Origin of the sequence: Roseinatronobacter alkalisoli, from assembly GCF_028745735.1 — a bacterium.
Taxonomy (GTDB): domain Bacteria; phylum Pseudomonadota; class Alphaproteobacteria; order Rhodobacterales; family Rhodobacteraceae; genus Roseinatronobacter; species Roseinatronobacter alkalisoli.
This window is the reverse complement of the sequence record NZ_JAQZSM010000019.1, coordinates 1-56772: the sequence shown is the minus strand read 5'-3', so window position 1 is coordinate 56772 and position 56772 is coordinate 1. Positions and strand designations below refer to the sequence as shown.

Here is a 56772-nt window from a genome sequence, read left to right as displayed (position 1 = left end):
GCGAGACGCGCGATATCGACGTGCCACTGGTCGCGCGCCATTTCTACCACCATGCCGGCTGGGCAGAGATTGCCGCCGACGAACTGCCGGGATATGCGGCCCATGGTGTCTGCGGGCAGGTAATCCCATGGAATTTCCCGTTACTGATGCTGGCCTGGAAGATCGCGCCCGCGCTTGCGGCCGGAAATACGGTGGTGCTGAAGCCTGCGGAATATACCCCGCTGACGGCATTGGCCTTTGCCCAGGTCTGCGCCGAGGCAGGACTGCCCGCAGGCGTTATCAACATTGTCACAGGCGATGGTGCGACAGGTGCGGCCATCACCGGCCACAAGGGGGTGGACAAGGTTGCCTTCACCGGCTCGACAGAGGTGGGCAAGACTATCCGGCGTCAGATCGCGGGGTCGGGCAAGGCGCTGACGCTGGAATTGGGGGGCAAGTCACCTTTCGTGGTTTTTGCCGATGCGGATCTGGATGCAGCGGTAGAAGGCGTGGTCGATGCGATCTGGTTCAATCAAGGGCAGGTTTGCTGCGCTGGCGCGCGCATTCTGGTGGCCGAGGCGGTTGCCGCGCGCTTTGAATCATTGCTGAAGGCGCGGATGGCGGTGCTGCGGGTGGGTGATCCACTTGATAAATGCACTGACATGGGCGCAATCGTGCATCCCGTGCAACTGGACCGGATCCGGGCGCTGGTGGCGCAAGGCGTGGCGCAGGGTGCGGTGCTGCATCAGGGGGATGCGCCCGAAGGCTGTTTTTATCCGCCGACGATTGTGACGAATGTGCAGCCCGCAAATGTGCTGTCAACCGAAGAGATATTTGGCCCGGTCGTGACGATGACCACCTTCCGCAGCCCCACAGACGCAGTGGAGCTTGCCAATAACACGCGCTATGGGCTGGCGGCCTCGATCTGGTCGGAGAATGTGAACCTGTGCCTTGATATTGCTGCGCAGGTGAAGGCGGGGGTGGTATGGATCAATTGCACCAATGTGTTCGACGCGGGCGCGGGTTTTGGCGGCTACCGAGAGTCGGGTTTCGGGCGTGAAGGGGGCCGCGAGGGCATGATGGCCTATCTGCGCCGCCCCGCCCCGACGGGCACGCCCGCCGAATTGCCCGAACTGCAGGCCACGCCCCACGGGGGCGGTGCGGATGCGGCGATTGACCGGACCGCGAAACTTTTCGTGGGTGGCAAACAGGCGCGGCCTGACTCCGGCTATGCCTATGCAGTAGCAGGAAGGAAGGGTGCTGCCGGGCTTGCGGGTCTGGGCAATCGCAAGGATATCCGCAACGCTGTGGAGGCGGCGGGCAAAGTCAGTGGCTGGGCCAGTGCGACGGGCCACAACCGGGCGCAGGTGCTTTATTATCTGGCAGAAAACCTTTCGGCGCGCGCAAATGAATTTGCGGCACGTCTGGAAAGCTTCGGCACAAAAGGCGCCACCGCGCGGGCCGAGGTGGAAACCGCAATCCGGCGCTGCTTCTGGTATGCCGCGCAAGCGGACAAGTTCGATGGTGCCGTTCATCATACGAAATCAGCGCATGTAACGCTGGCGATGCCCGAACCGCTTGGTGTGATGGGCGTGGTCTGTCCGACTGGGGTGCCGCTGCTGGGTTTCATAAGCCTTGTGCTGCCCGCCATCGCCATGGGCAATACTGTGGTCGCGGTGCCGTCGCAGGTGCACCCACTGGCGGCGACTGACCTGTATCAGGTTCTTGAAACGTCGGATATTCCTGCCGGTGTCGTCAATATCATCACCGGCCCGCGCGACATACTGGCGAAGACACTGGCGGAACATGATGGTGTCGCGGGAATGTGGTATGTGGGCGGGCGCGACGGTGGCGCGATGGTAGAGGTCGAAAGCGCGGGCAACCTGAAGCAAACATGGACGGAATTCGACGGTGCCCGCGACTGGTCCGGCGCTGACGGGCAGGGCCGCGCCTTCCTGCACCGCGCAACACAGATCAAGAATATCTGGGTGCCTTACGGGGCCTGATCCGCGCATCCGGTCGATGCCGGGTTTTGCGTAACTGGCATCTTCCGGGGCGCAGACCAGAACCCGCAGGGGGCGGGCCATATAGTGTAAATGCCCGGACATTCGCGACATGCCGGGAAAATCACGACTATGAAATGGCCTGCGCGACCCAGGCTACAGCACGGCCCTGCATTCAGACGAAGTATGCAGGGAATTCCTGTTTCAACGCGGGACCAAGCGCGATGGTATGCGAAAGATGAAGGCGCATCCGTTCCTTTGCAAGCTGCGGGTCGCCAAGGCGTAAAGCCGTAACAATTCGGTCATGGTCAGTAAGAATTTGCGCGGTTTTATCCGCACGCGGCAGATGCAGCGCACGGATGCGGTCGATATGCCCGCTTTCCCGTCGGATCAGTTTATAAAGGGCAAGCCGGTCCGTTGCGCGAAACAGCGTCTGGTGGAATGCAAGGTCAAGCTGACGGAACCCGGCCAGGTCGTTTGCGGCCACACAGTCGCGTTGCAACTCGACGATACTGGACAGTTCCGCATGAACGCCAGATGCCCCGGTTTCCGCGATCTGGGCAACGATGGCTTGTTCCAGCGTGCTTCGCAGGAAATGGGTCTGGGTGGCCTGCGACAGGTCAATCCGGCTGACGCGGGTGCTGGCCTGTGGGTGGATTTCGACCAGCCCTTCGTCACGCAAGGCACGCAATGCTTCGCGGATGGGGGTGGCGCTGGTGTCAAACTGCTGCATGATCCCGGCACGGCTAAGCAGCGCACCGGGCGCGATATCAAGCGTAATGATCCTGTCACGCAACGCGTCGTAAATTGACATTGTGGCAGGGGTAATACGACCGTCCACTGATGCGCTCCACTAAGGTTCTAATATATTAGAAGCGCTCCTGCCGTCGGTGTCAAGGCTCTGCGGTCTGCTCGAACAACTCGGGATTGCTGTGTAACAGGGATTGCATGAAGGCCAGAGAGCCGGAAACATGCGCGCGGATAAGTTCCTGCGCGCCCAATCGCGAACGATTTGCAATCCCGTCAAGGATCGCTTCATGCTGGCGTGTCAACGTATCCAGTTCGCTACGCTCGGCGGCTTTCAGAAAGCGGATGCGATCCAGATGCGCCTTGCGGGCATGAATCACCTGCCAGATGCCGCCCATACCCGCGATTTCAAACAGGGACTGGTGAAAGCGATCATCAAGCGGCATGTATTCGGCATATGAATTGTGCCGCGCGACCAGTTTCTGTTCCAGTATCACGGCGCGCGGTACTGACAGGTCAAGTTCGCCAGCCTGACACAGCATATCCACGACAGGCGTTTCCAGATTGACGCGCAGGAAATGCGCCTGCCGCACGGAATCGGGACTGATGGCGGCCACGAATGTGCCGTGCTGGGGTGCTATGACGACAAGTTCCTGTTCGGCAAGGCGCAGGATTGCTTCACGCACCGGTGTGCGACTCACGGCAAATTTCTCGGCCAGTTCGCGTTCCTGCAGGACGTGCTTGGGGGGTAATTCCAGTGTCACAATCATGCGCCGCAGCGATTCGTATATTACATCTGCTCGGGATTGCTTGCGCTTGGGCGTTGTCATGACGTGGTTCAGTGCCTTATTTTTTCACGATCTTATGCCAGCAGACGCGCGCTTTCAAAGGCGAATTGCCTTATCGTAGCAGAAGCTTGCCTTCTGATCATTAATATATTAATACTTCAGAACGGTTCAACTGACCAATATGCTAGTGGAGGAGCACCCATGACTTTCCGTTTCACCGTTCTGACAACGGCCAGCGCCCTTGCCTTGTCCGTATCGGCCGCGCAGGCTGAAACCGACTGGCCGACCCGCACCATCAATGTGATCATCGGCGCGGGCCCCGGTGGCGATACCGATTTCAACACCCGCACGATGGCGCGCTATTTCGAACAGATCACCGGTGGGTCCATGGTTGTGACCAATATGCCCGGCGGCGGCGCAACCATTGCAACCTCGGCGGTCAAGGATGCTGATCCTGATGGCTACACCATGCTGTTCGGTCATACTGGCCATCTGATCGTCACCGAAGTGTCGGGGCTTGCAGATTACGGCATTGATGATTTCGAAATCTGTTGCATCCCGGGGATTGATCAGGGCGCGGTTTTCGTGGCCAGCGCGCAATCGGGCATTACCAGCATTGACGAACTGGTCGCACGCACTGACGCAGAACCGCAAAGCGTGGTTTTCGGGACCGAGTTCGGCGGCTATTCGCATCTGCAGGGCACGATTTTCCAGCAGGAAACCGGCGCTGACATGCGTGTGGTTGATACGGGTTCCGCCTCGGACAAGATCGCGGCGCTTCTGGGTGGCCGGATTGACGTGGGCGGCATCGCCTATGGTGCGATTCAGGATTATCACACCGCAGGCCAGATGGTCGTTCTGGGACAGCCCAATGAAACCCGCAACGAACTGCTGGGTGATATTCCGACCTTCGCGGAACAGGGCGTCGATTTCGTGATGAACAACCCCTATATCATCGCCTTCCCCAAGGGTACGGATCCGGAAATTGTGGCCAAGATGGAAGACATCATGCGCCAGATTACCGAAATCCCGGAATATGCTGCGGATCTGGAGCAGGGCTTCAAACAGCCCGTGTCCTTCCTTGCGCATGATGCCGCAATGGAGCGGCTGAATGCCATTCGCGACACATACATGCCCTTCCGCGAAGTGCTTCAGTCCGCGCGTTAAACCCGGACTGACCGACGACAGGCCGACAGGCAGGCCCGGCAAGACGGGCTGCCTGTCGGTCAATACACATATGTTTCGGGGGAGTCGAAATGTCGCGCAATTCTGAACTCATCATCGGGCTGGCAATGCTCGGTGCAGGGATCGGTTACCTGTTCATGACCATGCAGTTGCCGCGCCGGGGCGCTGTGGATGCGACGTTTTTCCCCTATGCGCTGGGGACGGCGATGGTTGGGCTTGGCCTGCTACAGGTGATTGTGACACTGCGCCGGACCGGCTTTCTGCCATCCACTGCGTCTGAGCGGTTGCAACCCCGCCAGATCCTGACCGTGATGGCCACCCTCGGGCTGGTTGCGTGTTTTATTGCGGCGCTGCGGCCGCTTGGTTTTCCGGTTGCCGCCGCCTTGTTTCTTTTCGCGCAGTTCTGCCTTCTTGCGCCTGCGACACAAAAGCCGCGTCTGTTTCTTTATGTGGTGCTGGCGGTGGTCGCTGCGGTGCTGATCTTCGTGACGTTTCGGTATGGGTTCCGGCTGATGCTGCCGGGCGGCCCGCTGACCCCCTATCTGCCATAAGGAGCCCGGCTGATGCTTGATCTTCTGCTCGCGGGGTTCGGCAATGTCCTGTCCCCGCAGATTTTTGTCCTGATCACGCTGGGTGTGGCCGTGGGCATCGTGTTTGGCGCGGTGCCCGGGCTGACCGCCGTCATGGCCATCGCGCTGTGTCTGCCAATGACCTATACATTGGGGCCGGCAGCCGGCATTTCGCTTCTGATAGCACTTTTCGTGGGGGCCACGTCAGGCGGGCTGATTTCTGCCATCCTGCTGAAAATACCCGGCACGCCGTCTTCCATCGCCACCACCTTTGACGGTGCGCCGATGATGGAAAAGGGTGAAGGCGCCAAGGCGCTTGGCGTGGGTATCGTGTTTTCCTTTATCGGCACGATCCTGTCCATCGGCGCGCTGATGTTCATCGCGCCCTCACTGGCGCGTGTCGCACTGTCCTTTGGCCCGCATGAATATTTCGCCATCGCCGTTTTTTCGTTGACGCTAATTGCCACATTGTCCTCCGGGTCGATGATCAAGGGCATATTCGCAGGCGTTGCGGGCTTCGCGATTTCGACCGTCGGTATTGCGCCCGTCGATGCGATTACGCGCTTCACCTTTGGCAGGGTGGAAATCAATGCGGGCTTTTCCATCCTGACCGTGCTGGTCGGCATGTTCGCTGTGGCAGAGGTGATCCGTGTCGCCGAAAATGCCCACCGCAAAGGCGCCGCGCCGCCCGCCCCGCCACTGCTGGTCAAGATCAAGGGTTTTGGTTTTTCCATGGCAGAATTTCTGGGCCAGATTCCGAACGCCATCCGCTCTGCCGTGATTGGCATTTCAATCGGTATTCTGCCGGGGATCGGCGCAGGCACGTCGAATATCATCAGCTATATTGTCTCGAAGAAGCGCTCAAAAACGCCAGAGAAATTCGGCAAAGGCACGATTGAAGGCGTCGTTGCCAGCGAAACCGCCAATAATGCCGGTATCGGCGGTGCGATGATCCCACTTCTGACACTGGGTATTCCCGGCGATGCGGTGACGGCAATCCTGCTGGGCGGGCTGATGATCCATGGCATTCAGCCGGGGCCGATGCTGTTTATCACGCAAGGGCCGCTGGTCTATACCATCTTTGCTGCGCTTGTCGTCGCTGCGGTGATGATGCTGATCCTTGAATTCGTCGGCTTGCGTATCTTCATCAGGCTTCTGGCCATCCCCAAGCATATTCTGCTGCCGATCATTCTGGTGCTGTGTGCTGTTGGGGCTTTTGGTCTGGGCAGTCGTATTTTCGATGTCTGGACGATCCTTGCCTTCGGCATTCTGGGCTACGCCTTTGCCAAGGCGGGCATGCCCACCGCCCCGTTCATCATAGGGTTCATTCTTGGTCCCATGGCCGAGACAAATTTCCGCCGGGGCCTGCAACTGTCGGCGGGTGATTTCACTGGTTTCCTGACCAATCCCATCTCGGGCACCTTCCTGGCCCTTGCCGCGCTGTCGATCCTTTGGCAGGTCTATGGCGCGCTGCGTCCTCATAAAATCGCGACCCTGCCCAATGTGCAGGACTGACCACCCAGACCGGAGCAAAAATACATGACCCGCAAAACCCCTTCTGACCTTCGCTCTGCGCGGTGGTTTGGCCCTGATGATCTGCGCAGCTTTGGCCACCGGTCGCGGTTGATGCAACTGGGCTATTCCGAGGCCGATTTCATGGGCAAGCCCGTGATCGGCATTCTGAACACCTGGTCCGAGTTGAACAGCTGTCATTCGCATTTCCGCGAACGTGCCAAGGACGTGAAACGGGGCGTGTTGCAGGCGGGTGGTTTTCCTGTCGAATTGCCGTCGCTTTCGGTGGATGAAAGCTTCACCAAACCCACCTCGATGCTTTATCGCAACATGCTGGCCATGGAAACGGAAGAGATGATCCGTTCACACCCGCTGGATGGGGTGGTTCTGATGGGCGGCTGTGACAAGACCACGCCCGGGCTGGTGATGGGCGCGCTGACAGCGGGTGTGCCGATGATCTATCTGCCTGCCGGGCCAATGCTGCGCGGCAATTATGCGGGCCGCGCGCTGGGGTCGGGGTCGGATGCCTGGAAATACTGGGACGAACGGCGCGCAGGTAATATTTCTGATGACGAATGGCAGGGGGTGCAGGGTGGTATCGCACGTTCCGCCGGGGTGTGCATGACCATGGGCACGGCCAGCACCATGACCGCGATCACCGATGCGATGGGGCTGACCCTGCCCGGCGCATCGTCGGTTCCGGCGGTTGACAGCGGCCATCAGCGCATGGCGGCTGATTGCGGCCGACGCATTGTCGACATGGTGTGGGAAGACCTGACCCCCGACCAGATTGTCACCGAAGCGGCAGTCAAGAATGCCGCCATCGTGGCTATGGCGACAGGCTGTTCCACCAATGCTGTTGTTCACCTGATTGCCATGGCGCGCCGCGCGGGTGTGAACCTGACGCTGGATGATCTGGATGCGCTGGGGCGCACCACGCCGCTGATCGCCAATGTCCGCCCTGCGGGCAAGGATTACCTGATGGAGGATTTCTTCTATGCAGGCGGGCTTCGCGCCCTGATGAAGCAGATCGAGGAACGCCTTGACACAAGCTGCATGACCGTCACCGGCAAAAGTATGGGCGAGAATCTGGAAGGTGCGCAGGTCTTCAACGATGATGTCATTCGCCCGCTGTCGAATCCGGTCTATCACGAAGGATCACTGGCCGTGCTGCGCGGCAATCTATGTCCCGACGGGGCGGTGATCAAGCCCGCCGCCTGCGATCCGAAATACCATGTCCACGAGGGGCCTGCGCTGGTCTTTGACAGCTACCCCGACATGAAGGCCGCGGTGGATGATGAAAATCTGGATGTCACGCCAGATCATGTGCTGGTCCTGCGCAACGCCGGGCCGCTGGGCGGGCCGGGCTTCCCCGAATGGGGGATGCTGCCCATTCCCAAGGCGCTGATCAAGCAAGGCCACCGCGATATGCTGCGCATTTCCGATGCGCGCATGTCGGGCACATCCTATGGGGCGTGTGTGCTTCATGTGGCCCCCGAAAGCTATGTCGGCGGGCCGCTGGCATTGCTGAAAACCGGCGATATCGTGCGGCTGGACCTGCCCGCGCGCAGGCTGGACATGCTGGTGGAGGAGGACGAACTGGCCGCGCGCCGCGCCGCCCTGCCTGTGCCTGAACCAAAATTCGGGCGCGGCTGGGGATGGATGTTCTCAAAACATGTCACCCAGGCCGATACAGGCTGCGATTTCGACTTTCTGGAACGCGATTTCGGCCGCGCCGCAGGCGAGCCGGACATTTACTGATGGAAACGCATATGACACTCGACGAAGCCCTTAGCGGTATTTCCGGCATTCTGGTCACCCCCTATGACAGCGCGGGCGAAATTGCGCCCGACCGCCTTGCCCCGATCCTTGACCGCGCGCTTGACGCGGGCCTGCACATGCCGGTGGTTAATGGCAACACCGGCGAGTTTTACGCGCTGACCACCGACGAAGCCTGCACCATGGCGCGCGAAGTCGTCGCCTTGGTCGGTGGCCGCGCACCCGTTCTGGCCGGTGTTGGCCGCGGTCTGCGCGATGCGCAACAGCTGGCGCGGGCATCAGCCGATGCAGGGGCGACAGCGCTGATGGTACACCAGCCGCCAGACCCGTTTGTGGCCCCGCGCGGTGTGGTTGATTACCTGCACGCAATCAACGATGCCTCCGGCGGGTTGCCGATGATGTTGTATTTGCGCAATGACGCGATTGGCACGCGGGCAATCGCCGATCTTTGCGCGGTGCCAAATGTGCGCGGTGTCAAATGGGCCACGCCCAACCCTCTGAAACTGGCCGAGGCCATCGCCGCCTGTGACCCCGCCATCACATGGGTTGGGGGGCTGGCCGAAGTCTGGGCGCCGGTCTTCTACGCGGTTGGCGCGCGGGGCTTCACGTCGGGGCTGATCAATGTCTGGCCCGAACGCTCGCTTGCCATTCATGCAGCGCTGGAAGCGGGCGATTACGCAGGCGCAAACGCGCTGATCGCAGATATGCGTGCATTCGAGGATATCCGCGCCGAGGAAATGAACGGCACCAATGTCACTGGCGTCAAGGCGGCGTTGCAGGCAACCGGCCATGATTGTGGCACCACGCGCGCCCCGTCAGCATGGCCGCTGACGGATAGCCAGCAATCGCGCCTGAACCAGTTTCTGAAACGCAATAACCTGATCTGACAGGATAGACCGATGACCGAATACACCCTCTCCGAGAGCACATGCGCCACGCTGAAGAAAGTTTCAACCGCGTCGGTGGCAACAGCACTTTACAAGCGCGGTCTGCGCAACCAGTTCATTCAGGGGGTGCGCGCTGTCGCGCCCAAATCCGAAATCATGGTCGGGCAGGCATTCACCCTGCGCTACATTCCCGCGCGCGAGGACCGCAACCCCATCACTGTTTTCCGCGACCGCGACCACCCCCAGCGCGTGGCGATTGAAACATGTCCTGCGGGCCACGTGCTGGTCATGGATGCGCGCGGTGATGCGCGCGCCGCAACGGCCGGTTCCATCCTGATCACACGGCTGGCCATGCGCGGCGCGGCGGGTGTTGTGTCTGATGGCGGGTTTCGCGACATGGCGGGCATCGGCGCGCTGGACATGCCGTCCTATTGCGCCGGCCCCTCTGCGCCCACCAACCTGACCCTGCATGAGGCGCTGGATATCAACATTCCCGTGGCCTGCGGCGGTGTTGCGGTGTTTCCCGGCGATGTGCTGCTGGGTGACGGCGATGGCGTCATGGTCATTCCCGCCCATCTGGCCGAAGAAATTGCGAAAGAATGCGCCGAGATGGAAGTGTATGAGGAATTTGTTCTGGAACAGGTCGAAGCGGGCGCGGGCGTGATTGGCCTTTACCCGCCCACGGATGAGCAGAACCTCGCCACATTTGCGGAATGGCGCAAGAAAACCGGACGTTGAAAGGTACTCACATGACCCATACCCCCCACGGCAAGCACCTGATCGCGGGCGAACAGGTGGCAGGCGCCGCGCGTTTTCCGTCCAGTCCGGCGCATGGTCACCCGCATGAATTTTCCGTCGGCACGCCGGATCTGGTCGCGCGCGCTTGTGAAGCTGCGGAAGCCGCGTTCTGGTCCTATGGCTATAGCTCGCGCAATGATCGCGCCAGATTTCTTGACACCATCGCAGATGAAATTGACGCGCGTGGCGATGCGATTACCGAAATCGGCGCGCAGGAAACCGGCCTGCCGGATGCGCGGCTGGTGGGCGAACGCGGGCGCACGACCGGCCAGTTGCGCCTGTTCGCTGAACACATCCGCAAGGGTGACTATCTTGATAGCCGCCATGATCCGGCGCTGCCCGACCGCCAGCCGCTGCCACGCCCGGAATTGCGCATGATGCAGCGCCCCATCGGTCCTGTTGCCGTGTTCGGGGCATCAAACTTTCCGCTGGCATTCTCAGTGGGTGGGGGTGACACAGCGGCGGCCCTTGCGGCAGGCTGCCCGGTTGTGGTCAAGGGCCATTCCGCCCATCCCGGCACGGGCGAACTGGTCGGCGATGCAATCACGGCGGCGGCGAAAGCCTGCGGGCTGCATCCGGGCGTGTTTTCCCTGATTCAGGGTGGCAAGCGCGATGTGGGCGAGGCGCTGGTCACCCATCCGCTGATCAGGGCCGTGGGGTTCACCGGCTCGCTGACCGGGGGGCGGGCGCTGTTTGACCTGTGTGCGGCACGCCCCGAACCGATCCCGTTTTTCGGCGAACTGGGCAGTGTGAATCCCATGTTCATCCTGCCACAGGCGCTGGATGCGCGCGGCGGTGACATCGCCAAAGGCTGGGCCGCCAGCCTGACCATGGGCGCGGGGCAGTTCTGCACCAATCCTGGCATTGCGGTTCTGCTGGATGGTCCGCAGGCCGATCAGTTCGCGGCAACAGCAACAGAAGCGCTGCAAGGCGTTGCCCCCCAGACCATGCTGACCGACGGCATGGCGGGGGCCTACCGCGCCGGGCGCGACCGGGTGGCGGCAACCGCAGGCGTGCAGACCCTGCTGAAAACAAGTTGTGATTTGCGCAACGCCACGCCATATCTGTTTGAAACCACAGCGGAATTCTGGCTGGCCAATCATGCACTTGGCGAAGAGGTTTTCGGTCCGTTGGGCCTGATCATCCGCGCGCGGAACGCAGATCAGATGCTGGAATTTGCGCATGCCCTGCGAGGCCAGTTGACCTGCACCCTGCATCTGGACGCAGAGGACACTGAACTGGGCCAGCGCCTGTTGCCGGTGCTGGAACGCAAAGCAGGACGCGTTCTGGCCAATGGTTTCCCCACCGGGGTTGAAGTGGCCGATAGCATGGTCCATGGCGGTCCTTATCCGGCATCAACCAATTTCGGCGCAACATCGGTGGGCACCTTGTCCATCCGCCGGTTCCTGCGGCCGGTGTGCTACCAGAACCTGCCCGATGCATTATTGCCCGTTGCGTGACAATGATCCGCGCATCAGCGGCCCGGAAGGACATTCGGGCCGCGTGTCCTATGCCGTGATGTCCTTTGGCGGGTTCCTGGGCATCGGGGAACGCTACCACCCGCTGCCATGGGATACGCTGGATTACGATACCGCTCTTGGCGGATATGTCGTCAATATCCCGCGTGAACAGCTTGAAGGCGGCCCGAGTTTCGCGCGTGACGAAGACCCCTGGGTCGACCCTGAATACGACCGCCGGGTTCACGGCCATTACGGGCTGCCATTGGGCGTTTAACCCTTGCAGCCGTGGCGGTGGCCCGAACCCCCGCCACGGCCATTTGCAACTTGCAAGGGTATGTGATGGCTGGCCCCGGATGTTGCGCCGTCAACGCTTGCCAAGCGTGTGCCGCGCAGTTTCCAGACAAAAAGCAGTTGCGCGCGACCAACCAGTTCACCCATTACATGTTTGCCTTCGTTCCCGCTGTCGTCCCGGGTGATCAACGCCTGACGGAGCTCGCAGCGCGCTTGACCCGGTATCAGGGCATGCCCCCCTGCCGGAACGCGATCATTCAGTAGGTGCCCGGCGGATCGCTGGCCGGAAAGGATTCGTCGCTGCGTTCATCCACCATGTCCCAGTTCTTGGGTGGTGACGTCATCTGACGACGACCGGCATTGCGGATGTTCGCTGCCTTTCTTGGGGGGCGGCCGACATGGGCGCGCCGCGCAGTGGCACGCCCCGCGAAAAAGCCTGCTGCGCATACGAGGATCAGATTTCTGATCTGCATGTCATACCTCCGGTCAGTCTTGCGGTGCCCCGGAACTTACCTGTTCCGCTACTTGAACGCTTTGGGCGGGCGGTTGTTCCCCTGCATGTGTGGTGCGGTCCGGAAAGCCTTGCCTGCGGAACAATAGCGCCAGCCACATGTTGGGTGGGTAGCAGTTGTAAAAGGGAGCTTGCGAAATGACCTTACCGAAAAACCCCACCGCGCCCGATGTGCAGGACACACCCCCCGCGAACGAAGCCCTGCGTCGCGCAGACCCCCGCGTGATTGATCAGCGTCAGCAACAGATTGATCCGGCGGGCCACCATCGCACGGATATGAACGCGGGCGCTGGCAATACCATGAAACAGCCCGGCACCGGGGCCGCACCACAGACGGATCCGGGCTGGCATCCGGAGCACTTCCCCCATCCCCCCTTCCCGGAACAGACGCAGCAGCTACCGGGAACCTTCACACAGATGGACCCACGCCCTGACCATGGCGAGGAAACATGGGTGGGGCATGGGCGCTTGCGCGGCGCATCTGCCCTTGTCACCGGGGGGGACAGTGGTATCGGGCGGGCTGTGGCCATTGCATATGCGCGCGAAGGTGCCGATGTCGCGATCTCGTTTCTGGAAGAAACCGAGGACGCGAAGGACACGGCCCGTCATATTGAGGCCTGCGGCCAACGATGCCTGTTGTTGCCCGGTGACATATCCGACCCGAAACACTGCCGCTATATTGTTGAAACCGTGGCCGCCGAATTCGGGCGACTGGATATTCTGGTCAACAATGCCGCTCATCAGCAGAGTTTCGGGGAACTTGATGATATCCCGGATGAGGAATGGGAGCGCACATTCGCGATCAACATTCATTCCATGTTCTACCTTTCCAAGGCAGCGGTCGGCCAGATGGGCAAGGGCGCGTCGATCATCAATACTGCATCGGTCAATTCGGATATGCCTAATCCCAGCCTGCTGGCCTATGCAACCACCAAGGGCGCAATCCAGAATTTCACCGCAGGGCTGGCGCAGATGCTGGCTGACAAGGGGATCCGTGTGAACTGCGTGGCGCCCGGTCCCGTCTGGACGCCGCTTATCCCCGGCAGCTTTCCCGGCGAAACGGTTGCGCAGTTCGGTGCCAATTACCCGATGAAACGCCCTGCGCAGCCGGTTGAACTGGCCTCGGCCTATGTCATGCTGGCGGAAGCCGCTTCCAGCTATGTGTCAGGCGCCACAATCGCGGTCACTGGTGGGAAGCCGATGATCTGAAGCGCGGCGGGTGTCGCGGGCCGTACCGGGTTGTAACGCCTGTACCCGGATTGCGAGCGGCCCGGCCTGCGAACACGCTTGCACACCGGCGGGCGCAGGGGGGATTACCCATCCCCTTTGTTCTGCTTGCGTGTTTCAGCGGCCTTGCGGGCCGATTCCGCGCGTTCTTCTGCCGGGCGCGCGGCTGCGGCTTCACCACCTTTCCTGCCGCCTTTCTTTGCTGCGGGGTTCCCGGTATGCGTGCCGCGGCCCGCCCCGCTTTTGTTGCCGCCGCCATCATCCTTGTTGACCGTCGCCCAGGCGCGTTTCTCGGCCTCTTTCGTGTCTACGCCGCGCTCCTTGTAGCCTTCGGCAATGTGTTCGGCCTTGCGTTTCTGCTTGTCGGTATATCTGGATTTGTCACCGCGTGGCATGCGCGCCTCCTGTTTCAAGGGTGGAAAAAGAAGCCTGGGGGAATGCCGTTCTCAGTGCTCAGCGGCAGAACCCGGCCAGCGCCGTTTTCAGGACTGTCCGAATAGCCCAAGCAGAAGCCATAGGACGACGACTGCCACAAACACGCCGATCACCCATCTTATGGCCCTTCCGGATGTACCGGGTTTCGTGGGCGGCATATCTGTAGGGAAAACGGTTTCGCGGCGGTCGGGTGCTGCGTTGCCCGACCCGGCGACATTGGTCATCGCAGGCGGGATGACGCCGGGAGCGGGGCCTGCGGCGTGAATTTCCCTGTCGCGCGCGCGACTGGCCTGTTCCGGGCTGATCGGGGTTCCTGCCGCTTCGTCATCAGTGCCCAGGGGCGCGGCAGCGGGGTCCGGCGCGCTGGTCTTGTCGCGGCCGCGGCCCGCGTCAAGATCGTGACGAAGCGCATCTGCAGTGTCTTTCCTGTGGTCATGTTCCGGCATAGTTGTCCTCCTTCATTGTCAGGCTGACCCGTGTTGCGCGCAATGGTCGCAGCAATAGGTGACGCCTGCTTTGTCCGTGCCATGCCCCACAACCTTGCAGCCGCAATGGCCGCATTCGGGGGCGAGCTTATGGATTGCACATTCGAAACTGTCGAAGCTGTAACTTGCCCCGGCAATCGTGACTTCGAAGGAATGCGCATAGTCGTTTCCGCATTGTGCGCATCTGGCCATCGCTCCTCTCCTTTCTGGCATGCATTATTCGAACACGCGGGAACGCAGATTGTTCCGGCCCTTCGGGCTGCGCCGGGTTCCAATGCCGGGGCGAATGATCCGCAACAGGATTTGGAACCCCGCCCGTATATCGGCGGTTATGGCTGTGCGCGTCTGCGTATTTGGCAGGCGCACAGAGAAGAAAGACCTGACAGAGAGAGGAGGTTATTTCGATGAACATCACCCACCGAACCAGTCAGTTTACCGCGATGGATTCCTATCCCACCCGGCAGAAGGACCGCGAATGTCTTGTGCCGCGCAAAGACCCGATATTGTGGCGGGACTGGACCGCAAGCGCGCCAATCACACAAGCGCAGGCGCAGGCGTATGAAAGCAACGGGTATCTGGTCTGCAAGGGTTTGTTCAGTGACGACGAAATTGACCGGCTGATTGCGGCCTCGGCGCGGTTGCGCGCCAACGGGCAGGATATCCGCACCGAGGATCTGGTGACGGAACCCGGCGCAGACGCGGTGCGCACTATTTTCCGGCTGGATGAACACAGCCCGCTTTTTGCCAGACTGGCGGCTGACACACGGATTGCCGATGTGGCGCGTTTCCTGCTGGACGACGAGGTTTATCTGCATCAGAGCCGCCTGAACTACAAACCCGGCTTTATCGGGAAAGAATTTTACTGGCATTCGGATTTCGAAACCTGGCACGCAGAGGATGGCATGCCACGCATGCGTGCAGTGTCGGCCTCGATCCTGCTGACCGATAACAGCGCGCTGAACGGGCCGCTGATGCTGATCCCCGGTTCGCACCGGCATTTCATCGCCTGTCAGGGGGAAACCCCGGCGGCCAACCACAAGACAAGCCTGAAGCGCCAAGAGGTTGGCGTTCCGTCAAATGTGGTGCTTGAAAAGCTTGCGGGGGATGCCGGGCTGGATGCTGCGACCGGGCCAGCGGGCACTGTGGTCTTTTTCGAATGCAATACGCTGCATGCCTCAAACAGCAATGTCACACCCTTCCCGCGGTCCAATGCGTTCTTTGTTTATAATGCGATGTCGAACCAACCGGTCGCGCCATTTGCTGCCCCTGCGCCACGCCCGACCTTTCTGGCAAATCGCGGCGCAGCGCAGGCCATCAGGCCAGTGCGCGGTGATCTGAGCACCGCGTAAGCCTGCTGCCCCCCCCCCGACTTGTGCGCGTGGTGATTGCCAGGCCGCAGCGCAGGGCTGCCGGGGGTGCCTGCCTTTACGCTGAGGCCGTTTCCCGGCGCATATAGGTGCCTTCCTAGTGTCGTGGGTCAGTCATCTTCATGGCGGTTGCGCCCGCGTTGCCAGGGCCAGCGGCCTTCTATCTCTACCTCCAGTGTGAAGCTCAGGAAGGTGCGGATAAGCACGATCATTGCCAATGTACCAAGGCTGTCCAGCGAGGGTTCGATAATGACGGTGCCCACGATATCGGCAGCAATCAGGAACTCCACCCCGATCAGGATGCTTTTCGCCAGCCGTGTACGGAAAAGGTCAAATATTTTCTGCCCGTCCCAACCCCGGACCAGATTGCGCACCACTTCGAACAGGGCAAACGCAGCACCTGCGATGATGGCGGACACGCCCAACATCTCCAGTATCCGGGCAATGATATCAAAATATACATTCATCAGATCTTGGGTTGCCATGGGGCGGGGCCTTCATGCGTTGCGCACTGGACATGCGGATTAGCCCAGGCAGGTTCTTCTGCCTGGGCTTTCGGGCCGGAAATACCGGTGATCGGAATCACTGATCTTCGATCAGTGAACACAGATGGGCGATATCGGGGTCGTCCCCGGTGGCCCCCAGGTCGTCGGGTGCGCCGATATCGGGTTCGGCAAATGTGTCATCAGTCGCCGGTGCTGCGCCATCAACAGGCGGCTCTTCCTGCGCATCATCAAACCCGGTGTCATCGGTGCCGATACCGTCGCAATGCTGCAGCACGATGTCCTGCTGCTCCAGCGTCAGGTTGGCCCAGTTTTCCGTGATTTCATCATCACTCAGCAACCCGCCGGTTTCGGGGTCGCTGAAGAAGGCACTCCGGGTTTCGTCATCCCAGTCGAAGGGCACATTGGTCGTGCCGAAACCGGAATCAGGTTCCGCAGGCGCCTCCTGCGCCATAACCGCGGTGCTCGTACCCAGAGCGACGATAAGTGGAATTGCGAATTTAGGTGTCATTGGACATTCTCCTGTCTTGTGATGCCTCGTTGAGGCGTGGACCCTCCCCAAACAACCACCCCGCCACAATGTTCCGACATGATCTTGCGGTCTGAAATTTTTGCGGATGGGGGGGCGCTGCGGGCGACTACGGGGGCACCCCGGTTGCGGGTCTGGACACATTCCGCCGCCAGATATTCCCATTGATTGGAACAACTTCGCCATCCGGCTGTTAGTGCCCCGGTTTTTACTTGCAGGAGTTCATAATCATGCCTGACTTTGACGTTACCACCCCCGATTTCACCATCGCAGCGCTTTACATCATTATCGTCATGGGCATCGGGATCTGGATAAGCCGGTCACATGGCGACACCAACAGCTATTTCCTGGGGGGGCGCGGGGCGATCTGGCCGGTGATCGGCATTTCGATGATGTCGGCCAACCTGTCGGGCACGTCCTTTGCGGGGCTGGCCGGGGCGGGGTATGAGCATGGCATCGCTGTCTGGAACTATGAATGGACCGCAACGCTTGTTCTGATTTTCTTCTCGCTGTTCGTGCTTCCGTTTTATCTGCGTTCCAAGGTCAGCACCATGCCGGAGTTTCTGGAACGTCGTTATGACGGGCGCGCGCGCAAGGTCTTTGCGGCATTTTCGGTCTTTACCGCAATTCTGATCGACAGTGCCGGAGCACTGTTTGCCGGTTCCCTGACCCTGCAACTGCTGTTTCCGGACATGCCATTATGGACCCTGATCGCGGCAATCGCCTTTCTGGGCGGGCTTTATGTGATCTTCGGGGGGCTGAAAGCCGTGATGATCACCGACACGATTCAGGGTGTGCTGCTTATCGTTGTCGGCACAATCATCTTTTTCATGACCTTCTGGCAGATCGGATCGTGGGAAGGTGTGCGGCAGGCCGCGCCGGAAGGTGGTTTTACCATTGCCCCACCCGCTGATGATGATTTCTTCCCGTGGCCCGGCATCTTTACCGGCGCGATCTGGCTGAGTTTCTATTACTGGACGACCAATCAGGTGGTGGTTCAGAAAGTGCTGGCCGCCAAGAATGTCAATCATGGGCGCTGGGGTCTGCTGCTGGCGGGCGCGTTCCAGCTTCCGTTCCTGTTCATTCTGGTTCTGCCCGGTGTCATGGGCCGCGAAATTTTCCCTGAAATCGGCGATCAGGACCAGATATGGCCCGCGCTGGTGTTCGTTCTGCTGCCGGAAGGGCTGCGGGGACTGGCGTTGGCGGCACTGGTCGCCGCGCTGATGTCCACGGTCGATTCTGTTCTGAACGGCAGCGCGTCGCTGGTGGTCAACGACTTCGTGAAGCCGCGCAAGAAGCACTGGAGCGAAGCGCGGATGTTGATGCTCAGCCGTGTGCTTGTCGGCGTGTTCATGGTGTTGGCGGCCATCTGGGCACCAATAATCGGCTCTTTTGGTGGTATTGTGGAGTATTTCCAGTCCTTCCTGGGATATATTACGATGCCGGTGGTTGTGGTTTTTCTGGGCGGGTTGTTCTGACGCCAGCCCCCGCGGCACGCAGCTTTCTGGACGCTTTCCATCGGTATTCCCGTTGGCATTATCTGTTTCACGTTGTTCGAGGCTTTGGGCCTATTCGAGTTGCAGTTCCTGTATGGCACGGGGCTGATGCTGCTGATGAATCTCGGGATTTTCGTGGGTATCACCCTGCGGTCCGATGCACCCGAACTGAAACCGGGAGAAGATACCTGGAGCCGCGAAAACTGGCGCAAGGACCGGGCGGAACTGGCGGATAAGCCATTTTGGAAATCGCATCACATGTGGTCGGCCCTGTTGATTGCAGTGACCCTTGTGATGGTGGCAATGTTCATCTGACCGGGGCGGGAAGATGCCAGCAATGACAAGGGCACTATGAAGCGCTGGCACTTCAGCCCTGCTGGTCGGGTTCCTGCAGAAAAACCATCCCGAGTCCCTGCCACGGCTATGGGGTGCATTGGACCTGTCCACGCCTGCGCCATGACGCATCGTTCCGGATCACGGCCAAAGCGGATAGCCACCCGGCCACAGCGCCGTTTGTGACATACCGGCGCGGGTGGTCAAACAGGCGATGATGTCGGACAATTTGGGCGAGGGCGGCGTTACTGGCGTGTAATGATCTCCCGCGTGTCCGGCAGCACGAATCTGTTCCGGTCCAGCGGCTCTACCTGGGACCCGTTGCCCAGCACGTACCGCCGCGCCTGCGCGTCCTGTTCGGACATGAAAAGTGTTTGTCTGGCGCGATCCGCCCGGCATTGTTCGATCACAGTCAACCGCTCGCCAGAGCGACCGACGCATGGAATTACGCTGGTGTTTTCCCAGTCACTCATTGCAGCATCCTTTCATGATCCCCTGAAAATTCCAGCACAAGGCAGCGATTCTGGCAAGTCACGCCATGGTCGTCGCGGTGTGATCGGCGACAAGTGGCCCAACGCGTGTTTGCTGGTCCTGCGCTGGAACCCCATGGTTTCCGGGGCGTTACAAACTGCACAAAAATGGTGGCGGAAAATGAACAGCATTCTTGCAGAATTCGGGAACAGCACTGAATTGGGACTGGGAACCATCGTCCTGCGGTTGCTGGGCGCAGTGATTTTCAGCGGGCTGATCGGTTTCGAACGCGAAATGCGCAACAGACCAGCAGGTTTGCGTACACATATGCTGGTGGGGCTGGCTGCTGCTGCCTATTGCCTGATCATGCTGGAAATGATGGCCCGCATGCAGGGTATGTCGAGTGGGCTGGCTATGGACCCGCTGCGCTTGCTTGAAGCGGTGACCAGCGGCGTTGCGTTTCTGGCTGCGGGAATGATCGTCTTTTCGCAAGGCAGCGTGCGTGGCCTTACCACGGGGACAAGCCTGTGGCTGGCGGCTGCCCTTGGTCTTGGTGCAGGTTTCGGGTTCTGGCTGCTTGCGATCCTTGCCACCGGACTGGCGCTGATCATCATCCGGCTGATCAAGATCGCGGAGGAGGCGATTGAATAGAACCGCGATGCGGGCACGATCAACGGGGGTATCGTTACTGCCTGTGCATACCGGTTCTTCAACTCGTCCCGGCCAGCTCCCTTACGATGGCCGCCCTCCACAGCCCCTGCCGCAGATGACACGGAACAAATGCCGCTTTGGCATGTTTGTTTCTTACATGGTTCATGGAGATGATGATGAACAAACCCAATGCAAATTCCGACACCCCGCAGAAAACTGCAGGCTCGTCCGGGCAGCCACGCGGGCCACAGCGCCCCGGCCAACCACTGAAGCGCGTGAATGATGAAAATGATGACCGGGAACAATCCGCAGGCAGCGCCCGCAAGACCACGCCGGGCGATGCGGGAGCATCACCGCAAAAGAACTGAAGAAGATCAGGCGCACACATGCATGCAGGAACATTCCGTCCCTGCTGGCGTTGGATGAATGGAAATGCCCGCATGCATCGAAAGGATAGATACATGTCTGTCATCAATGCTGGTCGTCTGCCGAATGAGTCGCCACCGGATGACATTCCCCCGTCGGTCCATGGGCAAAAAGCAGCACAGCCAAAGGGGCTGTGCCCTTTCCTTGCTGATCGTTGATTGTTGGCCTGCAATCGTATCTGGGCAAGGAATGGAACCCGCGCGGGAAAGCGTAGTTGATATATAGCGCTGGCGAAAAGGAAACGGTCGATCTGTGGACCGCCTTTCTGGGGTCTGCCGTTGTGCCGTTTCCTTCCGGTCGCGCGCCCGGCGCAGCGCTGCGTCTGTGAATTACTTTAGTGCAGGACATTGTCTTATGCTGACCACCGCACCCCCATTGTGGATGCATTCTGGAATTCCGCCCCGCCTTTGCGCACCGGTCGCGGCACTGATGCTGGCCAGCGCGGTTGCCGCAGAGACGACGTCCTCCGCACAGACAGAGGCGCAGATTGCGCGGGGGGAATATGTCGCGCGGGCGTCGGGCTGCATGTCATGCCACAAGGAAGACCTGTCGGGCGGCTATCAGGTTGAAACCCCCATGGGCACGATTGTTGCCAGCAATATCAGCCCATCGCGCGACTATGGCATCGGCGACTACAGCCGCGATGATCTGGCGCGCGTCCTGCGCCGTGGTGTCGCCCCGGACCGCCGCCTTTACCCCGCCATGCCCTATGCGTCCTTCCGGGGGATGCGTGATGCGGATATCGATGCGCTGTATGCCTGGTTGCAGGACCAGAATCCTGTGGACGAGGCCCCCGAACATGAAACCGACCTGCCCTTTCCGTTCAATATACGTACGGGGGTGATGGTATGGAACTGGCTGTTTCTGGGCAGTCGTGACCTGCCCGCAGTCGGTGATGATCCGGTCTCGCAGCGCGGTGCATATCTGGTTGATCATCTGGGCCATTGCGGTGAATGTCACACCCCGCGCAACGATTTCTTCGCCATGCAGGATGATCTGTATTTGGCGGGTGAGGAAATGGATGGCTGGCTTGCCCCGAACCTGACACCCGATCCGGTAACCGGGATCGGGGAATGGACGCAACAGAATATTGTGGATTATCTGCGCACCGGTCATGCCGACAATATCGTACAGGCCGCCGGGCCAATGGCCGATTTTGTGCAGCACTCTACCAGCCATCTGGATGATGACGACCTTGCGGCGATTGCGGCCTATCTGAAAACCATCCCGGCAATTGCCGCAGGTAGTCAGGATATTCCCATCATCCCACCCGTGGAAGAGCGCGGCATGCCGACGCATCGCTTCGGGGAAATCCGCACGGAAATGGCGGCTGCCCTTTCCCGCGACGACCTGAGCACGCCGGAGCAGTTGTTCCTCAGCCATTGCGCCGCCTGCCACGGCATGTCCGGGCAGGGCCAGCCACAGGCTTTTTATCCGTCGCTGGACCAGAACGCCGCGCTGCGCCGCGCCGATCCCGGCAATCTGCTGCAGGTTCTGTTGCATGGCGTGCCGGCGGGTAAATTGTACCGCGCCCCTGCAATGCCTGGCTTTGCGGATGAGTTGAGCCATGAACAGATTGCCATGCTGGCCAATTACACCCGCGCAACATTCGGGGGGCGGCAGGACAGTATGCTGACCGCCGCGGATGTTACCCATGTACTGGAGCAGGAAGAAGAAATGCCCCCGCTGCTTCGTGTCCTTCAGATGGCGGCATGGGTCGGGCTGGCCGGGATTATTGCTGTTGCGGGGCTGATACTCTGGTGGTTGGCGCGCAGGCGCCGCTTCAAACGGCAGGAGGGCTGAGCGCATGGCCATGACACCTTTCAACCCAAGCCGCAGGCAATTGCTGGCAATGATCGGGCAGGTCGCGGGCACGGCGGCGATGTATCAGGCGATGACAAGCCTCGGTCTTGCACAGGAATCCGGGTATACGGGTCCGCCAGACCTGCAAGGTCCGCGTCAGGGTCGGCGCGTCCTGATTCTGGGTGCGGGCATCGCTGGTATGGCTGCCGCCTATGAAATGCGCCGCGCGGGGTATGAGGTGAAAATCCTGGAATATCAGAACCGTCAGGGCGGGCGTTGTCTGACAATCCGCGGCGGCGACCGCTACACCGAAATGGGCGGGCATGAGATCAGCTGTGATTTTCAGGGCGACGGATATTTCAATCCCGGCCCGTGGCGGCTGCCGGTCCATCACCGCGCGGTATTTGCGTATTGCCGCAGGCTGGGCGTGCCGATGCAGCCCTTCATCAACAAGAACAACAAGGCCTATCTGCATTCTGCGCACGCCTTTGGCGGCCAGCCGCAGCGCATTGGGCATGTCGAGAAGGATATGCGCGGCCATGTTTCCGAATTGCTGGCAAAGTCGCTGCGTCAGGGGGAACTGGATGAAGCTGTCAGCCCTGAAGACCGCGAAAAGCTGCTGGAGGGCCTGAAAGAGTGGGGCGTTCTGGACCGCAATTACCGCTTTAGTGTCAGCGACGATCTGGGCGATGTGCGCGGTTGGGATACCCGCCCCGGTGGCGGGCTGATGCCGGAAAAGTCACCTTCGCAGCCGATCGATCTGTCGCCCTTGCTGCAATCGGGGCTGTGGGACCAGTTGTTCAATTTCAATGGCTACCAGTTCGAACCGCCAATGTTCGAACCGGTGGGCGGTATGGACAGGATCACCGATGCATTCGCGCGCGAAGTGGCCGACGTGATCCAGTTGAACGCCCGCGTCACCAGAATTGCGCAGAACGACAATTCCGTGACCGTCACCTATGAAGATGGCGGGCAGGGGGGCACGGTGCGGCAGGAAAGTGCTGACTGGTGCATCTGTACCATCCCGTTGTCAGTGCTTGTGCAGCTGGATGTCGACTGCTCTGATGCGATGCGCAAGGCAATTGCGGCGGTGCCCTATGCTTCTGCCTTCAAGGTCGCCCTGGAATTCAGACGCCGGTTCTGGGAACAGGACGACTGGATCATGGGTGGCATCAGCTATACAGATCTGCCGCTGGTGCAGATCGCCTATCCCAATTACGGTTTTCTGTCCGATGGCCCGGCAGTGTTGCAGGCCGCCTATGACACCGCGACGGCCGGGCGCAACTTTACCTATTCGTGGTCATCCATGACCCCGCAGGAACGCATCGACGCTGCCCTTGCGCTGGGTCGTCAGATCCACCCGCAATATGATGCTGAATTCATGTCCGGCACATCCTGGGTATGGCACCGGGTGGACTGGTCGCTTGGCTGCTACGGGCAATGGACCGAAGACCTGCGCGATGAACATTATCAGACGCTATGCGAAATCGACAACCGGCTGGTGCTGGCGGGCGAACATTGTTCGCATATTCCGGCATGGTTGGAAGGGTCGTTATTGTCGGCCCTCGATGCGATCAGGCGCCTGGACCAGCGGGAGAATGCATGATGCGCCGGGATGTTATGTTCACCTGTATCGCACTGACCCTGCTGGCAAGCACCGCACAGACGCAGGAAGCCCCGGCAACCGCAGAGGGCGCAGACAGTTTGCTGGCGCGGTTTTCGGATGACTCCGACCATTTCACCCAGACAGATGGCGCAGCGCTTTATCGTACCACCTGTCAGGCCTGCCATATGGAAGATGGGCAGGGTGCCGATGGTGCTGGCGCGCACCCGCCACTTGCGGGCAATCCGAAGATGAACTCAAAGCATTTCATCGCCGGGGTTATCCTGACCGGCTATCATGGCATGCCGCGTTTCGGTGACATGATGACGGATGAACAAGTCGCGGCGGTGACGAATTATGTGCGCAGCCATTTCGGGAATGATTATGCCGATCCGATCACCCCTGAACAGGTCGCTGCCTTGCGCCCGCCCGATGACGAAGACTAAGCACACGCCCCTGCTGGCTGGTGGTGTGGGTTACTGGTTTGACCTGAAGGGGACTTGGTGCCTGGATCAAGCCCGCGCTATCGGTGGGCCGGGGTCTGCCGGTCCGGCGTTATAGGGATGCAGTTTATGCAAGCGGTATATTCCTGATTTCAAAGGCTTGAACTGCCCTTGTACCATCGGCAGGCCGCGGGACGGCCCGCCGATAGCGCGGCGGCCTGCGGCCTTGATTCCGCGCTTTTGGGCGTTCCCTTCAGGCCAGGAATCGTCAAGCCTTGCAGCACTGGCCGAACAGACGCGCGCGCGCTGCAAGAAAACCACCGCTGTTCTGGTGCCATGCACCCGCATCCCGCCGCGGCCCCTATTCGCTCGCGGGGTCTTCGTGCCGTCGCAGCGCGCCACGCAGGGCCAAAGCCGCTGCCCGCGCCCTGATCCCGTCAGGCTGCGCCAGCGCCATGCGGTCCAGCGCTTCATCCTCGCGGCGGGCCGGATTGCCACGCAGGCCGCGCAGGGTCAGGGCCAGCAAGGCCGGAATATGGGCGGATGCGCGGCGCAGATCAGCAAGCACGGGCAACAGATATTGTTCAATATCAGTGAAATCCGTTCCGAAGGGGAAATCCGGCAAACTGCCGTCGCGATATGGTTCCAGCCAGTTCCGCAGCGCTTTGGGGGTGTTCTTGCGCGCGGTATCAGGCAAGCGGTAGGATGCTGGCAGTTTCCCCGACTCCTTGGCCTCGTTTTCCAACTCCTGCTGGAACCGGCTGTCGGCGATTTCCAGCAATGCGGCAATGGTGTCGGCATCGCTTTTGCCGCGCAGATCGGCAATTCCGTATTCCGTGACCACGATATCGCGCATATGGCGGGGAATGGTGACATGGCCATAGGAAAAGCGGATGTTTGACGTCAGCCCGGATTTGCCGTGTCGGGTCGCGGGCAGGGTGATGATGGCACGCGCATCCTTCAGTGCAAATGCCTGATCAACGAAGTTGAACTGCCCGCCTACACCACTGACGACCTTGCCATCCTCTGTCCCGTCGGAAATGACGGCCCCCAGCAGCGTGACCATCATCGCGGAATTGATGAACCGGGCATCGGCACGCGCAGCACGTTTCGCCGGTTCGTCCCCCAGCAGTGAATTGGTATAGGACACCGGCACCATTGCAATGCGCGCGCGATCCTGCGCGGGCAGGGCTTTCAGGCGGTCATAAAAATCGCGGCTGTCCAGAAAGAACCCGGCATGAATTGCGGCGCCATCCACGTCGCGCCGGATTATCCCACGTTCGAACAAGGCAAGCAGCCCATCGACCAGCATTTCCGTCAGGCCGTAAAGCCCGGTCCGGAACGGGCCGCTTTCGTTGAATTCCGCGGCGTGCGGAAAGGGGCAGCTTTGCCAGAGTGGTGCAATCTGCTCATCCTGCCGCAGGGTCAGTGCGTTGGCAATGGCATCGCCGATCTGCCCGATACCGATCTGAATTGTGCCACCATCGCGGATCAGGCGCGAGACATGCAAGGCAATCGCATGATCGCGCAGGCTTACTGGTCGCTTGACGACTGAAAACAGCGCATGTGGCGCCGCATCAGGCGTCAGCAAGGCCGCGCATTCGGACACATCTATTTCTGCGGGGCCGGGCATGAATGGTAGTCCCGCATGAACCTGCCCGATAAATGTGAATGCAGCATCGCCGCGCTTGCGCAGACGCAACAGGTCGCTGGTAATATCGGGGTTGCAGGACAGGCTGAGGCGACCGCCATCACCCGCAAGGAGTTGCAGAATAAGGTTCGGTTTCTGCTTCAGCAACACATCCAGCGCGTGGGTATAATTGGCAGAGACATAATTCTGCTGGGCCTGTGGCACCTTGACCCAGTTTGGGGCCTGCAGGAAGAATTCGGTGACCTGAATGTTTTCAGGCAGCTCACCTGCGCGCAGCAGCCGTGCATATTCGATTTGCGGATAATCACCAAACAACCGGTCCAGCGCGGGTTCCAGAAAGCGGCGTTCCATGTCAGATGATGGGGTTGGCCGTTCCAGCGTCAGCGCGGTGAATATGCGCAGCCTGATGGTGGGGTCATCACAGGCCCGGCGCACCAGCGCATTGATCAGCGTGACGGGTTTACCCAGCCCCAGCGGCAGGCCCACCCGCAGATCATGCCCCAATGTGGCAAGAATCCAGTCAACCACTGGTTCATCTGACGTGAAATGCGCGGTGGGTTCACGCATGTGTGGTCCAGTATGGGTCCGGGGCGAAACGCGCGCCATGTGCCGTTTCCAGGTCGCTCAGGCGCTGGCGGATGGTGTCATAGCCACGCGCTGCCGCATATGTCATCGGGCCACCACGAAACGGGGCAAAGCCGGTTGCAAAGATCATCGCTGCATCAAGGTCATCGACGCCGCCGACCACACCCTTGCGCAAACATTCCGCACAGGCATTCAGCATTGGCAGGATCAGCCGGTCGGTCAGGTCTGGTGGTGTTTTCGCGTTTTCACCGGGTTTCAGTGTGCCATCCGACCAGTCATAAAATCCGCGCCCTGTCTTGCGACCCAGATCGCCCGCCGCGACCTTATTGCGCAGCAGTGCGGGAATATCGGCAACCGGGCTGTCCAGTGATGTATTCAGGCTTTCTGCAACATCAAGGCAGATGTCCAGCCCCACCTGATCGGCCAGTGTGACAGGACCCATCGGCATGCCGAAGTCAATCGCCGCGCGGTCGATTTGCGTCTTGGATGTGCCCTCATCCATCAGCAAAAGCGCCTCCAGCAGATAGGGCATCAACGCGCGGTTCACCAGAAAGCCGGGCGCGTCAGACACTGCAACCGGCAATTTGTCGATACCTTTGCAAAACGCCATCAGCCGCGCGCGCGTATCCGCGCTGGTTGCATCATGGCTGACCAGTTCCACCAGTGGCACCTTGCTGACCGGGTTGAAGAAATGCAGCCCCGCGAAGCGCGTCTTCTCCGGCACATGATTGGTCAACCCGGCCAGTTGCAGGCTGGAGGTGTTGGTGGCCAGAATCGCGCCTGCCTTCATCCGGCTGTCCAGATCGGCAAATATGCTGGCCTTTGTTTCAGGGTTTTCTGGTCCCGCCTCTATCACCAGATCGGCATTGCGCACGCCATAGCCCTTCGGGTCGGGCATCAGCCGGTCCAGCGTGTCACGGGTTTGAAGGTTGTCCTTATGCGTGTCCTTGCACAACCGGGCTGCCTGCGCGATCATCTTGCCAAGCGCGCTTTCATCCGGGTCGCTGACAGTGACCTGTTTGCCTTGCATGGCAATCCATGCGGCGATTTCCGCCCCCATCACGCCCGCGCCGATGACATGGACACGGGCAATGTCATCCATAGCCTTTGCGCCCTGTTTAAGCCGCTGCCGCAGCATGAAGGCGCGGATCAGGTTCTTGCTGGTTTCGGTTTGCAGCAATCCGGCAAAAGAAGCGATTTCGGCCTTTTGCATTTCATCCGGGTCGTTGCCATGTTCCGCCCAATTGTCGATCAATGCGTAAGGGGCGGGGTAGTGTTCTTTCGGGGCCTTTTTCTGCACTTCCCGCCGCATTCTGTCTGCGGCCAGAATGCGCGCCGCTGACAGGCCGAAGGCCTTGCCCATCAGACCGCGCGTCTGGTGGTGCACCTCGCCATGCACAACCGCAAGGATCGCGTTGCGCAGATGCCGTTCTTCGATAACCATATCTGCAATGCCCAGATCCTTCGCGCGCCTGGTATGCGCGGTCTTGCCTGTCAGCATCATCTGCATGGCCTGAAGCGGGTCGATCAGTTCGGGCAGGCGCACAGTGCCGCCAAGCCCCGGATGCAGCCCCAGCCGTACTTCGGGCAACCCGAAAGAGGCCCCTTCAATGGCGATGCGGTAATCGCAGGCCAAGGCGATTTCAAACCCCGCGCCCAGTGCCGCACCATGCACTACAGCAATGGTCGGACAGGACAACCCCGCCAGCCGGTGCAGCAGCGCATGCCCATCACGCAGAAGCTGTCCGGTGTCATCTGCATCCATTCCGGCAAGGGCGTGAATATCGGCCCCGGCGGCAAAACCCGCAGGTTTGCCCGACCGCAAAACCAGCGCGCGAGGCATGTCTGCTTCGATGCGCTCAAGATGGGTTTCAAGTTCACGCAGCACAGTGTCGGAAATAGTGTTGACCGAGGCATCCTTACAGTTCAGCACCAACCAGCCGATCTGATCATCACTGACATTATAGCGCCAATGCTCGCCACCGGGCGCGTCTGAAGTATTGCCCAGTTCCAGTTCTGATGATTTCAGATACTCCTGTAATGTCATGTTCATCACACTGCCTCCAGGATCATTGCGCCGCCTTGCCCGCCGCCAATGCATTCGGTTGCGACACCGCGCCTTGCCCCTGTCGCTTTCAGCGCGTTTGCCAGATGCAGAACGATGCGGTTGCCACTGGTGCCGACAGGGTGCCCCAGTGCAATGGCACCGCCATGAATGTTCAGTTTATCGCGCGGGATCACACCGAAACTGTCATCCAGCCCCAGAACGTCGCGGCAGAAACGCGGGTCTTGCCATGCCGCCAGACAGGCCAGCACTTGTGCGGCAAATGCTTCATTGATTTCCCATAAATCGACATCCGCAACCCCATATCCGTGGCGCGACAGCAGCGGCGTGACCGACATGACCGGACCCAGCCCCATGACCGAAGGATCAAGTGCCGCCCATTCGCTGTCTACCAACCGGGCGATCGGGGTCAGATCATGTGCCTTCACTGCGTCTGCCGATGCCAGAATGCACCATGACGCACCATCCGTTACCTGCGAAGAATTGCCAGCGGTTACCTGCCCGTAGGGCTTTTCGAAAACCGGCTTCAACCCCCGCAGCTTGTCCACGCTGCTGTCCGCGCGCACCCCGTCATCGTCGCAATACACATTACCGTCGCGGTCGAACGCAGGCAGAACTTCATGCGCAAAGGTGCCGTCCTGTTGTGCGGCGGCAAGGCGCGTGTGGCTTTCTACTGCGTAAGTGTCTGCCATTGAACGGGTGATGCCGAAATGATGCGCCAGCAACTCGGCGGTCTGGCCCATGCTCATATCGGTGATAGGGTCGGTCAGGCCGCGTTCAAGCCCCACGACGGGCTTCAGGTGCTTTGGCCTGATCTGCAAGGCATTTTGTGCAGTCGCCAGCGGGCCGGAAGCCGTCTGCATCCCGGCCAGCCAGTCGACCGCATCATCCTGCAGCACCAGCGGCGCATGGCTCAATGCCTCTGCCCCGCCTGCGAGGATCAGATCACCTGATCCTTCGCGAATGGTCCGGAAGGCAGTGTCGATGGATTGCATTCCGGACCCGCAGTTGATCTGAACTGTGAAGGCCACCATCGCGTCGCCCATGCCCAGCCGCAGGGCGGCGACGCGCGCGGGGTTCATCTCATCCGCGATGACATTCACACAGCCAAGAATGACCATATCAAAAGCGTCAGCCGAAAAAGGCTGGCGCGCAAGAAGGGGGCGGCCACATTGCACGGCCAGATCGACAGGGGTGAACGGCCCGCGTTTGCCGCGCACCTTCAGAAAAGGCGTGCGCGCACCATCGATCAGAAAGACGTCCTGAGTTTTGGTCATTCGGCAGCCTCCGGTTTTTTGGGGGTGCGCCCGGCAATTTTGGGTGCTGGCAGCATTGCTGCAAATTCGTCGGGCGAGAAATCATCCACAGCGATCACTTTGGCGACCGCTTTTTCCAGATCATCAAGCTGGTCTTTTTCTGTTTGAGTCAGCAGACCGGCTTCCAGTGCCTGCGCTGGTGTCATGTCAAGTTCGCGCAAGCGGCGGCGCAAGGGGTCGGCGGCAATCGTTTTGTCGAACGCGTCATTCAGCGCAATGATCCCCGCGCCATGCCCCGGCTCGGTGACATCGCCCGTCAACCGGTCCCGTACCGGGCCGGGTTCGCTGATAAGCGCGGCGCAGCGCGCGGTCAGCGCGTCCGACGGGGGTCGCGCCACAGCGCGCGGCAATGTTATGACACGCAGCAGAAATGCCGCCCCGCGCGAGGGGAAGTTGGCGATGGTTTCATCCAGCAAAGCACTTATCCGCGCGAAGGAGCGTTGCGCATTATATGCGACCAGATCGAAATCACTGGCTTGTCTGCCCTCGTCCTGCCAGCGTTTCAGCACAGCAGAGGTGACATAAAGCTCACTCAGAATATCCGCCATCCTGCCTGACAGCATTTCCATGCGTTTCAACCCGCCGCCAATGGTCAGAAATGCCATATCTGCGGTAATCGCATAGGCCGCCGACCAGCGCGCCAGTTCGCGGTAAAGGGGCGCATCCCGCGCATCGGTAGCCCCCCGCGGCGCAGGCGCGAAACGCGCGCCCGTCAGCGCGCGGCCAATGCTGCGCCCCATGGTGCGGATGGAATGGCGGACATGCAGCCAGAAATGCGTGTCAAACGCTGCAAGACCTGCGTCTTGCTGCCCATTCTCCAGCGCCAGAATTTCGTCCAGAAGATGCGGATGCGCGCGGATTGCGCCCTGGCCGAAGACCATAAGCGACCGGGTCACGATATTGGCCCCTTCAACTGTAATTCCGACCGGCACTGCGCGGTAACTGGCAGACAGGTAATTCGACGGCCCGTCGATCACGGCCTTGCCTGCGTGGATGTCCATTGCGTCGTTGATCGCCGCGCGCATCCGTTCTGTTGCGGTATATTTCATCAGGGCGGAAATCACCGACAACGCGCGCCCTTCATCAAGGCCCGCGCAGGTCAGGTGGCGCGCGGCGTTGACGGCATAGGCATCTGCGGCCAACCGCGCGAGCGGTTCTTGAATGCCGCCGAATTTCGCGATTGGCAGGTTGAACTGTTCGCGCACCCGCGCATAGGCCCCGCTGGAATGTGCAGCCAGCGTCGTACCCGCGCAGGCAAGCGAAGGCAGGGACACGCCCCGCCCTGCGGCCAGCGCACTCATCAGCATCATCCATCCCTTGCCCGCTTGCGGCGCACCACCGATGATGTTGTCAACCGGAATGAACACGTCCTTGCCAACTGTCGGCCCGTTCTGAAACATGGTGCCGGACGGGATGTGTCTGCGGCCAGTCTGCACACCCGGCAAATCTGTCGGCACCAGCGCACAGGTTATTCCCGGTTCCGGGTCATCACCCAGCAAACCATCGGGATCCTGCAGTTTGAAAGCCAGCCCAAGAAGCGTGCAAACCGGTGCCAGCGTGATATAGCGCTTGGACCAGTTCAGCCGGATGCCCAGCACCTCCTGCCCCTTCCAGTCGCCGCGACAGACAACGCCGCTGTCAAGCATCGCAGAGGCGTCTGAGCCAGCCTCGTTGCTGGTCAGCCCGAATGCAGGTAATTCGCGCCCATCGGCCAGACGCGGCAGCCAATAGTCCTTTTGCTCGTCTGTTCCGAACAGGTGCAGCAATTCCCCCGGACCAAGTGAATTTGGCACCATGACGGTTACAGCGGCAGGAATTGACACCATCGACAGGCGCCGGACGACTTCGGAATGGGCGAAGGCGGAAAACCCCAGCCCACCATATGCGCGCGGAATGATCATGCCGAAAAACCGGTGCTGGCGCATGTAATCCCATATTACAGGGCTCAGGTCGCCGTCGGTCTGGTTGATGGTCCAGTCATCCAGCATCTGGCACAGCGCGACACAGGGACCATTCAGAAAGTCCCTTTCTTCGGTGCTCAGTTGCGGTGCGCGCACGGCCAGAAGCTTTTCCCAGTCGGGGTTACCCGACATCAGGTCGGCGTCCCACCAGACTTCGCCCGCTTCAAGGGCCTCGCGCTCTGTCTGTGACAAACCGGGCATGGCGCCCTTTGCCCAGCGGAAAATCGGCTTGGTAATACGCTCTCGGCGGAATGATGACATGGCTTTCTCCCATTCAGTCAACGCGCAATTATGCGAATTGTTCCAGCAAACAGCCCCTGCCGTCGGTGCTGCCTGCCAAGGCCCGTTACGCCCGGGGCAGGGGATGCGATTGACGGGAAGGATAGTTACTGTAACATATTTCGCAGACATCGGGGTGATGCCCTGAAATGCCGGACCAGTCCGGCATCCGTTTCACACATGTGGCCAGTGCGCGGTGAACGCAGTTAACGCCACAAAAGAAAGCCAGCGTGATGTAATGTTGCGCAACCCGTTCCGGTTTTGTGACCCGCACCAATAGACCTGGCGCATGATCAACCTACCTCTTGTTGAAATTACCTGTCGAAGGAGCCCGATACATCATGAAAACACAGCTTGTCTCTGCCACTCTGGGGCTTTGGGTCGCGATGGCATCTGCCACATCAGCGGATATCCGGGTGTCATCAAAAATCGATACTGAAGGCGGGCTATTGGGCAATATTATTGCCCTGGCACTTGAAGATGCGGGCATTCCGGTGGAACGTCGGCTGCAACTGGGCGGAACGCAAGTGGTGCGCGAAGCCCTGCTGGCCAACCAGATCGACATTTATCCTGAATATACCGGCAACGCGGCATTCTTCTTTAACGAGGCTGACAGCGACATCTGGAAAGATGCAGCAGCAGCCCATACCCGTGCGGCGGAACTGGACAGCGAACAGAATGACGTTCTCTGGCTGTCCTCCGCACCGGCCAACAATACCTGGGCGATTGCAGTGACCGGACCTGTCGCTGCGGAAAACGCATTGGTTACCATGTCCGATTTCGGAGCATGGGTTGCAGGCGGGGGCGATGTGAAGCTGGCCGCGTCAACCGAATTCGTGTCTTCTCCTGCGGTGTTGCCAGCGATGCAGGAAACCTATGGCTTCGCGCTGACGCCGGACCAGACAGTGGTTCTGTCGGGCGGCGACACGGCGGCAACGATTCAGGCGGCGGCACGCGGCACCTCGGGCGTGAATGCGGCGATGGTTTACGGCACGGATGGTGGTGTGGGGGCTACCGGTCTTGTGGTGATGCAGGATGATCAGGGGGTGCAGCCGGTCTATGAACCCGCGCCGATCATACGCGCAGCCGCGCTTGCGGAATATCCCGCGATTGCGGATGTACTTAACCCGATTTTCGAAGGTCTGGACATGACCATCCTGCAGGAACTGAACGGACGCATTCAGGTGGGTGGCGAACCCGCAGAAGCGGTCGCGCGCGAGTATCTGACCCGGACCGGAATTCTGGACTGACCGCGCGCCATGGTGCTTAGCCCGTATCGCATGGCGCTGTCCGCGCCGGGCGTGCTGTTCACGGCATTGGGGCTGGGCGCGTTGCTGTTGCCCTATATGACGATTGCCGCGAACCGGATCGTGGCGGGCGATGGCGTCATGGCGTGGCAGGTCGCGGCCCCCGGTGCCACATGGCCGGCTGTGGCCGTTATTGTCACCGGGCTGCTGATGGGGTTGCCTGCATCAATGCCGCGGCTGCGGCTGGGGGGCGCGGTGCTGGGCATTCCGGGTCTGATCGCGCTGTTGATACAAGGGGCACCCGCGCTGCTGGAAGGGGCGGGCGAATATGCCCGTGTGTCACCGGGCATCGGTTTCTGGTGTCTGCTTGCAGTCTTCATGCTGTTGCTGGCGGATGCGTTGGCAGGCATTGCGCCCGGCCCGTTGGCGCGCGGTGGCATGCTGGCGGCAGCGCTGGCGGGGCTGGCGGCCATCCTGTGGTCCGGCGCGTTGTCGGATCTGTCGGTTTTACAGGAATTTTCCAGCCGCCGGGATGCGTTTGTCAGCGCTGCATGGCGGCATCTGGGTCTGGCCTTCGGGTCGCTGACGGCGGCGGCGGTCATCGGGTTTCCGCTGGGTGTCCTGTGTCACCGTCGCGCGCAGTTGCGGGGCGCGACATTGCCGGTGCTCAGCTTTCTGCAGACCATTCCGTCACTGGCGATGTTTGGTCTGATGATCCCTGTCCTTGCCTGGGTTGGTACCGCAATTCCAGGGGCGCAGGCCATCGGCATTGCAGGTATCGGCTTTGCCCCGGCCTTTCTGGCGCTGGTGCTGTATTCGCTGCTGCCGGTAGTAGGCAATACCGTGGCCGGACTGGCCGCCACCCCGGTCGCCGCGCTAGAGGCCGCGCGCGGTATGGGCATGACGCCGCGCCAGCGCCTGTGGCGGGTGGAATTGCCGCTGGGACTGCCCATCATCCTGACCGGGCTGCGTATTGTTCTGGTCCAGAATATCGGGCTTGCCGTCATTGCGGGGCTTATCGGTGGTGGCGGGTTCGGCACATTTGTCTTTCAGGGGCTGAACCAGACCGCGACCGACCTGATCCTGCTGGGGGCGCTGCCCACAGTTGCGCTGGCCCTGACAGCTGCCATTGCCATGGATATCTTCGTAGAGTTGGCGCGCGTGATACCGGATACCGGACATGATTGAAATTGACCGCCTGACCAAAACCTATGGCGCAACCAAGGCCGTCGACTCTGTGTCGATGACAGTGGAAGCCGGGACGATTACTGCCATCGTCGGTACATCGGGGTCAGGGAAAACCACGCTGTTGCGCATGGTCAACCGACTGGAAGAACCCAGTGCAGGCGAAGTGCGCATCAACGGGACATCGACCCTGACGGTCAAGCCGCATATCCTGCGGCGGCGCATTGGCTATGCCATTCAGGGGCACGGCCTGTTTCCGCATCATACTGTGGCGCGCAATATCGCGGCTGTGCCCGAATTGCTGCAATGGCCCCGCGACAGGATCCGTGCGCGCGTTGATGAATTGCTGGACCTGTTTTCCATGGACCCGGCGCAGTTTCGCGACCGCTACCCGTCGGATCTGTCGGGTGGGCAGCAACAGCGCGTAGGCGTGGCCCGCGCTTTGGCATCGCGGCCTGATCTGTTGCTGATGGATGAACCCTTCGGCGCGCTGGACCCGATAATCCGCGCCCGCGCACAGGATGATCTGCGCCGCATCCAGCAAAAGCTGGGGTCAACGATCATGCTGGTTACCCATGACATGGAAGAAGCAATGCGTCTGGGCGACAAAGTGGCGGTGATGGATGCCGGGCGGCTGGTGCAATATGACACGCCTGCGCGGATCATCACCCGCCCCGCAACGGATTTTGTGGCCGATATGGTGGGCGATGTTGAACGCCCCTTGCGGCTGTTGTCGCTGATCCCCGTGTCGGAAATCGTTGCTGACGGCCCTGCCGATGGCGCGGCCCTGCCAGCGGGGGCCAGCCTGCGCGATGCGCTTTCCGCCTGTCTGTGGACAGGACGTTCTGCGGTGCCGGTGGAACAGGACGGTGTGCAGATCGGGCATGTGAGCCTTGATGCAATCCGCGCCCGCGTGGAATTCCACCCATGAGGCCCGCAATGGTCCTGCGACTGACAGTGCTGGTGCTGCTGCTGGCACTGGTCCTGCGCCCCGACTGGTTTGCGTCGGTCTTTGCGCCACTGGCACCTGCAGGCGGGCCTGTCATCTATACGCGCAATTCGCTTTTGTCGCTGTCGCTGAACCATCTGGGGCTTGTGCTTGCGGCAGCAGGCGCGGCGACGGTGATTGCCGTTTCGCTGGCCATTCTGGTGACCCGCCCGGCAGGGGTCGCATTCCGCCCGCTGGCGCGCAGCATCGCCAATATGGGGCAGACATTTCCCCCGGTTGCGGTGCTGGCGCTGGCCGTCCCGGCAATGGGTTTCGGGTCGGCGCCGACATTGGTGGCGCTGTTCCTGTATGGTCTGTTGCCCATTCTGGAAAACGCGATAACCGGCCTGACAAACCTGCCCCGCGCCACGATGGAGGCTGCGCGCGGCATCGGCCTGTCGCGCTGGCAGCGGCTGGTCCGTGTGGAATTGCCGCTTGCAATGCCGGTTATCCTGACGGGCATCCGCCTGTCGGTTGTCATCGCGCTGGGAACAGCGACAATCGGATCAACTGTTGCGGCCCATACGCTGGGCGAGGTGATTATTGCCGGACTGCTGACCAACAACACTGCCTTTGTTCTGCAGGGCGGGCTGATCGTGGGGCTGTTTGCCGTGCTGATCTATGACGCGATGGTGCAGATCGAAACCCGGCTTGCGCGGCGCATGCGCATCTGAGCAAAGCGGGCGGGTGGTTCTTGTCATCCACCACGGGCAATGCTGCATGGTTCCCGCCGCCATACCATTGTTTTGCAAGGCGAGATCAGAATTTCAGCCCAAAGCCGTCCGGTGGTAAAAGGTCACCGCAGACCAGACGGCTGAGGATGCGTGGAAGGGGCGGGATCATGGACATGGGGAACAGCAGCCGGTCCCGCAGTATCGGCAGCAAGTGGCTGTCTGACTGGTATTGCGGGGTAAAGGCCCAACTCATCAGTTGATAGATGCGCACATGCCAGCGCCTTGTGCGCGCATAAAGCTGCATGGCGCGGTCGGCATCCCCCTGCGCATGTTCCAGCGCCTGTGCCAGCGCCCACGCATCAAGCAGGGCCATATTCGCCCCCTGTCCCAGTTGCGGGCTGGCGCGGTGGGCCGCATCCCCGATATGAACAACGCCGTTGCCCCATGGCCTGCGCAATGTGCCGTGGCTGTAGCGCGCCATCGCCATCTGGCCCGGTTCCGTGATCTGCGCCGCAAAAGGGGCATATTCCGGCCAGAGCGTGATCGCCTCATCCCGCCAGCGGTCAAGACCTTGTTTGCACCAGCTTTCATGCGAGGATGCGGGAAGTGACCAGAAGATCGCCGCCTTCCGCGACGTGTCACCGTGCAGGGAACCGACTGGCAGCACACCCAGCATCCGCGACGCCTTGCGGTAGATCTGGCGCAGCTCATCCGGGGGCAGGCCAGTGTTTTCTGGCCAGTCAACCGTTGCCCAAAGCGCCCCATAACCCAATGGTTTCGCGCGCAGGGGCGAAAGGGGCGAGTGCGCGCCGCTGGCATCGATGATCATGCGGAACGGTCCGGCATCCTTGCGGCCCTCGAAGCAAAGCCGTTGATTGCGCTGTGCCGATACCTTGTGCCCGGTGACAATTTCCGCGCCTGCGCTGATGGCTGCATCCAGCACAACCTGAAAAAGTGCCGCGCGGTGAATCCCCAGCCCGAAGCGGGGGCCGCCGGGGCGATCATAATGCACATCCAGAACGCGGTGGCCGCCAACTGCCTCGTGGCCCAGCATGCGGTGAATGCGGTTGCCCTGGGCCAATGCTGCATCGCCAGCGCCGATCTGATGCAGAACCTTCATGCCCACGGGTTGTATGACCAGCCCTGACCCCACGGGACGCGCCTGATCGAACTGATCAAAGACCACCACCCGATGACCAGCCTGCGCAAGTGCTGCGGCAGCGGTCAAGCCACTGACCCCGGCCCCGGCGATGGCAATATGGTTTGTGTGCTTCATGTCGGGTGTTGCTTCCGGATGGCTTGTATCCGGGCCTACATACTTGCGGATAAATCCGGGAACAATCGATTTTGACCTGACATCGGGGCCTGCCTTTGGCCAGCGCATAACGACACCATGGGGACTGCTTGGCGGACTGTGCCCTAGGTGAACGCATGCAGCATCACCCAAACGCGCCTGAAAAGGGAAGGTCAGATATCGCCAAGATACGGCAGGAAAATCTTGGCATCAGCATGGACCAATCCAGATGCACTGGTTTGTTGGCACGCGGCCAGATATTGCGCAACTACATGATACCCGAGCGAATAACCTAGCCATCTGGGCAATTCCGAAGAACCGAAGAACCACGCCTCATGCCCATATTCACGGCTTCCCCATTCGTTCTGGACCTTGGTGATATGCGGGCGCAAAGTGCTGATCGTCATGCTCTCCCACTGTTCGGGCGGCCCTCCAAACGCTTCCTGTGAAAAGTGCCCTGCCAGCCCTTCTGAAATCAGCGCCTCACCGAGCGTATTCCCATATCCGGGTCCGTCCCATCGCGAGCAATGATGCAATTCATGAGCCAGCATTCTTTCCACAGACCTGCTGACATTCGCCCTCAGAGAAGGGTGTCTTGGGTCCACTGTAACATAAATCAGGCCAGCCTCTGGCGCGCATCCCAGATGCCCCTTCTCCGGGATAACGTGTGTACCGGCTTTGATCACCACATCGGTATCGCGCAACGGTAGCAGTTCAGCCGATGTGTCGAACGCGGTGTTCAGGAGTTCGGCGAGCCAGCCTTGCAGGCCGGAAAGCTGGTCGCGGGCGTCGAGGAAGTGCAGGATCATCTTGGGCATGACGCCCGCTACCACATCATGCGTGCCACGGGCAATTATGGGCCCGAACCGGTCCTGCGGCGGGCGGGATAGCGTCGTCATCGTGTCTGCCCCTCGTCGCGGTTCAGCTTGGTTCCCATCGCGCGATCTGCCTGACCTGTCACTGCTGCTGATGGTGGTCCTGCCCATACAGGTGACACGCGACGATTCGTCCTTGCGAATGACTTGTGGTTGGCTGCGTGGATTTGCAAACCTCACCCATGAACCTGTCGCAACGCGGGTGGAATGCGCAGCCACTTGGCGGGTTAATGGGCGAAGGCACTTCACCTTGCAGGCGCACAGCCCGCGCGCTTTTGCGGTCCGGGCGCAGGGGCAGGGCCGCAGATAACAGCGCTTCGGTATAGGGGTGCATGGGGCACTCAAAAATATCCTGCGTGTCCGCCAGTTCCACAAGCCGCCCCAGATACATCACTGCAATCTGGTCGGCCAGATAGCGCGTGGTGCCCAGATCATGTGCAACCACGACATAGCTGCACCCGTATTCGTCCTGAATATCCTTGAACAGGTTCATGATCTGCGAGCGGATAGAGACATCCAGCGCGGAAACCGGTTCATCAAGTATCAGGACTTCCGGACGCGCAACAATGGCAGAGGCAATGGCGATGCGCTGGCGCTGTCCGCCCGAGAATTCATGCGGGAAAAGCCGTGCCTGATCCGGGCGCAGCCCTACTGAAACCAGCGCCTCGTCCACGCGGCGGGTCAATTCACCGCGGGTCAGCTTTTCATTCACCACCAGCGTTTCTGCAACGATATCAAAAACGCGCATTCTGGGACTGAGCGACGCCCAGGGGTCCTGAAATACCGCCTGCACCTTGGTGCGGAAACGGCGTAGTGCCGCGCCCGACAGTGTATTGATATCCTCGCCATCGACCAGAATTTTCCCCGATGTCGGTTCAAGAAGCCGCAGCAGCATACGTGCCAGCGTGGTCTTGCCGCAGCCGGATTCGCCCACCAGTGCCAGTGTTTTGCCCTTTTGCAGTGACAGCGTCATGTCTTCGACCGCGCGCACAACCGCCGTTCTGCGCGACAGAAACCCGCCTGTGGGGACGTCGAAATGACGGGTGACGTTTTTCAGCTCCACAACCGGTGGGTTCATGCCATCTCTCCTGTTTTCCAGCAGGCGGCAAAATGACCTTGCCCGTGGTTTTTCCCCGGAACCGTCGGTGGCGAAACTGTTTTGCAGCGCGTATCTGCAAGGGGACATCGCGGCGCGAAACTGCATCCCGTGCCGATTTCGTGCAGGGCAGGGGGGTTCCCCTTGATGGCGTAAAGCCTGTCAACCTTGCGGTCGACATGTGGCACCGAGTTCAGAAGCGCGACAGTATAGGGGTGCGAGGGCGCGTTGAACACATCATCAACTGTCCCTTCTTCGACAATCCGGCCCGCATACATGACCACCAGCCGGTGGCACAGCCGCGCAACGATGCCCAGATCATGCGTGATGAAAACAATCGCAGTGCCGGTTTCCTGCTGTATCTGTTCAAGAAGTTCCAGATATTGCAGCTGGATCGTCACATCCAGCGCGGTCGTCGGTTCATCTGCGATGATGACCTTCGGCGCACCCGCGATTGAAATGGCACCGACAACGCGCTGTTTCATCCCGCCGCTCATCTGGTGGGGAAAGGCATGAACGCGGCGCGCGGCATCTGCGACATTCACTTTTTTCAGCAGGCTGATCGCCTTTTCCAGCAATCCGCCGCGCTGCTGATTGATCTGCAATGCCTCGATGACCTGATTTCCGATTGTATAGACCGGGTTCAGCGATGTGTGCGGATCCTGCAGGATCATCCCGATCTCTCGCCCGCGTATTCTGGTCATCTCGGATTCTGTCAACTGAACAAGGTCGCGCCCGTCAAGCCGGATCGACCCGCCCGCAATACGCCCGATAGGCCGCGGCAGCACACGCATGATCGACAGCGCCGTCATGGATTTGCCCGATCCCGACTCCCCCACGATGCCAAGCGTTTCGCCCTTGTTCACTGAAAATGAAACACCGCGCACCACTTCGATGGCACCACTGCTTAACGCAAGTTCGGTGCGCAGGTTCTTGACACACAGGATGGGGTCGTTTTTTGTCATGACACTATCCTCATGCCTGCCGCAGCTTCGGGTCCAGCCAGTCGCGCAGCCAGTCCCCGATCAGGTTGACCGACAGCACAGTCAGCAGGATCGCAAGACCAGGGAAAAGCGATATCCACCAGTTCGACACGATCAGTTGCCGCCCGTCCGCGACCAGCAATCCCCATGCCGGGGCCGGGCGCGGAATGCCAATACCAAGGAAGGACAGTGTTGCTTCCAGAATGATGACGACACCAATCTGCAACGTGGCCAGAACAATGATGGTATTCATGATATTGGGCAGGATGTAGCGCAGCACGATACGCCCGCCCGATGCACCTGCGACACGGGCACGGGCTACGAAGTCCCGCTCGCGCAGGGACAGGGTTTCCGCCCGCACCTGTCGCGCGAAGAAACCCCAGATCACGAACACGACCACCAGCACCACCAACCCCAGACTTGGACCGGAGATTGCAGCCAGCGCCAGTGCCAGCAGGATCGATGGCAGCGCGAAGGTGATATCCACAAGCCGCATGATGATGACATCGACCCAACCGCGCAGATATCCCGAAATCAGCCCGAGCGCGGTGCCAAGAATAGCACCAATGGCAATGCCAACCATCGATATTCCCAGCGCATATTTGGCACCGTGCAGGATACGACTGAGCATGCAGCGGCCCAGCCGGTCGGTCCCCAGCGGGTAATCCCAGCTTCCCCCGAACCCGACGGGCGGCTGCAACCGTGCCCGCAGGTTGCTGATATAGGGGTCATGCGGCGCGATCCATGTTGCAAGAAACGCAGGAATAATCAGCACCAGAAACAACAGTAAAATCGGGACAAGCGGCAAGCGGCGCAAGGCGCGTCGGCTCATGGTGTAATTCCCCGTATCAGGTGTTGCGGATGCGCGGATCAATCAGCGCATACAGGATATCGACAATCAGATTCGCCAGCAGGAACAGCACGGCGAAGAACAGAACCACGGTCTGCACCACAGGAAAATCGCGTCCCTGAATGGCCGTGATCGCCAGCCAGCCGGTGCCCGGCCAGTTGAACACGGTCTCGATCACGACGGAGCCGGTCAGCAAAGACCCTGCAAGCACCCCGAAATAAGTTACCGGCACAATCGCGGCATTGCGGAACGCATGTTTCCAGACCACCCGCCGTTCCCGCACGCCCTTCACGCGCGCCAGTTTGATGTATTCCGCGTCCAGCACTTCCAGCATTGCAGACCGTGTAAGCCGCGTAAGGGCTGCCACCTGAAACCACGCCATTGCGACCGCAGGCAGGATCATATGCGACAACCCGCCATAGCCCGATGTCGGAAACCAGCCCAGCATCACCGCGAATATCCACATCAGCACCAGCCCCAGCCAGAATGCCGGCAGGGACTGGCCCAGCAGCGCGATGACTGTCGCCACGGCATCCAGTGCAGTGTTCTTGTAAACAGCGGCCATAACACCCAGCGGCAGGGCCACGACAATACTGATCAGAAGGGCCAGTCCGCCCAGTTGCAGGGTGGCAGGCAAACGTTCCCACACCACTTCTGCGGCGGTTTGCCCTTTCCATTTCAGGCTGTCGCCGAAATCGCCCATCGCCGCGTTTTGCAGAAATGTCAGGTATTGCACCCAGATCGGACGGTCCAGACCCAGATGCCGGGTCACCTGTTCGATCTGTTGCGGGGTCGCATCATCAGGCAAAAGCGCATCAAGCGGGTTTCCCGAAAGATGGCTAAGACTGAACACGATCAACGTGATCACAAGCAATGAGATCAGGGCATAAAGGGTGCGCTTGAACAGGAAAGTCAGCATGACAGGGCATGACCTATTATGAGTAAAGAGGGGGGAAGAAGGCCGCACCTTTTTGGCGGGAACGGCCCCCTTCTTAACGATTGCGCATGCGCTTTACTGCGGTTCAATCAGATTGAAATGGCTTATCCCTGCCGAGGTGACACCCGGAAAGGTCCAGCCCGCAACTGTTTCAGGGTTGACCATGATTTCAGCGGACAGGCTGGCCAGCGGTGCAACCGCGTATTGCTCAAACGCCTGCTGGAATATCCGGCCTGCAAGCTCCTCTCGTTCCTGCGGGTCGGTTGACGCCGCATAGAGGGTGTTCAACTCCTCTATCACCGGATCTTCATAATTGACGTTCGGACGACCCGAACTGGCGTAGTAATTGCCGATGCCAACCGCGCTTGGCTTGACGGGCATGTTGCGCATCGGGTGGAACAATCTGGCTTCGCGCGCGCGGCGCAGCGCGCCAAGCCCCGCCCAGTCCAGTTCCACAATCTCGGTCTGGAACCCGACTTCATCCAGAAAGACCTGCATCAGTTCGGCCATGGTGGGGAATTCGGGGTTGCCGGCCAGATTTGACGACAGGATCGGAATGACCGGATTTTCAAAATCCTGCGGATACCCGGCTTCGGCCATCAGCGCCATGGCGCGTTCCGGGTCATACCCGTAATACTCCTCGAACATCTCTGCCAGATCTTCACGGTACCCTTCGTGACGCGGGTCCATGCCAAAGACCGGCAGGATGGATGCGCGCCCGTCATAGAGCACATCAATCACTGCTTCGCGGTCAATCGCGCGGTTGATGGCTTCGCGGATGCGAATGTCCAGCCATGGCAGCGTCGGGTCCAGCTTGTCATCACCTTCTGTCAGGAAGGTGCCATTGAACAACATCGCCGTCTGGTTGGCAGCATTGGATGACCCTATTGCTTCAAACCCTGCGTTAATGGCATCGGGCTGCAATTCGCGCGGCAGCACGGCCATGTCCGCCTCGCGCGACAAAAGTGTGGCCAGCGCGGTGGCTGGTTCGCCGATGAAACGCAGAACCAGCCGCTCTACTTCGGCATCGCGACCGGACCAGTGGTTCTCAACCCGTTCAAAAGTCAGACCCTGGCCGATATTCCGCGCCACAAACTGGAATTCGCCTGTTCCTGCGGGCCGGGTATCATATCCTTCCAGCCCTTCCGCATCATACTGGGCCTTGCTGTAAATCACCAACGATCCGCGACCACCATGGGCGAACAGAAAATCGATCTGGGGGCGCGGCAGGGTGAATTTGACGGTGCGTTCATCCAGCGCTTCGACCGCAACATCTTTCAGTTGCGCCACCCCGATCAGGGTGCTGTCCTCGCCGGTGTGCAGGGTGTGGCTATGAACCACATCCGCCGCCGTGACAGGGCCATAGCCGAAATGAAATTCAGCACCTTCATGCAGGGTGAAGGTCCATTCGGTGAAATCGTCATTATGCGACCAGCTTTCGGCAAGACCGCTGTTATCATACATTCCGGTAACAGGATCATGGCCGACCAGCCCTTGCATGGCGGGGCCAAGATTGAAATCGCCCGGCGTGTTCCAGTAACGGTTGGTTTCAACGGATGGGGGTGACATCGCCACGGTAATGGTCTGTGCGGATGTCAGGACAGTTGTGCCAAGCAATACCGCCAGGCTGACACCGGCTATTCTTGTTAGTTTCATGTTTTCCTCCTCCAAAAGCATCGGCGCCTTGTGACAGTTGTTTTTCGCAGAATGTCTGGAAACCTGTTTTACATGGTCACTGATATCGTTATCATGTGGATGAGGACAGGTCATGTCAATGCAATTATTCGGTTGTTCACACGAAGACGGAGCATGAAATGCGGGTTGCAATTTTGGGCGCAGGGGCGACAGGCGGATTGCTTGCTGTCGCATTGTCAGAAGCCGGGCATGATGTGTCGATACTGGTACGCGGTCCGCATCTGGATGCCATACGGGCAAACGGGCTTTGCCTGCGCGACCCGTCAGGGCAGGAAACCGTAATCCGCCTTCACGCAACGGATGATCCCGTGCAACTTGGGCCGCAGGATGTCCTGATTTCCACGCTGAAGGCCCCGGCGCTGGCGCAGGTCATCAGCGGCCTGCCCGCGTATCTGCGCGACTGTCCCATCATCATGGCCATGAATGGCGTGTTCTGGTGGTATGGCGTCGGGTTCCAGCCGCATGACCGGCCGCTGGATTGCACGTTGCTGGACCCCGGCGCGGTTCTGGCGGGCTTGCTTGATGCGACGCAGATTCAGGGCGCGATCATCTATGCCACCAATCAGGTCGTTGCGCCGGGTGTTGTCCAGAACCGAAGTGCGACAAACCGGTTTGCCATCGGTGGCCCGGTGCCGTCGGACCTGTCTGAAAATCTGGCCGCAAGCCTGTGCAGCGCGCGCGTGGAATTCACGCATACCGGGGACATCCGCTATCAGATGTGGCACAAATTGCTGCGCAACCTGTCATCAGCCCCGATATCGGTGCTGACCGGCGCGCGCGTGCGCGAAATCAACCAGATGCCGGACACCGCGCGCCTGGCCCGCGCGCTGTTTCTGGAAGGGGCGGATGTCGCCCGCAGCCATGGTTTTGACGGGCTTGCGGATGACGTTGATCAGGTCATTGCACCGGGCAAAGGCGCGCTGCAGGTGCCATCCATGCGGCAGGATTTCGACCTTGGGCGCCCGATGGAAATCGATTCCATGCTGCGGATCGTCCAGCATTTCGCGCGCGGGGCAGGGGTGGCAACGCCGGTGCTGGATGTCGTACTGCCGCTGGTGGTGCTGGCCGCGCAGACCGCAGGGTGCTATCCGCGACCGACATAGGGCATTTTGGTGGCCATGATGGTCATGAACTGCACATTCGTTTCCAGCGGCAAGTTTGCCATGTGCAATACGGCGTCTGCCACATGCGCCACATCCATCACCGGTTCTGGTCGCAATGTGCCGTCGGCTTGGGGAACACCCTTGCCCATCGCTTCGGTCATGTCGGATGCGGCGTTGCCGATATCGATCTGCCCGCAAGCGATGTCATGCTTGCGCCCGTCCAGCGACAAAGTGCGCGTCAGCCCGGTAATGGCGGTTTTGGTGGTGGTATAGGGCACCGACCCCACGCGCGGCACATGCGCCGAGATTGAACCGTTATTGATGATCCGCCCGCCTTTGGGGTCTTGCGCACGCATCATGGCGAATGCCCCCCGCGCGATCAGAAACGCCCCGTCAAGGTTGACTGAAACAACGCGCCGCCAGTCTTCCCATGAAATATCGGCGATTTCGGTTGCCGGCAGGCTGATGCCCGCATTGTTGAACACTACATCCAGCCGCCCGAAACGGTCCTGAATGGCTGCAAACAACCCATCCACCTGTTCGGGGCTGGATACATCGCATGGATGCACCATCGCGCGTTCGGGTGCTGCGGCCGCAACTGCGTCCAGCCCGGCACGACCGCGCGCTGCCAGAACAACATGATGCCCGGCGGCCAGAAACGCATTCGCGCAGGCACGCCCGATCCCCTGACTGGCCCCGGTAATCAGAACGACTTTGGTTTCTGTCATCTGCGTCATCTCCTGTTCAGGCCGGTCTGCCGACAAGCACACCTGTCGGGATCGGCAATTGATCGGCTGCGAAAACGATATGGAATACATGCCCGTCGAACATGTCAAACAGGGCTTGCGATGCGGCCTTGCTGGCATAGCGGATATCTGAATCAAGCGCTTCGGCAATTGCTTCGCGCGACGGGAATTTCATCGCGATGACCAGTTCCAGATGCGTGTCTGGACGGTCGCTTTCCACCTCGCGCAGAAGGCGGACTTCCTGCACATGGGGAAAACGTGTCCAAAGCGCATGAAGTTCTGCCTTGATATGGGCATCAAAGGCGTCTTGCTTGCCGGGCTTCACATGACCCTGAAAAAACGCACATCGCACAAACATCCGGTCACCCTTCCTGTTGGGACATCTCGTCGAAAACCCGTTTCACGCGCGCCACGGTCACATCATCTGGCCGCACACCCTGTGCGTGGTCACATAGCTCATGCACCTGCGCTTCGCTGTTCAGCCCGACGATGACACTGGCGCAACTTGCCGTCAGCAACGGAAAACGGATTGCAAAGCGCGTCATGTCTGCAGCGGCTTCGGGCAGCACGGCGGCAAGCCGGGCGCGATGGGCAAAGGCGGTGGCGTATTTCGGCTTTGCCAGCCTGTGTTCGCGGGGTAGTGCGGCGTGGTCTGCATAGCGGCTGGTCAGCACGCCCTCATAAAGCGGACGGATCGCAAGAAAACCCTGACCACGCGCGGCGGCGTCCTGAATAAGGGGGCGCATTTCCATCTCAATCGGGTTGTAATAGGCAATCAGCGCGCGGTTGCCGGGGATGTCCAGCGCGGCCCCGGCGCTTTGCGGGAAATAAGGAAAGCAGCCCATATGGGCGACCTTTCCCTTGTCGCGCAAGCGTTCAAAACATTCACCCACAGCATCGCGGATTTTTGCAAGCAGCGTCAGGCGCGGGGCTTCTTCATGTGGACGACAGCGCCACATCCATTGCACCAACGCGATGCGGTCGGTGCATAATTCGCGCAGCGCATCGTCAATGCGCGCTTCCAGCTTCGCCGGGTCGAACCCGTCATCGTCCCAATCGGGGACCGGTGCCTTGATGACATGCAGCAGGTCATGCCGTTCCGGGTGGTTGCGCAGAACCGGCGTCATCAGCCACCGGACGCCATATTCATAGCTGGAATGAATAAGGTTCACACCTCGTTCAATCGCCACTTCCATGGCGCGCTGGTGTTGCCTGACCGCCGGGTCATCATGTGCCTGCGGTGCCCGCATCGGGCCATAGCAGATGACCGAAACATCCAGATCTGTGCCCATCAGGCGGCGTTTATCCATCAGGCGGCCCCCAGACTGGCTGCGAATTCCGCCAGATCGGCAACAAAGCTGTCGGGGTGTTCAGCCTGAAGGGAATGTCCGCCATCCGCATAGGTGACTGTGCGGGCATCGGGCAGGCGGGCCGTCAGTTCATCAACATCGGGCTGAATGCGGAATAACCTGTCCTGCAGCCCCGTCATGACCAGCACCGGCAAGGAAAGGTCCTGCCACGCAATATCCCATTGCGCCTGTTTGACACCTTCGGCCAGTCGCCTGCGCGGGTGGTCGGCGGGCCATGGTGTATAGCCTTCTTCCGGCAGATGGGTCGTGCGCAGCTTTTCCAACTGGTCCACCCCCGACAGGACAGGGCGCAGCACATCCAGCACCAGGGGCATCCCTCCTATGCCGATCAGCCGTTCTTCCAGCGTATTGATCCATTCCACCTGCGCATTCTGTTTACGCAATGTATTGATCAGCACCAGCCCTTCCGCCTGTGCCCCGGCCAGCAGGGCCGAAGCCCCGAACAACCCACCAATCGACAGCCCCACCAGAATGGGCCGCCGGGGTACGATACGTGCCAGAACCGTGCCCGTATCAGAGATGATTTCTGCCGGTGTAAGGGTCGCATCAGGGCCGAACCGTGTCTTCCCCTGTCCGCGATAATCAAAACTGAGCGTCCCGAAACCCCGTGCGCGCAGTGCAGGCGCAAGGGTTTCTTCCCACACTTGTGTTGTCGCGCCCATGGAGTTCAGGAACACGAATGTCGCTTTGTCACCCTGCGGTGAGTGGTGGATCGCGTGGATTGCGTTATCCGGATCAAGCTCCAGGAAAAGCGTGGTGTCACTGTTGGACATACCGGCGGCTCCCATATGTTTCAGACTTTGCAGCAGGTTATGATATCGTTATCATACATGCAAGCCATTCGGTGGAATCTGTACAAGAATGAAAGGGAAATCATGTTCACACGCAGCGCTATTTTTCGCGGCCGCATCCATGACGGGATGAAAGACGCCTTTTATGACGCTGTTCGCACGCGGTTGTTGCCGGCATGGCAGCAGATGTTGCACGCGCAGGCGGTGCGCCTCTATCATCCGCTTGAAGCCGAGCAACCCGGCGAGGATGTCTTCCTTGTTCAGGAAATCGACTACCCCACCCGCGACGCCATAGCGCAAGCGCTGGCATCCGACCGCAGGCTTGCGGCGATGGACGCCCTTGCATCGGTGCGCCACATGTATGAGGGCAGCCATTATCACATCATCTACCAAAGGCTTTGATCGCTGGCGCGCGGCCCGAAGATCAGCGCATCGGTCGCGCGCAGTGCCAGCACAATGGATTGAATGATCAGCAAACCGCCGCCGACAGGCATGGCCAGCCGCCCCAGCGCAACCGGGAAATAGCTGGACGGGCTGGTCTGCCCGGCCCCCAGTTCGACAAACCTGATACCGTATTTCAGCAGGAAATAGCCAAAACCGGCCACCACCAGATTGACCAGCAGGAAATGCAGTATCCGCACGCGCCCGCCCAGACGGTCACGCAGCAGATCGACCTGCAGGTGAAACCCCATGCGCAGGCAGACGGCCGTGCCGATCATCGCGATATACCCGGACAGATAGACGGCAAGTTCCTCAACCCAGGGCAGCGGAAAATTCACCACATAGCGCACGGCGACCTGCAAAAGCAGCATCGTCAGCACACCCAGAAGCGCCGCCCCCATGGCGATGCGCGACAGCCAGTCGATGGCGCCAGCACCCCGGTCGATCCAGTCAATTGCATGTCGCAAGGCAGGGGTGTGTCCGGTCATAGCCCCACTCCTCCCAGTTCAAAGAATGCCGGCAGTGTTTCGGATATGGCGGGGATCATCAGGATAATTACCGCCAACACCACTTCCAGGATGATCATCGGCCACATGTATTTCAGGATATCGGGCATCGAACAGCGCCCTATCAGGCATGCGGTCAGAAGTGCCCCGCCCACTGGCGGGGTCAGATGGCCCACCCCCAGCACGATGATGATGATCAGCGCAGTATGCACCGGCGAGAACCCGAGTTGGTAGAATATCGGAATGATGATCGGACCGAACAGCAGGATATTCGCAGTCCGCCCGACAAACATGCCCGCAATCAGCAATACGATCAGGATCAGTGAAACGATCACGAAGGGGCTTTGCGACACAGTCGTCAGCGCGCCCAGAACCGCTTGGGGGATGTGCTGAATCGCAACGATATAGGAAAATGACAGCCCGACGCCGGAAATGATCAGCACAGCGGCAGAGGTGATTGCCGATGAGACAAGAATCGGCCCCATCTCGGTGATGCGGATCGATCTGTAGACAAGCAATGTCATGATCAGCGCATAAAGAACGGCGACGGCTGCGGCCTCGACAGTGGTAAAAATACCGCCGAAAATGCCGATCAGGATGATGGCGGGCATGCCCAGTGGGGCAAGGCCCGCGCGCAGTGCCACCCAGACCTGCCGGAGATTGGCGCGCGGATGCAGCGGCAGGCTGTATTTCCGCGCCATGACATAGGCAAGGATCATGTAGCAGACCGCCATGAAAGCGCCGACGCTGACACCCGCCGCAAACAGCGCACCGACAGGCACCCCGAACACCGCACCATAGACTACCATCACAATTGACGGGGGCAGGGTAGGGGACAGGGTGGCCGATTGCGCCGTGATGGCCGCCGCATAACCGCGTGGATAGCCATCCTTGACCATGGCAGGCACAACCGTCGACCCCATCGCCGCAATATCCGCCTGACCAGAGCCGGAAATACCGGCGAAAAACACGCTGGACAGGATATTCACCTGCGCCAGACCGCCGCGCATATGCCCGACAAAGGCGCGCGCGACATCCAGCAGCCGGTCAATCAGCTTGCCCCGCACCATGATTTCGCCTGCCAGAATGAACATCGGCACCGCGAGGAAGGTAAAGGATGTCACACCATTGAAGATGCGCTGGTTAAGGATGATCAGCGTCGATTCCCGACCCGTATCGATGAAATGCACAAGGGTTGAAAGCCCCATGGCCGCGAAGATCGGCACCCCAAGCAGGATGCCGATAATCAGGACTGCGAGCAGAAGAAGGATGATGGCCATGAGACAGATGTTCCGTTGACCTGACCGACCGGTGGGAACCGGTCGGCACAGGCTGGTGACCGGGGATCAGCGCGCGCGGATGGCGTCGATGGCGGATTGCGCCTGTTCGGCGAAATCAGCATCAAGATTGTCGGCGATGAATTGCTGCCCGACAGGGAAAGCTGTTTCCTGCCAGACCGCCGCTTCGGCAGGCGAAAGGATGGTGATATTCGCGCCAGCCGCCGCCGCATCGCGAAGTGCATCAAGTTCTGCTGTCATTGCGGCACCGTTCTGGATGATGATGGACAGATCAGATGCTGCGCTGATGATGTCGCGTTGTGCATCGGTCAGGGTTTGCCAGAACTCTTCGTTGACCAGATAGGCCATGTAGGAAAAGCTGTGTCCTGTCATCGTGATATTGCCCAGAAGATCGACATGCCCCGCGCTCATGGCGCCCGAAAGGCTGCCTTCGGTCGCATCGATGATCCCGGTCTGAAGGCCCTGGTTCCGCTCAGACCCCGACAGCCCGACAACTGATCCGATGCCAAGCCCCTGCCAGACAGCAATATTCAGCGGCCCTGGCGGAACGCGCAGCTTGACCGGGCCAAGATCAGATGGCAGGCGGATCGGCCCATGCCGGGAATAAAGATTGCGGACGGAATTTTCGGCCGCGCCAAGGAAGCGGATCGTATCACCTGAACGTTCAAGAATGTGGTCGCGCACGAAGCCGACAAGTTCCTGATCGCGCATCAAGGCATAGAATTCGTTGCGGTTGGCGAAAAGATACGGAGCATCAAACATCTGCACATTCGGGGCAATGCCTGAAAGGCCGTGAATGCCCACCACATAGAATTCCAGCTCGCCCAGGCGCATCTGGTCCACCACATCGCGGTCCCCGCCAAGCGTGCTGTGAATGACCAGATTGACCTGAATTTCCCCTGCAGATTGTCCTTCGACAATGGCCTTGAATGCTTCGGCTGCAACGACGGAACTGGGGTTTTCGGAATGCGCATAGGTCATCTGCACCTGCGCCAGAGCAGAGTTTGCAAGCATCAGGCCAGCAACCCCGGTTGCGGCAACCTTTCGTATGAATGATGGTAGCGTCATGTTATGTCCTCCCTTATGGTATCGTTATCATTTCAACATTGACCTGTCCACGTCAATTCTTTTTTTGCAATTTTCTGGCAGAAACAGGTCAGGCCGTCGCGCCAAGCCCCCGCGGGAATGATCCCCGCAGTTGCTGTGGCAGTCCTTCGTCAGCGGTGTGTCGCGGGGCGGTAGTGGGCCACTCTGCGGCCTTCGGGAAACGCCGGGACCAACCAGCGTTCACCCGCATTCAAGGATCTAGATCGAGGATTCGCGCAGCAATAATCGCGGCTGGATATGTTCGCAGATTGCCTCGGTTGTGCTGTTATCCAGCACTTTGCAAATCAAGCTGGCCGCGCGCGCGCCGATTTCCTTGGGTCCGGGGTCAATTGTGGTGATCGAGGGCACGCAGATCGCGCCAACCTCGTAATTGCCGAAACCGGCGATGGAAATCTGGCCCGGTACAGGAATGCCACGCCGTTGGCAGGCACTCAGGGCACCAAAAGCAGACAAATCCGACACGCAGATCACAGCTTCGGTATCGGGCGCGGTGTCCAGCAGATGAACCATCGCGTCGGCCCCTTCGCGCATGGAAATCGGTGGTGGGCCTGCCGCAATCAGGCGTGTCGCATCCAGCCCATGCCGCTGCATCGCGGCCACAAAACCCAGCCGCCTGTCCAGCCCGCGTGTATCGCGGTCCGCATCGCCGCCGATAAATGCAATCCGCGTCAGACCTTTTGCGACGAAATGGTCAACCATGGACTGCACGGCCTGCGCATTCGAAAAACCGATCACGTGATTCAACGCTGCTTCCGGAAGATCCCAGGTTTCGATGACCGGGACATTCGCGTTAGTCAGCAATCTGCGGCAGCGCGGGGTATGCTTCCCCCCGGTCACGACAACTGCTTGCGGCTTCCGGCGCAAAAGTTGTTCGATAAGACGTTCTTCTTCCTGCATGTCGTAATTCGTGTACCCAAGCAGGATTTGAAGCCCTCGATGCTTCAGCCCTTCATTCAGTGCCCCAACAGTGTCGGCGAAATTGGCATTGTTTATCGACGGAATCGTGACTGCCACGAAATCGGTTTTCTGGGATCGCAGGCTGGACGCTGTGCTGTCCAGCACGTATCCCAGTTCTTCTGCTGCCGCCAGAATGCGCGCGCGCGTCGCGTCATTGACCAGACTGCCCGGCTTGAATGCCCGGCTGACCGTCATGGGCGATACGCCCGCCTTGCGGGCAACATCTGTCATTGTGGGTGATTTGCGCGGATTGTCCATCCTATGTCGCTATCGTGGGTTATGCGTTCAATCCAGTCTTTCGTTCCGCGCAGGGCATTTACACTGCGTCCTTGTTGGAATTGGGCAACGGGTTTCCCGCACCGGTGAAGAATTCCATCAGCGCGGCCTGATCCTCGCCGCCAAGCCCTGCTGCTGTCAGCATCCGGTGTATTTCAGCGCACAGGGCGGTCATCGGCATTGCGGTGTTGCTCAGACGCGCAAGATCCTGTGCGCCGTTCAGATCCTTGACCATATTGTCAATCCGGCCGGTGCGTCGATAATCGCGCGCGGCAAAACGCGGCATGTATTCCTGCAGCAATGCGGAATCTGCACGCCCCCCGCGCAAGGCCTGCGGAATGCGGCTTGCATCGACGCCGGCGGCTTCGGCCAGTGCAGTGGCTTCTGCCACGGCCATAAAACCCAGACCGCACAGAACCTGATTTATCAGCTTGGTCGTCTGGCCCGCCCCGGCTGGCCCCATATGCGTCTGGTTTGCTGCAACCTTGGCCAGGACGGACTGCGCCCTTGCCACGTCAGCTTCTTCCCCGCCCTGCATAAGTGTCAACTCGCCCGTGGCGGCTTTGGGAATGCCACCGGACAAGGGGCTGTCAACCCATGCAAGACCCTGCGCCTTGGCGCGCGCGGCCAGATTCTGGGTTGTGGTCGGATCAATTGACGACATGTCGATGATAAGTGTGCCCGGTTCCGCGCCTGCGGCCACCCCCTCCGGCCCGAAAACCGCAGCGTCCACAATGCGCGGACTGTTCAGGCTTAGAATAACAGCCGATGCAGACCGCGCTGCATCGGCGCCGCTTGCCGCCGCGGTCGCGCCGCATGCGACCAGCGCATCCACTTTCTGTTGGTCAAGGTCGAATACCGACAGCGCCGTCCCGGTCCTGACAAGTCGTGCGCCAATCGCGCCACCCATAGCGCCGGCACCGATAAGGGCGATTTTCGTGGCCATGTTATGTTCCTGTCTGTTGCGATGTGTTCAGAGCGAGGCGGTGATGCCACCATCGACGAAAAGCGTGTGGCCATTGACGAAGCTTGCGGCATCGGATGCAAGGAAAATACAGGCGCCCTGCAATTCTTCGACCTTGCCCCAGCGCCCCGCTGGCGTGCGTTTTGCCAGCCATGCAGAAAATTCCGGGTCCGATACCAGCGCCGCATTCAAGGGTGTGTCGAAATATCCTGGCGCGATCGCATTGCAGTTCAGCCCATGCGGCGCCCAGTCCGTTGCCATGCCCTTGGTCAGGTTCGCAACAGCACCTTTGGTGGCCGTATAGGGTGCAATACCCGGGCGGGCCAGCAACGTCTGGACACTGGCGATATTGATGATGCGCCCATACCCACGCGCGATCATGTGGCGCGCAACAGCCTGGCCCACATGGAACGCGCTGGCGATATTGGTCTGCAACAGCTTCTCGAACATCTCGGCGGGGAAATCCTGCAGGGGTGCGCGGTGCTGCATGCCCGCATTGTTGACCAGAATGTCAATCGCACCATGTGCTGCCTCGAAGCCATCAACAGCGTTGCGCACGTCGTCGTGGCTGGTGACATCAAAGGCCAATGTAGTGGCCCCCGGAATACTGGCAGCGGCCTTGGCCAGCTTGGCTTCGTCACGCCCGTTCAACACGATTTGCGCGCCCGCGTCTGCAAGTCCACGGGCAAGCGCGAAGCCTATGCCCTGCGAAGATCCAGTGATCAGGGCACGCTTGCCGGTCAGATCAAACAAAGTGTAAGTCATGCAAACTTCCTTCTGATTTCGCTGGACAACCCAGCATTTAGCTGAGTATGTTAACGATATCACGAAAGGTCAACATCAAAACCTCCCAGCAAAACGGATTGTCGTATGTCCAAGCCGCACATTCTTCAGATGGGCCAATTGCCCGAATGGGATGAAGCCCCGTTGCACGACACCTATCAGGTGCATCGCTATTATGACGCGCCCGACAAAGGTGCATTCCTGTCCGAAATCGGCCCCGGAATAAAAGCCATCGCCACGCGCGGCGATCTGGGCGCGGGTGCAGATGTGATAGCCGCTTGCCCGGCACTGGAAATCATCTCGGTCTTCGGTGTCGGCTATGACGCGGTGGACCTGACTGCCTGTGCCGCCCGCGGCATTGCCGTGACCAACACGCCCGATGTTCTGACTGATGATTGCGCCGATCTGGCCCTTGGCATGTGGCTGGCCCTGTCGCGCGGTATTGTCGCAGCGGATGCCTGGGCGCGGTCGGGGGACTGGGCCTTGAAAGGCGGGTTCCCGTTGCAACACCGCGCCTGCAGCAAGCGCGCGGGTATTCTGGGTCTTGGCCGGATCGGGATGGCGGTTGCGCGGCGGCTTCAGGGATTTGGCATGCAAATTTCCTACAATGCCCGCACACCGCGGGCAGATTGCGCCGACTGGCAGTTCGTCGCGTCCGCGACCGAACTGGCCACCCAATGCGATGTTCTGTTCGTGACACTGGCCGCCACCGCCCAGACACGGCACATCGTGAATGCCAGCATGCTGGACGCGCTTGGCCCCGACGGGCTGCTGGTCAATATTTCCCGCGCGCAGAATATCGATGAAGGGGCGCTGCTTGACGCGCTGGAACAGGGGCGGTTGCGCGGGGCCGCGCTGGATGTGTTCGAAGGAGAGCCGCAGCTGAACCCGCGCTTTGCCCGGCTTGGCAATGTGTTGCTGCAACCCCATCACGCCAGCGGCACGTTTGAAACCCGCCGGGCCATGGGCCAGTTGATGCGCGATAATCTGGCGGCGCATTTCGCGGGCAAACCCCTTCTGACGCAGGTGCAGTGATGAAAGCCATCGTCATCCATGCCGCGCGCGATTTGCGCGTGGAGGAGTATGCCCCCGACCCCCTCGGCCCGGGTCAGCTGCGCCTGCGACTGGCAACTGGCGGGGTTTGCGGATCGGACCTGCATTACTACCACAACGGCGGCTTTGGCGCGGTCCGGCTGCGCGAACCCATGGTGCTGGGGCACGAAGTTTCGGCCTATGTCATCGAACTGGGGCCGGGGGTGGATCGCTTCACATGCGGTCAACTGGTTGCCGTATCGCCCAGCAGGCCCTGTGCTACATGCCGCTATTGCCACGAAGGCTTGCCCAATCACTGCCTGAACATGCGGTTTTACGGCTCTGCCATGCCGTTCCCGCATATTCAGGGGGCATTCCGCGAAGAACTGATCGCCAATGCCGCACAATGCGTCGACGCCACAGGCCTGAGCGCGGGCGAAGCCGCCATGGCTGAACCGCTGGCGGTGACGCTGCATGCCACCGGGCGCGCGGGATCCATGACGGGCAAGCGTGCGCTGGTCACGGGTTGCGGCCCGATCGGCGTGTTGTCCATCCTGTGCGCGCGGCGCGCGGGTGCAGCAGAAATCGTCGCAACTGACCTGTCGGATTTCACCCTTGGCATGGCGCGCGCCTGCGGGGCGGATCATGTCATCAACATGGCCGACACCCCCGATGCGCTGGATCGCTTCACCGCGGACAAGGGCTATTTCGACGTGCTTTATGAATGCACCGGCGTCGCGCAGGCGCTTGGTCAGGGCATCAATGCGTTGCGCCCGCGCGGTGTGGTTCTGCAACTGGGTCTTGGCGGGGACATGACCCTGCCGATGATGGCAATCACCGCGAAAGAACTGGACCTGCGCGGTTCTTTCCGGTTTCACCCCGAATTCGCAACCGGAGTCGAACTGATGCAGAAAGGTCTGATAGACGTGAAACCCCTGATCACGCAGACAGTGCCCCTGAACGATGCTGAACGCGCGTTCCGGCTGGCATCGGATCGCAGTCAGGCCATGAAAGCTCAGATCATGTTCTCAGGGGTGTAGACAACAGCATGACACTGGAACCGTGGACCTTTTCCGACCTGCCTGCGTACAGGAGTGACCTTGCCCCCACACCGGAAGCAGGGTCGCGGCAGGGTTTTGCAGGTGATCCGCTTAATGCCGGGGTTCCGGTGAAAGATCTTTGCAACAGCGACCCCGACACAGCAACGCGCGCAGACCGTATGCCAGTCACGCCCTCCGCTGTGCCACACGAATGGGCCGCATGGCCATATCCGAAAGGCAGCGATATATGACATCCGACCCCCACAAATCCCCCCCCAAGAAGTACCGTTCACAGGAATGGTTTGACAATGCTGACAATCCCGGGATGACGGCGTTGTATCTGGAGCGTTATCTGAATCAGGAATACACGCGTGCTGAATTGCAGGGCGGGCGGCC

Annotated in this window: 56 protein-coding genes (1 of these 56 only partly in view); 26 read left to right on the top strand and 30 right to left on the bottom strand. The window is 60.2% G+C overall.

Annotated elements, in window-relative coordinates:
* Positions 1–1985, top strand: the 3' portion of a protein-coding gene (locus PUT78_RS17025) for an aldehyde dehydrogenase family protein (RefSeq protein WP_274353478.1). Its footprint begins 367 nt before the window's first position; the window shows 1985 of its 2352 coding nt (coding positions 368–2352); its start codon lies beyond the left edge, outside the window; the stop codon is at positions 1983–1985.
* Between the two features lie 172 nt (positions 1986–2157).
* Here PUT78_RS17025 and PUT78_RS17020 read toward each other — a convergent pair whose 3' ends face one another.
* Positions 2158–2823, bottom strand: a complete 666-nt coding sequence (locus PUT78_RS17020) for a GntR family transcriptional regulator (RefSeq protein ID WP_274353477.1) — start codon at positions 2821–2823, stop codon at positions 2158–2160.
* Positions 2824–2875: 52 nt separating this feature from the next.
* Positions 2876–3559 carry a GntR family transcriptional regulator gene (locus tag PUT78_RS17015; RefSeq protein WP_274353476.1) on the bottom strand — a complete coding sequence of 228 codons (684 nt, stop codon included), beginning with the start codon at positions 3557–3559 and terminating at the stop codon, positions 2876–2878.
* Positions 3560–3718: 159 nt separating this feature from the next.
* On the opposite strand from PUT78_RS17015, the gene PUT78_RS17010 reads away from it, so the two are divergent.
* From PUT78_RS17010 to PUT78_RS16975, 8 genes are all read left to right on the top strand, one after another.
* On the top strand, positions 3719–4684 hold the full coding sequence (locus tag PUT78_RS17010; RefSeq protein WP_274353475.1) for a tripartite tricarboxylate transporter substrate binding protein: 966 nt from the start codon (positions 3719–3721) through the stop codon (positions 4682–4684).
* A gap of 89 nt (positions 4685–4773) precedes the next feature.
* Positions 4774–5253 carry a tripartite tricarboxylate transporter TctB family protein gene (locus PUT78_RS17005; RefSeq protein ID WP_274353474.1) on the top strand — a complete coding sequence of 160 codons (480 nt, stop codon included), beginning with the start codon at positions 4774–4776 and terminating at the stop codon, positions 5251–5253.
* Positions 5254–5265: 12 nt separating this feature from the next.
* A complete protein-coding gene (locus tag PUT78_RS17000) occupies positions 5266–6786 on the top strand; it encodes a tripartite tricarboxylate transporter permease (protein WP_274353473.1) in 1521 nt (506 codons plus the stop codon).
* A 24-nt stretch (positions 6787–6810) separates the two neighbouring features.
* Positions 6811–8544 (top strand): L-arabinonate dehydratase, encoded by a 1734-nt coding sequence (gene araD, locus PUT78_RS16995; protein WP_274353472.1) that lies wholly within the window; start codon positions 6811–6813, stop codon positions 8542–8544.
* 11 nt (positions 8545–8555) lie between these two features.
* Positions 8556–9449: a dihydrodipicolinate synthase family protein gene (locus PUT78_RS16990; RefSeq protein ID WP_274353471.1), complete on the top strand. Its 894-nt coding sequence runs from the start codon at positions 8556–8558 to the stop codon at positions 9447–9449.
* 12 nt (positions 9450–9461) lie between these two features.
* A complete protein-coding gene (locus PUT78_RS16985; RefSeq protein WP_274353470.1) occupies positions 9462–10187 on the top strand; it encodes a ribonuclease activity regulator RraA in 726 nt (241 codons plus the stop codon).
* An 11-nt stretch (positions 10188–10198) separates the two neighbouring features.
* Positions 10199–11707, top strand: a complete 1509-nt coding sequence (locus tag PUT78_RS16980; protein WP_274353469.1) for an aldehyde dehydrogenase (NADP(+)) — start codon at positions 10199–10201, stop codon at positions 11705–11707.
* The gene (locus tag PUT78_RS16975; protein ID WP_274353468.1) at positions 11685–11981 is read left to right on the top strand and encodes a PRC-barrel domain-containing protein; all 297 of its coding nucleotides are present in this window, start codon (positions 11685–11687) and stop codon (positions 11979–11981) included. The genes PUT78_RS16980 and PUT78_RS16975 overlap by 23 nt, the downstream gene beginning before the upstream one ends.
* Positions 11982–12255: 274 nt before the next feature.
* Here the strand turns inward: PUT78_RS16975 and PUT78_RS16970 are convergent, their stop codons facing one another.
* Positions 12256–12471, bottom strand: a complete 216-nt coding sequence (locus tag PUT78_RS16970) for a hypothetical protein (protein ID WP_274353467.1) — start codon at positions 12469–12471, stop codon at positions 12256–12258.
* A 338-nt stretch (positions 12472–12809) separates the two neighbouring features.
* Between PUT78_RS16970 and PUT78_RS16965 the strand changes: the two genes are divergently transcribed.
* Entirely contained in the window at positions 12810–13718 is a 909-nt protein-coding gene (locus PUT78_RS16965; RefSeq protein WP_274353495.1) for an SDR family oxidoreductase, read from the top strand.
* 104 nt (positions 13719–13822) lie between these two features.
* Here the strand turns inward: PUT78_RS16965 and PUT78_RS16960 are convergent, their stop codons facing one another.
* The 3 genes from PUT78_RS16960 to PUT78_RS16950 form a co-directional block, all read right to left on the bottom strand.
* The gene (locus PUT78_RS16960; RefSeq protein WP_274353466.1) at positions 13823–14131 is read right to left on the bottom strand and encodes a plasmid stabilization protein; all 309 of its coding nucleotides are present in this window, start codon (positions 14129–14131) and stop codon (positions 13823–13825) included.
* 87 nt (positions 14132–14218) lie between these two features.
* Positions 14219–14617, bottom strand: a complete 399-nt coding sequence (locus PUT78_RS16955; protein ID WP_274353465.1) for a hypothetical protein — start codon at positions 14615–14617, stop codon at positions 14219–14221.
* Between the two features lie 18 nt (positions 14618–14635).
* Complete coding sequence (locus PUT78_RS16950; RefSeq protein ID WP_274353464.1) at positions 14636–14848, bottom strand: hypothetical protein; 213 nt, start codon at positions 14846–14848, stop codon at positions 14636–14638.
* Positions 14849–15060: 212 nt separating this feature from the next.
* Between PUT78_RS16950 and thpD the strand changes: the two genes are divergently transcribed.
* A complete protein-coding gene (gene thpD, locus PUT78_RS16945; RefSeq protein WP_274353463.1) occupies positions 15061–16005 on the top strand; it encodes an ectoine hydroxylase in 945 nt (314 codons plus the stop codon).
* Between the two features lie 128 nt (positions 16006–16133).
* On the opposite strand, the gene PUT78_RS16940 is transcribed toward thpD, so the two are convergent.
* Positions 16134–16508: a DUF1622 domain-containing protein gene (locus PUT78_RS16940; protein WP_274353462.1), complete on the bottom strand. Its 375-nt coding sequence runs from the start codon at positions 16506–16508 to the stop codon at positions 16134–16136.
* Positions 16509–16605: 97 nt separating this feature from the next.
* Positions 16606–17037: a hypothetical protein gene (locus PUT78_RS16935; protein WP_274353461.1), complete on the bottom strand. Its 432-nt coding sequence runs from the start codon at positions 17035–17037 to the stop codon at positions 16606–16608.
* A gap of 248 nt (positions 17038–17285) precedes the next feature.
* Between PUT78_RS16935 and PUT78_RS16930 the strand changes: the two genes are divergently transcribed.
* Together PUT78_RS16930 and PUT78_RS16925 are read left to right on the top strand one after the other, a co-directional pair.
* Positions 17286–18533: a sodium:solute symporter family transporter gene (locus PUT78_RS16930; protein WP_274353460.1), complete on the top strand. Its 1248-nt coding sequence runs from the start codon at positions 17286–17288 to the stop codon at positions 18531–18533.
* A gap of 126 nt (positions 18534–18659) precedes the next feature.
* Positions 18660–18866, top strand: coding sequence for a hypothetical protein (locus tag PUT78_RS16925; protein ID WP_274353459.1), 207 nt, complete (start codon positions 18660–18662; stop codon positions 18864–18866).
* A gap of 263 nt (positions 18867–19129) precedes the next feature.
* Here PUT78_RS16925 and PUT78_RS16920 read toward each other — a convergent pair whose 3' ends face one another.
* Complete coding sequence (locus tag PUT78_RS16920; RefSeq protein ID WP_274353458.1) at positions 19130–19357, bottom strand: hypothetical protein; 228 nt, start codon at positions 19355–19357, stop codon at positions 19130–19132.
* 178 nt (positions 19358–19535) lie between these two features.
* Here PUT78_RS16920 and PUT78_RS16915 point away from each other — a divergent pair, with 178 nt between their 5' ends.
* From PUT78_RS16915 to PUT78_RS16895, 5 genes are all read left to right on the top strand, one after another.
* Positions 19536–20006 (top strand): MgtC/SapB family protein, encoded by a 471-nt coding sequence (locus tag PUT78_RS16915; protein WP_274353457.1) that lies wholly within the window; start codon positions 19536–19538, stop codon positions 20004–20006.
* A 176-nt stretch (positions 20007–20182) separates the two neighbouring features.
* Complete coding sequence (locus PUT78_RS16910) at positions 20183–20374, top strand: hypothetical protein (protein ID WP_274353456.1); 192 nt, start codon at positions 20183–20185, stop codon at positions 20372–20374.
* Positions 20375–20786: 412 nt separating this feature from the next.
* A complete protein-coding gene (locus PUT78_RS16905) occupies positions 20787–22235 on the top strand; it encodes a cytochrome c (RefSeq protein WP_274353455.1) in 1449 nt (482 codons plus the stop codon).
* Between the two features lie 4 nt (positions 22236–22239).
* Complete coding sequence (locus PUT78_RS16900; protein WP_274353454.1) at positions 22240–23841, top strand: flavin monoamine oxidase family protein; 1602 nt, start codon at positions 22240–22242, stop codon at positions 23839–23841.
* Complete coding sequence (locus PUT78_RS16895; protein ID WP_274353453.1) at positions 23838–24284, top strand: c-type cytochrome; 447 nt, start codon at positions 23838–23840, stop codon at positions 24282–24284. Before PUT78_RS16900 ends, PUT78_RS16895 begins: the two co-directional genes overlap by 4 nt.
* 358 nt (positions 24285–24642) lie before the next feature.
* Here PUT78_RS16895 and PUT78_RS16890 read toward each other — a convergent pair whose 3' ends face one another.
* The 4 genes from PUT78_RS16890 to PUT78_RS16875 are packed head-to-tail and all read right to left on the bottom strand — an operon-like array spanning position 24643 to position 32120.
* Positions 24643–26499 (bottom strand): acetyl-CoA hydrolase/transferase C-terminal domain-containing protein, encoded by a 1857-nt coding sequence (locus PUT78_RS16890; protein ID WP_274353452.1) that lies wholly within the window; start codon positions 26497–26499, stop codon positions 24643–24645.
* Positions 26492–28570, bottom strand: a complete 2079-nt coding sequence (locus tag PUT78_RS16885) for a 3-hydroxyacyl-CoA dehydrogenase NAD-binding domain-containing protein (RefSeq protein WP_274353451.1) — start codon at positions 28568–28570, stop codon at positions 26492–26494. Before PUT78_RS16885 ends, PUT78_RS16890 begins: the two co-directional genes overlap by 8 nt.
* The gene (locus PUT78_RS16880) at positions 28570–29859 is read right to left on the bottom strand and encodes an acetyl-CoA C-acetyltransferase (RefSeq protein ID WP_274353450.1); all 1290 of its coding nucleotides are present in this window, start codon (positions 29857–29859) and stop codon (positions 28570–28572) included. The genes PUT78_RS16885 and PUT78_RS16880 overlap by 1 nt, the downstream gene beginning before the upstream one ends.
* Positions 29856–32120 (bottom strand): acyl-CoA dehydrogenase, encoded by a 2265-nt coding sequence (locus tag PUT78_RS16875; RefSeq protein WP_274353449.1) that lies wholly within the window; start codon positions 32118–32120, stop codon positions 29856–29858. The genes PUT78_RS16880 and PUT78_RS16875 overlap by 4 nt, the downstream gene beginning before the upstream one ends.
* A gap of 359 nt (positions 32121–32479) precedes the next feature.
* Here PUT78_RS16875 and osmF point away from each other — a divergent pair, with 359 nt between their 5' ends.
* Genes osmF through PUT78_RS16855 form a run of 4 tightly spaced genes read left to right on the top strand, consistent with a single transcriptional unit; the run spans position 32480 to position 36232 of the window.
* Positions 32480–33388 carry a glycine betaine ABC transporter substrate-binding protein OsmF gene (gene osmF, locus PUT78_RS16870; RefSeq protein WP_274353448.1) on the top strand — a complete coding sequence of 303 codons (909 nt, stop codon included), beginning with the start codon at positions 32480–32482 and terminating at the stop codon, positions 33386–33388.
* Between the two features lie 9 nt (positions 33389–33397).
* Complete coding sequence (locus PUT78_RS16865) at positions 33398–34573, top strand: ABC transporter permease (protein WP_274353447.1); 1176 nt, start codon at positions 33398–33400, stop codon at positions 34571–34573.
* The gene (locus PUT78_RS16860) at positions 34566–35501 is read left to right on the top strand and encodes an ABC transporter ATP-binding protein (RefSeq protein ID WP_274353446.1); all 936 of its coding nucleotides are present in this window, start codon (positions 34566–34568) and stop codon (positions 35499–35501) included. The genes PUT78_RS16865 and PUT78_RS16860 overlap by 8 nt, the downstream gene beginning before the upstream one ends.
* Before the next feature lie 8 nt (positions 35502–35509).
* Positions 35510–36232, top strand: coding sequence for an ABC transporter permease (locus PUT78_RS16855; RefSeq protein ID WP_420793515.1), 723 nt, complete (start codon positions 35510–35512; stop codon positions 36230–36232).
* An 85-nt stretch (positions 36233–36317) separates the two neighbouring features.
* Here the strand turns inward: PUT78_RS16855 and PUT78_RS16850 are convergent, their stop codons facing one another.
* The 7 genes from PUT78_RS16850 to PUT78_RS16820 form a co-directional block, all read right to left on the bottom strand.
* Positions 36318–37508, bottom strand: a complete 1191-nt coding sequence (locus tag PUT78_RS16850; protein ID WP_274353444.1) for an FAD-dependent oxidoreductase — start codon at positions 37506–37508, stop codon at positions 36318–36320.
* 191 nt (positions 37509–37699) lie between these two features.
* The gene (locus PUT78_RS16845) at positions 37700–38425 is read right to left on the bottom strand and encodes a DUF2268 domain-containing putative Zn-dependent protease (protein ID WP_274353443.1); all 726 of its coding nucleotides are present in this window, start codon (positions 38423–38425) and stop codon (positions 37700–37702) included.
* A 58-nt stretch (positions 38426–38483) separates the two neighbouring features.
* Positions 38484–39479: an ABC transporter ATP-binding protein gene (locus PUT78_RS16840; RefSeq protein WP_274353442.1), complete on the bottom strand. Its 996-nt coding sequence runs from the start codon at positions 39477–39479 to the stop codon at positions 38484–38486.
* Entirely contained in the window at positions 39476–40462 is a 987-nt protein-coding gene (locus PUT78_RS16835; protein WP_274353441.1) for an ABC transporter ATP-binding protein, read from the bottom strand. The genes PUT78_RS16840 and PUT78_RS16835 overlap by 4 nt, the downstream gene beginning before the upstream one ends.
* Positions 40463–40472: 10 nt before the next feature.
* The gene (locus tag PUT78_RS16830) at positions 40473–41312 is read right to left on the bottom strand and encodes an ABC transporter permease (RefSeq protein ID WP_274353440.1); all 840 of its coding nucleotides are present in this window, start codon (positions 41310–41312) and stop codon (positions 40473–40475) included.
* 16 nt (positions 41313–41328) lie between these two features.
* Positions 41329–42249, bottom strand: a complete 921-nt coding sequence (locus PUT78_RS16825) for an ABC transporter permease (RefSeq protein WP_274353439.1) — start codon at positions 42247–42249, stop codon at positions 41329–41331.
* A 93-nt stretch (positions 42250–42342) separates the two neighbouring features.
* On the bottom strand, positions 42343–43923 hold the full coding sequence (locus PUT78_RS16820) for an ABC transporter substrate-binding protein (RefSeq protein ID WP_274353438.1): 1581 nt from the start codon (positions 43921–43923) through the stop codon (positions 42343–42345).
* Between the two features lie 158 nt (positions 43924–44081).
* Here PUT78_RS16820 and PUT78_RS16815 point away from each other — a divergent pair, with 158 nt between their 5' ends.
* Positions 44082–45065, top strand: a complete 984-nt coding sequence (locus PUT78_RS16815; RefSeq protein WP_274353437.1) for a ketopantoate reductase family protein — start codon at positions 44082–44084, stop codon at positions 45063–45065.
* Here PUT78_RS16815 and PUT78_RS16810 read toward each other — a convergent pair.
* Genes PUT78_RS16810 through PUT78_RS16795 form a run of 4 tightly spaced genes read right to left on the bottom strand, consistent with a single transcriptional unit; the run spans position 45047 to position 47954 of the window.
* Positions 45047–45793, bottom strand: a complete 747-nt coding sequence (locus tag PUT78_RS16810) for an SDR family oxidoreductase (protein ID WP_274353436.1) — start codon at positions 45791–45793, stop codon at positions 45047–45049. The two genes, PUT78_RS16815 and PUT78_RS16810, sit on opposite strands and share 19 nt — an antisense overlap.
* A 16-nt stretch (positions 45794–45809) precedes the next feature.
* The gene (locus PUT78_RS16805) at positions 45810–46169 is read right to left on the bottom strand and encodes a hypothetical protein (protein WP_274353435.1); all 360 of its coding nucleotides are present in this window, start codon (positions 46167–46169) and stop codon (positions 45810–45812) included.
* Positions 46170–46173: 4 nt separating this feature from the next.
* Positions 46174–47121, bottom strand: a complete 948-nt coding sequence (locus PUT78_RS16800; protein WP_274353434.1) for an aldo/keto reductase — start codon at positions 47119–47121, stop codon at positions 46174–46176.
* Positions 47121–47954, bottom strand: a complete 834-nt coding sequence (locus PUT78_RS16795; protein WP_274353433.1) for an alpha/beta fold hydrolase — start codon at positions 47952–47954, stop codon at positions 47121–47123. The genes PUT78_RS16800 and PUT78_RS16795 overlap by 1 nt, the downstream gene beginning before the upstream one ends.
* Positions 47955–48056: 102 nt before the next feature.
* Between PUT78_RS16795 and PUT78_RS16790 the strand changes: the two genes are divergently transcribed.
* Positions 48057–48374 carry a hypothetical protein gene (locus PUT78_RS16790; RefSeq protein WP_274353432.1) on the top strand — a complete coding sequence of 106 codons (318 nt, stop codon included), beginning with the start codon at positions 48057–48059 and terminating at the stop codon, positions 48372–48374.
* On the opposite strand, the gene PUT78_RS16785 is transcribed toward PUT78_RS16790, so the two are convergent.
* The 6 genes from PUT78_RS16785 to PUT78_RS16760 all read right to left on the bottom strand — a co-directional run bounded on the left by PUT78_RS16785 (position 48359) and on the right by PUT78_RS16760 (position 54286).
* Positions 48359–48901, bottom strand: a complete 543-nt coding sequence (locus PUT78_RS16785; RefSeq protein WP_274353431.1) for a TRAP transporter small permease — start codon at positions 48899–48901, stop codon at positions 48359–48361. The two genes, PUT78_RS16790 and PUT78_RS16785, sit on opposite strands and share 16 nt — an antisense overlap.
* The gene (locus PUT78_RS16780) at positions 48898–50199 is read right to left on the bottom strand and encodes a TRAP transporter large permease (protein WP_274353430.1); all 1302 of its coding nucleotides are present in this window, start codon (positions 50197–50199) and stop codon (positions 48898–48900) included. The genes PUT78_RS16785 and PUT78_RS16780 overlap by 4 nt, the downstream gene beginning before the upstream one ends.
* A 66-nt stretch (positions 50200–50265) precedes the next feature.
* The gene (locus PUT78_RS16775) at positions 50266–51285 is read right to left on the bottom strand and encodes a TRAP transporter substrate-binding protein (RefSeq protein WP_274353429.1); all 1020 of its coding nucleotides are present in this window, start codon (positions 51283–51285) and stop codon (positions 50266–50268) included.
* 237 nt (positions 51286–51522) lie between these two features.
* The gene (locus tag PUT78_RS16770; protein ID WP_274353428.1) at positions 51523–52512 is read right to left on the bottom strand and encodes a LacI family DNA-binding transcriptional regulator; all 990 of its coding nucleotides are present in this window, start codon (positions 52510–52512) and stop codon (positions 51523–51525) included.
* Between the two features lie 85 nt (positions 52513–52597).
* Entirely contained in the window at positions 52598–53503 is a 906-nt protein-coding gene (locus PUT78_RS16765) for an NAD(P)-dependent oxidoreductase (protein WP_274353427.1), read from the bottom strand.
* A 27-nt stretch (positions 53504–53530) separates the two neighbouring features.
* On the bottom strand, positions 53531–54286 hold the full coding sequence (locus tag PUT78_RS16760) for an SDR family oxidoreductase (RefSeq protein ID WP_274353426.1): 756 nt from the start codon (positions 54284–54286) through the stop codon (positions 53531–53533).
* A 105-nt stretch (positions 54287–54391) separates the two neighbouring features.
* On the opposite strand from PUT78_RS16760, the gene PUT78_RS16755 reads away from it, so the two are divergent.
* The gene (locus tag PUT78_RS16755) at positions 54392–55339 is read left to right on the top strand and encodes a 2-hydroxyacid dehydrogenase (protein WP_274353425.1); all 948 of its coding nucleotides are present in this window, start codon (positions 54392–54394) and stop codon (positions 55337–55339) included.
* Positions 55339–56376, top strand: coding sequence for an L-idonate 5-dehydrogenase (locus PUT78_RS16750; protein WP_274353424.1), 1038 nt, complete (start codon positions 55339–55341; stop codon positions 56374–56376). The genes PUT78_RS16755 and PUT78_RS16750 overlap by 1 nt, the downstream gene beginning before the upstream one ends.
* The last annotated feature ends 396 nt before the right edge of the window (positions 56377–56772 follow it).

Coding starts and splice junctions, on each gene's coding strand:
- PUT78_RS17015 (WP_274353476.1), bottom strand. CDS start 3,559: ATGACAACGCCCAAGCGCAAGCAATCCCGAGCAGATGTAATATACGAA.
- PUT78_RS17010 (WP_274353475.1), top strand. CDS start 3,719: ATGACTTTCCGTTTCACCGTTCTGACAACGGCCAGCGCCCTTGCCTTG.
- PUT78_RS17005 (WP_274353474.1), top strand. CDS start 4,774: ATGTCGCGCAATTCTGAACTCATCATCGGGCTGGCAATGCTCGGTGCA.
- PUT78_RS17000 (WP_274353473.1), top strand. CDS start 5,266: ATGCTTGATCTTCTGCTCGCGGGGTTCGGCAATGTCCTGTCCCCGCAG.
- araD (WP_274353472.1), top strand. CDS start 6,811: ATGACCCGCAAAACCCCTTCTGACCTTCGCTCTGCGCGGTGGTTTGGC.
- PUT78_RS16990 (WP_274353471.1), top strand. CDS start 8,556: ATGACACTCGACGAAGCCCTTAGCGGTATTTCCGGCATTCTGGTCACC.
- PUT78_RS16985 (WP_274353470.1), top strand. CDS start 9,462: ATGACCGAATACACCCTCTCCGAGAGCACATGCGCCACGCTGAAGAAA.
- PUT78_RS16980 (WP_274353469.1), top strand. CDS start 10,199: ATGACCCATACCCCCCACGGCAAGCACCTGATCGCGGGCGAACAGGTG.
- PUT78_RS16975 (WP_274353468.1), top strand. CDS start 11,685: ATGCATTATTGCCCGTTGCGTGACAATGATCCGCGCATCAGCGGCCCG.
- PUT78_RS16970 (WP_274353467.1), bottom strand. CDS start 12,471: ATGCAGATCAGAAATCTGATCCTCGTATGCGCAGCAGGCTTTTTCGCG.
- PUT78_RS16965 (WP_274353495.1), top strand. CDS start 12,810: ATGAAACAGCCCGGCACCGGGGCCGCACCACAGACGGATCCGGGCTGG.
- PUT78_RS16960 (WP_274353466.1), bottom strand. CDS start 14,131: ATGCCACGCGGTGACAAATCCAGATATACCGACAAGCAGAAACGCAAG.
- PUT78_RS16955 (WP_274353465.1), bottom strand. CDS start 14,617: ATGCCGGAACATGACCACAGGAAAGACACTGCAGATGCGCTTCGTCAC.
- PUT78_RS16950 (WP_274353464.1), bottom strand. CDS start 14,848: ATGGCCAGATGCGCACAATGCGGAAACGACTATGCGCATTCCTTCGAA.
- thpD (WP_274353463.1), top strand. CDS start 15,061: ATGAACATCACCCACCGAACCAGTCAGTTTACCGCGATGGATTCCTAT.
- PUT78_RS16940 (WP_274353462.1), bottom strand. CDS start 16,508: ATGGCAACCCAAGATCTGATGAATGTATATTTTGATATCATTGCCCGG.
- PUT78_RS16935 (WP_274353461.1), bottom strand. CDS start 17,037: ATGACACCTAAATTCGCAATTCCACTTATCGTCGCTCTGGGTACGAGC.
- PUT78_RS16930 (WP_274353460.1), top strand. CDS start 17,286: ATGCCTGACTTTGACGTTACCACCCCCGATTTCACCATCGCAGCGCTT.
- PUT78_RS16925 (WP_274353459.1), top strand. CDS start 18,660: ATGCTGCTGATGAATCTCGGGATTTTCGTGGGTATCACCCTGCGGTCC.
- PUT78_RS16920 (WP_274353458.1), bottom strand. CDS start 19,357: ATGAGTGACTGGGAAAACACCAGCGTAATTCCATGCGTCGGTCGCTCT.
- PUT78_RS16915 (WP_274353457.1), top strand. CDS start 19,536: ATGAACAGCATTCTTGCAGAATTCGGGAACAGCACTGAATTGGGACTG.
- PUT78_RS16910 (WP_274353456.1), top strand. CDS start 20,183: ATGAACAAACCCAATGCAAATTCCGACACCCCGCAGAAAACTGCAGGC.
- PUT78_RS16905 (WP_274353455.1), top strand. CDS start 20,787: ATGCTGACCACCGCACCCCCATTGTGGATGCATTCTGGAATTCCGCCC.
- PUT78_RS16900 (WP_274353454.1), top strand. CDS start 22,240: ATGGCCATGACACCTTTCAACCCAAGCCGCAGGCAATTGCTGGCAATG.
- PUT78_RS16895 (WP_274353453.1), top strand. CDS start 23,838: ATGATGCGCCGGGATGTTATGTTCACCTGTATCGCACTGACCCTGCTG.
- PUT78_RS16890 (WP_274353452.1), bottom strand. CDS start 26,499: ATGCGTGAACCCACCGCGCATTTCACGTCAGATGAACCAGTGGTTGAC.
- PUT78_RS16885 (WP_274353451.1), bottom strand. CDS start 28,570: ATGAACATGACATTACAGGAGTATCTGAAATCATCAGAACTGGAACTG.
- PUT78_RS16880 (WP_274353450.1), bottom strand. CDS start 29,859: ATGACCAAAACTCAGGACGTCTTTCTGATCGATGGTGCGCGCACGCCT.
- PUT78_RS16875 (WP_274353449.1), bottom strand. CDS start 32,120: ATGTCATCATTCCGCCGAGAGCGTATTACCAAGCCGATTTTCCGCTGG.
- osmF (WP_274353448.1), top strand. CDS start 32,480: ATGAAAACACAGCTTGTCTCTGCCACTCTGGGGCTTTGGGTCGCGATG.
- PUT78_RS16865 (WP_274353447.1), top strand. CDS start 33,398: ATGGTGCTTAGCCCGTATCGCATGGCGCTGTCCGCGCCGGGCGTGCTG.
- PUT78_RS16860 (WP_274353446.1), top strand. CDS start 34,566: ATGATTGAAATTGACCGCCTGACCAAAACCTATGGCGCAACCAAGGCC.
- PUT78_RS16855 (WP_420793515.1), top strand. CDS start 35,510: ATGGTCCTGCGACTGACAGTGCTGGTGCTGCTGCTGGCACTGGTCCTG.
- PUT78_RS16850 (WP_274353444.1), bottom strand. CDS start 37,508: ATGAAGCACACAAACCATATTGCCATCGCCGGGGCCGGGGTCAGTGGC.
- PUT78_RS16845 (WP_274353443.1), bottom strand. CDS start 38,425: ATGACGACGCTATCCCGCCCGCCGCAGGACCGGTTCGGGCCCATAATT.
- PUT78_RS16840 (WP_274353442.1), bottom strand. CDS start 39,479: ATGAACCCACCGGTTGTGGAGCTGAAAAACGTCACCCGTCATTTCGAC.
- PUT78_RS16835 (WP_274353441.1), bottom strand. CDS start 40,462: ATGACAAAAAACGACCCCATCCTGTGTGTCAAGAACCTGCGCACCGAA.
- PUT78_RS16830 (WP_274353440.1), bottom strand. CDS start 41,312: ATGAGCCGACGCGCCTTGCGCCGCTTGCCGCTTGTCCCGATTTTACTG.
- PUT78_RS16825 (WP_274353439.1), bottom strand. CDS start 42,249: ATGCTGACTTTCCTGTTCAAGCGCACCCTTTATGCCCTGATCTCATTG.
- PUT78_RS16820 (WP_274353438.1), bottom strand. CDS start 43,923: ATGAAACTAACAAGAATAGCCGGTGTCAGCCTGGCGGTATTGCTTGGC.
- PUT78_RS16815 (WP_274353437.1), top strand. CDS start 44,082: ATGCGGGTTGCAATTTTGGGCGCAGGGGCGACAGGCGGATTGCTTGCT.
- PUT78_RS16810 (WP_274353436.1), bottom strand. CDS start 45,793: ATGACAGAAACCAAAGTCGTTCTGATTACCGGGGCCAGTCAGGGGATC.
- PUT78_RS16805 (WP_274353435.1), bottom strand. CDS start 46,169: ATGTTTGTGCGATGTGCGTTTTTTCAGGGTCATGTGAAGCCCGGCAAG.
- PUT78_RS16800 (WP_274353434.1), bottom strand. CDS start 47,121: ATGGATAAACGCCGCCTGATGGGCACAGATCTGGATGTTTCGGTCATC.
- PUT78_RS16795 (WP_274353433.1), bottom strand. CDS start 47,954: ATGTCCAACAGTGACACCACGCTTTTCCTGGAGCTTGATCCGGATAAC.
- PUT78_RS16790 (WP_274353432.1), top strand. CDS start 48,057: ATGTTCACACGCAGCGCTATTTTTCGCGGCCGCATCCATGACGGGATG.
- PUT78_RS16785 (WP_274353431.1), bottom strand. CDS start 48,901: ATGACCGGACACACCCCTGCCTTGCGACATGCAATTGACTGGATCGAC.
- PUT78_RS16780 (WP_274353430.1), bottom strand. CDS start 50,199: ATGGCCATCATCCTTCTTCTGCTCGCAGTCCTGATTATCGGCATCCTG.
- PUT78_RS16775 (WP_274353429.1), bottom strand. CDS start 51,285: ATGACGCTACCATCATTCATACGAAAGGTTGCCGCAACCGGGGTTGCT.
- PUT78_RS16770 (WP_274353428.1), bottom strand. CDS start 52,512: ATGACAGATGTTGCCCGCAAGGCGGGCGTATCGCCCATGACGGTCAGC.
- PUT78_RS16765 (WP_274353427.1), bottom strand. CDS start 53,503: ATGGCCACGAAAATCGCCCTTATCGGTGCCGGCGCTATGGGTGGCGCG.
- PUT78_RS16760 (WP_274353426.1), bottom strand. CDS start 54,286: ATGACTTACACTTTGTTTGATCTGACCGGCAAGCGTGCCCTGATCACT.
- PUT78_RS16755 (WP_274353425.1), top strand. CDS start 54,392: ATGTCCAAGCCGCACATTCTTCAGATGGGCCAATTGCCCGAATGGGAT.
- PUT78_RS16750 (WP_274353424.1), top strand. CDS start 55,339: ATGAAAGCCATCGTCATCCATGCCGCGCGCGATTTGCGCGTGGAGGAG.